Below are 57,671 nucleotides of genomic sequence, written 5' to 3' on the forward strand. Positions count from 1 at the left end.
TGCACTGTGAAACGGTTATTATTTCTACTGGTGCTACTGCAAAATATTTAGGATTGCCATCAGAACAACATTATTTGCAAATGGGTGGTGGGGTTTCTGCCTGTGCAGTTTGTGACGGATTCTTTTACCGTAATCAGGAAGTGGTAATTGTTGGAGCAGGGGATTCTGCTTGTGAAGAAGCACATTACCTATCAAAATTGTGTAAAAAAGTTACGATGTTAGTAAGAAGCGAAAAATTCAGAGCTTCTAAAATCATGGAAGAGCGCGTTCGTAAAACCGAAAATATTAAGATTTTATTAAATCATGATACAGTTGAGGTTTTAGGTGATGGAAATGTTGTTCATGCCATTAAAGCTTTAAACAAAACGACAGCTGAAGTTATTGAAATTCCTGCAACAGGATTTTTCGTTGCAATAGGGCACAAACCAAACACTGATATTTTTAAAGATTATATAACACTTGATGAAACAGGATATATTATTAATGTTCCTGGTACCTCAAAAACTAATGTAGAAGGTGTTTTTGTAGCTGGAGATGCTGCTGATCATGTGTACCGTCAGGCAATAACTGCTGCAGGCACCGGATGTATGGCTGCTTTGGATGCTGAACGTTATTTGGCTGCAAAAGAATAAGAAAAGTTTCAAGTTTTCTTTGTTTCAGGTTTGAAGTTCTCTTAAATGTGAATACTTAAAAACAAAAAGTCCCAATCAGTTCGATTGGGACTTTTTGTTTTTTTAATTCCAACAACTTGAAACAAATTAAACCTGAAACTTGAAACTACTATTTTATCTTCTTAATCAATTTAGCTTCTTCACTAAAACGGGTCAATTCTATTTTTGGTTTTCCTAAAAGTGAAATTTCCGCTTTATCTCCAATTGCTAATGAAATTGATGTTTCTGATAAAATACTTCCGGTGGCATAACTTTCAGCAGTAACATTTGCTTCTTTTAAATTCAATTTTGTTCCGATGAAATTAGAATTATTATCCAGACGAATTGTGGCTTTTTCAGCTATTCCCTCAAGAGTTGCTGACGATTTTTGATACAAATCACATTTGAATTTAATTGACGAGACTAATGATTTTACAGAAGCATTTTTACTTAATTGCAAACTGGCTTCATCAGCTTTTAGGTTAATCTCCGATTTTGACTTGTCATCAGCAATCAGAGTGAATTTCTTAGCATTGACATTCAAAAACAATTTCGAAAAATCCACACTGTTAAAAGTGATGTCATCCAGTAACAATTCCTGAATAGCATAAATTTTTGACTCATTTTTGGCTGTCACTTTCGTAAGTGATTTAGTATATGTTATATGAACAGTCAGCTTTTTAAAAATAGTAGATTCTTTTGAGGTGTATAACCTGAGGACTCTTTCTCTCAAATCCATCCCCACGATATCATGCAGGTTATCATCTGCTTCGATTTTGATTTCATTTTTTTCTCCACGTTCCAGATATATTTCCAAATTGTCTTCAGCTTCAATAGCATCAAAATCCCCCACTTCCTTTACAGACGTGGTAACGATTTTTGTTCCCTTTATTTTTTCTCTTTTCTGGGCAAATGTCAATGTTGTAAAAAGTAATAATAGTAGTAAGGCTGTATTCTTTTTCATTAATTTTAGATTTGAGTTTTGACAAATATAAAAAAATCATCCACTTTTTAGGGATGATTTTTTTATATTTTAAGAATCAGAGTAAAGTTATCCGTTATTTATACTTCCTCCTGAATTTGATTTTTGCTCCAGAGTTTTTGGTGATCCTTCATAATTGATACTCGCTCCGCTATTGGCTTCCGCTTTTAAGCTTACTTTTGGGTGAATGCTTATAGACGCTCCGCTTGAAGCATCAGCATCAATATCATTCGCTATTAATTTTTTGGCATCAATAGTACTTCCGCTTGAAGCATCTATTTTTAATTTTAAAGCTTTTCCTTCTACGTTTATGGTACTTCCGCTGCTTGCGCTGCATATAACAGAATCAGATTCTGTATTTATATTGATTGTTGAAGCGCTTGATGATTCTAAATCAATTTTCTCTCCCAAAATTACCTTTTTGCTATTGATGGAAGAGGCACTTGAAGCTTCCAGTTTTTCAACAACAGGCATTTTTACCGTTACTTTTTTGGTAACGTCGTTAAATGAGCTGTATTTGCATGAAATTATCAGCGTACCGTTCTCCACTTTTGTTGTAATTTCTTTCTGTAAATTATCATCAGCTTCAACAATAATTTCGGTAGCATCAGATTGTTCAATAACCACGTCAATAGCATTGCTTACGGAAACATTTTTAAAATCTCCCTCAACAATCCTTTTTTCAGTTGTGATATTTCCGCTTCCTTCAATTGAATTCATGTTAAAATTACAGGATGCGAACAGTAATGCAGTAATTGTAGCAATAATGAATTTTGTAATGTGAATGATTATTTTGATCATGGTTAATTGATTTTGATTATGACTCCGTTTTTATCTGTGGTCAAACGTCCTGAACTTTTTTTTCCGTTAAGAACCTCTTTGCCGTTTATTTTAATTGAAACTTCTTTTACTGTATCATTGTCAATACTATTTTCTTCCTCTACATCTTCAAAGTCATTTTCATCCGCCGGACAATTAAGGCATTTAATTTTTGAACCTTCTACTTTGTAGTTATAATTTCCACTAAAGTGTAAGTTGAAAAAATTATCATCAGAATCGTCATAATCCTCAACAGATGTATCCGGTTTAAATAATTGTCCTTCTGGTAAGTACAAATATACCTCAACTTCCTGACCTCTGTATTTGTTTTTTACGTCTGTAAGAAAATAATTATCCAAAATTAATTGATTTCCCCTAATTTCAACGTTATAATTTATTTTTTCTGCTCTTTTTTTTGCGGAAGTAAATGAATTTCCTCTGGCGCTCTTTTCTATTTGAATGTAAGGTGCTTTTTCATCAGTATGCAAAACACGCAAACGTACATTTGTAGAGTAAATCAACTGATTGTTGACAGAGTCCTGAACAAATTCAAACTCTCTGTGGCGGTCAAGGCCTTTAGCAAAATAATTATTGTATTTGAATTTTACAAAAAGGGTATCTGTTGGCTGAATAGCAATGGCTTTTTTCTCAACCATTTTGTTGTCATAAGAAACTTCAGTGGCTTGCTTAATTCCAATGCTAATGGCAATTGCAATAGCTATAATCCAAATGGCCAACAAAGTATATTTTGCTATGTTTCCAATTGATTTCATGTTCGGTGCCAACAATTTGAAGCCTAAAAGCGTCATAAAGAAAAATGGTATTCCCACAGCAAAGAACATTAACAAACCAAATGACCAGATAGGATATTCTGTAAAGTTTCCTGCTTCAATAAAGTTTTGCCATGGAAAATCAATAAAAACATTGGTTCCTAAAGTAAATACGCCAACTAGTAAAAAGAACAACACTGTAATTCCTCCAATAATTAAAATAACACCTAAAAACTTAGCAAAGATTTTAAAAACGGTCATGATAAAGTCTCCAAAGGAACTACTTATTTTTTCTGCCCCTGACCTTACGTGGTTTCCCATTGCATCATAATCAGCATTTTTAAATTTATCTGATAATGATTCAATTTCCTCACGAACCTTTTTTTCAATGTTTGAAATAGTGACCGGCTCACCGGTCATTTCAAGTTTTTCAGATGTTGTAATGGCTTCCGGAGTTACTACCCATAGTACAAAGTAAGCAAGAATACCAGTCCCAAATCCAGCAAAAACAAATACTAGGAATACAATTTTTATCCATACAGCATCTACTCCAAAATAATGTCCCAAACCGGTGGCAACACCTCCAATCATACCGTTTTCCTTATCGCGATATAATTTTTTATTTTTTCTGGTACCAGTATTAGCATAGGATTGGTTTGATTTTTCTTCATCTTCAAGGATGTAATCTTCAGGTTGTCCCATTACTGCAATCACTTCATCAACATCTTTCAGTCCCACAACATGTTTTTCGCTTTTTTGTTTCTCGTTTAATAATTCAGAAACACGCATTTCAATGTCTTTAATAATTTCATCTTGTCCGGATGAGCTATTCAATGATCTTTTTATGGCGTCAAAATAGCGTGTCAATTTTAAATATGCATCTTCATCGATGTGAAAAAACATACCGCCTAAGTTAATATTTACTGTTTTGTTCATGACTTATTGATTTTGATTGGTGATTAGTTTTACGGCGTCTGATAATTCTGTCCAGGTACCGTTTAATTCATTTAAAAATGTTTGTCCTATTTCGGTTAACCCGTAATATTTACGTGGTGGTCCTGAGGTTGATTCTTCCCAGCGATAATTAAGCAAACCGTCATTTTTCAGCCGGGTTAATAGCGGATAAACCGTTCCCTCGACAACGAGTAATTTTGCGTTTTTCAAAGTGTCTAATATTTCAGAGGTGTAAGCGTCTTTTTCTTTTAATACAGATAAGATGCAAAACTCAAGAACACCTTTGCGCATCTGTGCTTTTGTGTTTTCAATGTTCATAATTTCATTTTGTTTTTTTTAGATTGAACAATTCGTTTTTTGATTGATGATGATTGATTTTTCAGGAGCTGTTTCCTGCTATCCGCTTTATCTTTTATGGCGAACCCCGCCACAAAAGGATGTCGCTGCTATCAGGGCTAGGGCTCCAGTATTTATGATAACTTTTAATCTTTAATGAACTACTTTATAAAAGGAATCGTCAAAGGATATTTGTACAATTCTCCGTTAGATGTTTTTATAGAAGCGTAAATCACTAAAAAGAATTCCACTACTTTTAAAACTCCAAAAAGTAATACAGCTGTTGCCCCAATACTTAATAATCCAATGTTTCCTTCAAAGTTGAAATTTCTGATTTCAAAATCCTCATTGTTAAAAACGGCTTCCATTGGAAGATTCTGTAAAAAGACAGTAATAAAAATCGGAATTGCAATTAAGGCTAAAATCAAAGTGTAAAGCAAAAGGCTTAATTGAAAATTCAATGTCTGTTTCCCGTGGTGATTTACAAATTCTGATTTGTCTTTTTGACTCGTCCAGATTAGAATTGGAAAAATATAATTTCCAAACGGAATAAAATATTGACTCAATGTACTTAAATGCGTAAATGTTGCTGTATTTTTTTCTGTTGTGTTTTCCATGATGAGTGGTGTTAATTTTTTGATGATTAAAAGCATATAGTAATTTCTTATGCAAATATATGGCTAAAAGACAGTATCTTGTTTTACATAGTACCAAATATTAACAAATTTTTAACAAATATATAAATGTACTTAGTAATAAAATAGCACAATATAATCTGTTAGATACTGTATTCATTGTTATTTTAGAAAATAAATTGCAATTTACTGTGCGTGCATAGTTTTTTTGTATTTTTACATAAAAAAGAATCACATGGCAGTTTCAGTTTCCAAACTCAATAAATTTGTATTATTCAAATTACCATCAGCATATATTTGCGGCGTTCGGGTAAAAGCAATTAACAAAGACAGTTGTACCGTAAGTGTAAAACATAGGTGGATTAATCAAAATCCGTTTAACTCGATGTATTTTGCTGTTCAGGCTATGGCAGCCGAACTAACTACCGGAGCTTTGGTAATCTCTCAAATTCAGGAAAACGGGAGAAAGATTTCTATGCTCGTTGCCAACAATAAAGGAAACTTTACCAAAAAAGCAACCGGAAGAATTACATTTGTCTGCAACGACGGACATTTAATTACCGAAGCAATTCAGCAAACAATAGCAACAGGAGAGGGGCAAACCTTCTGGATGAAATCTATAGGAACTGACGAAAAAGGAATTCAGGTATCAGAAATGGATTTCGAATGGAGCGTCAGACTAAAATAAACAAAGAAGCAGTTTTCTTGATCTTTTGTGGAAGATATTATTTTTAACAGCGATATAAAGTCTTTTAATAGATGAGAATTTGTAAAAATTAACGTTAGCTTTCGTAATAATTTTTTTTTCTCGCTTTATTATTTAATCTTACGTTTATAATATACCTTAATTAAATATTGTATTACTATTATTGCGAATAAAAGGATAATAAGAAACAGTTCAAATGTTACTATAGCAACCATAGGCATTCCACATCTGGGTTCTCCATTATAAGTGTTTTTTAAGTCTTGTAATACAGAATTATAAACCAGATATGAAATGATAACTTGCAATATAATACTAAAAAGGCACACTTTAGAAAGGCTTAATTTTATTGTATAAATGGAAGATTTTAATCCAAATAAAATTTGGAAAATTAATGGCAAAACAAGTAGTAGAAGAGTAAAAATCCCGTACATAGTTTAATTATAAGTTGATTTTTATCATTTCAAAAGTAATGCCAATGTAAATCGGCTTGCTTTTTAAGATAAAAGATTACTATCTGCCAGTAACATTATCAGTTTTAAATTTAAGCTTTTACTTTTGCCCGCTGCTTATCACCCCATTCTTTCAAATGATTAATAAAGGGGATAAGTTCTTTGCCAATATCAGTTAATGAATATTCTACTTTTGGAGGCACTTCATGATATACTTTTCTTGAAACCAATTCATCTTCTTCCAATTCCCTTAATGTCTGGGTTAACATTTTTGGTGTTATATCCATTAATGTTTTTCGTAATTCGCCATAACGGAGGATTTTTTTATTACTTAAATTCCATAAAATCCTTCCTTTGTACTTGCCGCCAATTCTTTTAAAAGCATAGTCTACAGAGCAAACTACGTCTGTGCAACTATCAATAAAATTATTTTTTGCCATTTTTTTAATTTTAAATAATTGATTATCAATATTAGTATACTTTTAGTATGTAGGTTACAAGAAAGTGCATACTTGTGGTAAAGATACTAATATAATACTTTTGTACTTTAATTTAAAATAAATATTATGAAAGCAATACTATTGAATGAACCAGGAAAAGCATCCAACTTAAGATATGTCGATATTTCGAAACCGGAAATTGACGATAATGAAGTATTGGTAAAAGTAAGTGCCCTGAGTATTAATCCTGTTGATTACAAAACCAGATCATCAGAAGGAATGATTAATATGTTTTTTGAACAACAGCGTCCTGTTATTTTAGGTTGGGATTTATCAGGAACAATTGTAGAATCAGGAAAAAATGTGACTGATTTTAATCTAAACGATGAAGTATTTGGAATGGTAAATTTTCCCGGAAAAGGAAAAGCGTACGCAGAATATGTGGCAGTTCCGGCTTCACATCTTACTTTAAAACCAGAAAACATTTCTCATGAAGAAGCTGCAGCCGGAACTCTTGCTTTGCTTACAGCGTGGCAGGCTTTGGTTACAAATGGAAAAATAAAAGAAGGCGATAAAGTTTTAATTCATGGAGCTTCGGGCGGAGTAGGGCATTATGCAACACAAATTGCGAAACATTTTAAAGCGTATGTAATTGGCACTTCATCAGCAAAAAATGCAGCTTTTGTTTTGCAAAATGGAGCCGATAAACATATTGATTACACTACAACTAATTTTGAAAATGAAGTTTCAGATGCAGATCTGGTTTTAAATTCAATTTCTGATGAAATCAATAATCGCTCAATCGACATTGTAAAACCGGGAGGAAAAATAATTTATATATTAGGCACAATTGCTCCTGAATTTGCAGAAAAAGCTAAAAATAAAAATGTTGATTTAATTTCAATGCTAGTGGAGTCTTCAGGAAAAGATATGGATACCTTAGCCGGTTTGATGCAAAAGGGAATAATCAAATCGCATGTTTCGGAAACATTTTCATTCTATGAAATGGAAAAAGCACATTTACAATTAGAAACCGGAAGAACTGTTGGTAAAATTGTACTTACCCTTTAATATAATTTAAGTAAAAAACATCTGTTCAGGCAAATTTTGAACTGATGTTTTTTTTATTTCTATTTATTCAGATTTATATTCTTCAGAATAATATTGAGAAACCCAGAGATCAAAATTTTCTTTGTATTCCTGCTGTGCAGCTTCAATAATTGCTGTAGTATCTTTTTCTCCTTTTACAGAATCAAGGTTGAAGTTTGCTTTAAGCCATTTTATGTATTCTTATAATCCTTCACTCTCTTGGTAATCTTCTTCATCTTTATGGAAATAAACCTCCTCGTGATCAACAGAAATTTCTGAGTCAAAAGTAAGCAGCTGTATCAATTCTGTTACGTTTTTTGCAGTAACATGGTAGCCGCCTTCATCGCCAAAAATCAATACAGGTAATTCACTTAACGATTTGTTTTTTCCACCATCCCATAAAACATACATAGAACCAGAACGATTGGTTTAAGAAAAGGCATTAGATTACCTAAAAAACCAAGATCTTCACACCAGCTTTAAACCCTGAGAATAATTTTCGAATCCAAGTTCTTCGTTTACCTCAAAAAATAAAGTTAGTTCAGGCCGTAATCGGATTGTTAAATTTTTTTTTTTAAATCTTCTAATGTCATAGTTATTTGGTTTGTTTTATAAAGGTAAAATATATCTAAATTATACAATCCATGCATCTTCTATCGTATCAACAACCCATTTGTCTTTTACTTTTTTAATATTGAGTCGGTAACCATATCCGCACATATTTTGCTAATAACTATTATTATCGATATGTTTTTTAGAAAACTAAGATATAATTTATTTGATACTAAAATCTGTTTTTTTTGCGCACTTTTAGTAATAATCTATAAGCTTCATAAAATAATCAATAATTCAAATTTACTCCAAATCCAATCCCCATATCACTATCATAATGTGTCGTAATTCCTAAGTTTCTGGCGACAATATATTTTAAACCTGCACTATATTCCTTATCTGTATTCCACATCAAATTCATTCGTAAACGCCTTGCAAGCGGAATGTCTTTTCTTTCAAATTGCATTCTCATATTTCCATCCGTATAAACTTCAACATGGGCTTTTATGAGCATAGGTAAAGTATATTCAATACCGGCGCTTAAAACCGAACGATTGTCTTTGGTATTCGATTGCCCAAAAATATTTTGTTCCTGTTCTTCCATTCCCATTTTTCTGTAGCGCCAGTCAAAACCAATAAAAGGCATCAACCATTGATTTTTTCCGATGTAACGGCCAATATGGGTTTCCGTTTCATAACCGTGCATGTCATTATAACCCAATCTCCATTCTGTTCCAATACTCCAGCGCGTGTTGCTGTACATGGCTTCTCCGTCATTTCCGTTTGATGCAAAATCATTTTCTCCCATAAAATGAAACATACGATCATCCATTTTTAGCATTTTATATGCCATTTTCGGATCATGAATTAGTGGATTTGGTGCAGAATTTTCATAGCTAAAAATACGTCCCATTCCTGCCATCATATGATACAATATATGACAATGAAAAAACCAGTCGCCGTCAGCATTTGCCTGAAATTCGATCGTATCGGTTTCCATTGGCATAATATCAATCACATTTTTGAGAGGAGAATAATCACCATGTTCATTTAAAATTCTGAAATCGTGTCCGTGTAAATGCATCGGGTGGCGCATCATCGATCCGTTATACAATACAATCCTGACGTTTTCTCCTTTTTTGATTAAGATTTTATCTGTTTCAGAAATCACCTTGTTGTCTAAACTCCAGACGTAGCGATTCATATTTCCCGACAATTCGAAATGCATTTCTTTTACATTCGCCTCTTTTGGAAGATTTGTTTTTGTGGGCGATTTCAGCATTCCGTAATTTAAAGTAACAATATCGGCTGATTCGATAGTGTCATTTTCCATTGTCATTTCTTCCATTTTATGTTCCAAATGATTTATGGTGTTAGAATTTTCATTTTCACCGGTCATTTCAGGATACATTACTGCATTCATGTCCATTTTATTCAATGACATATTCATGCCCATATCGTTCATTTTGCCATTCATTTTCATCATGCTGTTCATCATCTTCATACCTTCAAAATATTTTAATTTCGAAAGAGTAGTGACAGGCTGTTTGGTACCAGTGCCCAAAAACAAAGAAGCCGATCCGGTTCTGTCTTCGGCTGTAGCCAAAAAAGCAAAGGATTTATTCTCTTCAGGAATTGTAACTACAATGTCATATGTCTCAGAAACGGCAATGATCAAACGGTCGACTTCTACAGGTTCAACATCGTTTCCGTCGCTAGCAACAACTGTTATTTTTTCACCTCCGTAAGTCAGCCAGAAGTAGCTTGATGCACCGCCGTTTGCAATGCGAAGCCTGACTTTTTCCCCCGGCTTAAACTGCGAAAGCTGATGTTCATTTTTCCCATTAATTAAAAACTTCTCATAATACACATCGCTCACATCCATGGCATTCATACGCTTCCATTCGTTAGTGACTTTTGTTGTAAAATGTTTTTGTTTAATGGCTTCGGCATAACTTTGAGTAGTTCCCTTTTTTATGGCAAACCAATCATTGGCATTGTGCAGCATACGTTGAATGTTTTCCGGTTTTAAATCCGTCCATTCGCTTAAAATTATGGGGATTGTTGGCAAATCGTCAATTCCTTTCCTAAAAGTCGAATCCCCATTCTTTTTATTGATGATAAAGAGTCCGTAAAGACCAATTTGTTCCTGCAGACCCGAATGGCTGTGATACCAATAGGTTCCGTTCTGGATAATTGGAAAAGTATATTTGTGTGTTGTTGCGGGTTTAATTGGCATTTGAGTTAAATACGGAACACCATCTTGTTTGTTTGGTAAAAATAATCCGTGCCAATGAAGAGAGGTGCTTTCTTTTAATTCGTTGTGAACATAAATTTCCGCAATATCTCCTTCTGTAAAGGTTAAAGTTGGCATCGGAATCTGACCATTTACGGCAAATGCATGTTTTTCTTTTCCGGAAAAATTGACAATTGTATCGCGCATGTATAAATCGTAACGTACAATCTTCTGTGCCTTCATTGTTATTGCAACAAAGAAGGTTAAAACTATATAATTGAGTTTCATAAGATTTAAAGTTTTAAATTTCGCAAACGCAATGCATTTACGATTACCGATACAGAACTCAAGCTCATCGCTAAAGCTGCTAACATCGGCGAAAGCAAAATTCCGAAAAATGGATATAAAATTCCTGCTGCAATGGGTATACCTAAAACATTATATATGAAAGCGAAAAATAAGTTTTGTTTGATGTTTGACATTACGGCGTGGCTGAGTTCTTTAGCCTTAACGATTCCGTTTAAATCTCCTTTTACCAATGTTATTTTAGAGCTTTCAATCGCAACATCAGTGCCGGTTCCCATAGCAATTCCAATATTTGCTTGTGCTAAAGCGGGTGCATCGTTAATTCCATCGCCAGCCATCGCCACAATTTTGCCTTGGGCCTGCAAACGCTGAATTTCTTTTAGTTTGTCCTGGGGTAGATAATCGGCTTTGAACGAACTCAGATGTAAATTTGCAGCAACTGCTTTTGCTGTGTTGGCATTATCACCAGTTAACATAATAACTTCAACGCCCTGGTCAATTAATTCTTTTATTGCCTGGGCGCTGTTTTCTTTTATCGCATCAGTAATGGTAACGTAACCCAAAACTATCTGATTGATTGCGATATACGAAACGGTTTTACCTAAGCTTTGTTCTGCTGTTATTTTATTTTCAATATCATCAGAAATCAAGGCATTAACCTCAAGCATCAGTTTTTTATTTCCAAGTGCTGTTTTTTTCGTATTTACAGTTCCTAAAACTCCTTTTCCGGCAATTGCTTCAAAATCTGGAATTTCTGTTAAAGCAATATTTTTAGCTTTAGCGAAAGTAACAACGGCTTGAGCCAAAGGATGCTCGCTGTATTGGTTTAGTGAAGCAATACTTTGAAGCAAAGAATCAGTATCGTTATTGATCGCATAAATTTGCTCTACAGAGGGTTTTCCTTCTGTAATAGTTCCGGTTTTATCAGTGATCAGCACATCGATTTTGTTCATATTTTCTAAAGCTTCAGCATTTTTAATTAAGATACCGAGTTGCGCTCCTTTGCCCACTCCAACCATAACCGACATTGGAGTTGCCAATCCTAAAGCGCAGGGGCAGGCAATGATTAAAACCGCAATAGAATTAATGAATCCGTAAACGTACGCTGGTTCTGGACCAAATTTCGCCCAGACAATAAAAGTCAAAATAGAAATTATAAAGACTGTTGGAACAAAATATTTAGCCACTTTATCGGCTAATTTCTGAATTGGGGCTCTCGAACGGCTCGCATCATTTACCATTTGAATAATTTGTGAAAGCATGGTTTCTGAACCTACTTTTTCGGCAATCATAACAAAGGATTTTGTTCCGTTTATTGTGCCTGAAATTACAGCATCTCCCACTTTTTTATCTGCCGGAATTGGTTCTCCGGTAATCATAGACTCATCTATATTGCTTTCTCCGGTAGTGATTTTTCCATCAACCGGAATTTTTTCGCCTGGTTTGACACGCAATAAATCTCCTTTTTTTATATCGTGGATAGAAATCACTTTGTCATTTCCGTTTGCTGTCAAGGTGGCTTCTGTTGGAGCCAATTTCAATAATTGTTTTATTGCTCCGTTCGTTTGCCCGTGTGCTTTGGCTTCTAATAATTGTCCAAGCAAAACCAAAGTTATGATTACTGTTGCAGCTTCAAAATACAAATGAATCGTTTCATGATGCGATTTGAATTCTGCCGGGAAAATATCAGGAAAAAACATTCCGGCAATACTGAATAAAAAAGCAACGCTGGTTCCGATTCCGATAAGTGTAAACATGTTTAAATTCCAGCTCACAATCGATTTCCAGGCACGGACAAAAAACATCCAGCCTGCATAAAAAAGTACTGGAATTGAAAATAAGAATTGAACCCAATTCCAATTTTCAACACACATTATTTTATAAAGCGGATTGTCCGGAATCATTTCCGACATTGAAATAATAAAGATTGGCAGCGTAAATAATACTGCAATCTTCATTTTTTTTAATAAATCAGTATATGTTTTGTTTTCGTCAGTTTCAGAAGGTTGCGATGGGACTAAATCCATACCGCAAATGGGGCAATCGCCAAGTTCATTTGAAATAATTTCAGGATGCATTGGGCAGGTGTATTTCACATTGTTTAGGATAACTTGAGGAATCAAATCCATTCCGCAAACCGGACAATCTCCTGGTTTGTCATACGTTTTATCTCCTTCACAGTGCATCGGACAATAAAAAATACCAGTTGTTGTATGATGATGCATTCCAGTTGACTCTTTTTTGTGCTCATGTTCAGTATGATTTTCGTTTTTTTGAATTGAACAACATGATTTAACTGTTGCATCAGCAGCCTTTTTAGAAGAAGTCATCTCAATAGTATAATTTCCTGTTTGAGTTAAAGCTTCCTGAAATTTTTCTGTGGGAATATGTTTCTCCATTGTAATGGTTGCCAATGGAGGATTTAGAGTTACTTCAGCCTGAATTCCTTCCATCGAATTCAAAGTTTTTTCGACTTTTTTTCGACAGCCATCGCACGACATTCCTGAAATAGTATATTGATGAGTCATTGTTTTATCTTTTAAAGTATTACAATGCAAATTTCCGAAGTAACGTTTACTTGGGGTTGTATAATTTTGGGTATGATTTGTAAGATTTACAAAAGTTAAGTTTTTATTTTGGAGAAAACAATTTAATGGGTATAGAATCTCGCGAAGTCACAAGAGACTCTAATAATCGAACTTTGAGGTACTGCGACTTTATTAGAAATAGATTTTTTGCTATAACAGGAAAATAATTGTTTTACAAATTCTCGATCTGAATACGTTTTTTATCCTTCAATTGTTTGAAATAAGTAGGGGTGAAGCCTGTTGTCTTTTTAAACTGATTACTCAAATGCGCCACATTGCTATAATTCATCATATCGGCGATTTCACTTAAAGAAAGTTCATTATAAATAAGCAGCTCTTTTACCTTTTCTATTTTTTGGCTGATAAAATATTTTTCAATAGTAGTGTTTTCAATTTCTGAAAAAAGATTACTTAGTGCATTATAATCCTGATTAATGTTGTCTGACAGATAATCAGATAAGTTGGTTTTGAGTTCGTTATTTTTATGATGCACCAAATCAATAATAAGGGTTTTTATTCTCTCAATAGTTTTACTTTTTTTATCATCTATTAAGTCAAAGCCTAAAGCATGAAGATGAGTTAAAAGTTCCTTTTTTTGATCTTCAGATAAACTGTATTTGAGTTCAACCTCACCTAATTCGACAGAAATAGTCTGAAGTCCGAGTTTTTCAAATTCAGACTTCACAACCATTTTACATCGGCCACACACCATGTTCTTGATGTATAATGTCATATTATTTGATAGTTTCTACAACATTTCCGCAGGTTAACATCGAAGAGCCATAATACGGATTCTTAACTGCTTTTTCTTTGCTTAACCAATCAGCATCTGCCATTGGGCAATATTGTTTATACACAATTTGTTCAGATTTTAAAACTTTCATTAAATCATAAGTGTTCTTTGAAAGGGATTTAAAAGTATCACGTTGTTTTTTAAGATCTGTCGTAGCAGAAATGCTTTTTGCATCGGCATTCAGTTTTTTCATGACTTTCTTCCACACAGTTTGTTCGTTACTTTTTAGTTTGTCTATTTTTACAGCAGAAATCGCCGTCAGTAAATCTTTGGCTTTTGCCGAAGTTAATTTGCTGTCACTTTTAATAAGAGCATCTTTTACCGTAAAATACGCATCATACACACCTTGTAACTCACCTGAATTAAAATCTTCAATTGTAGTTGTTTTTATTTTGGATGTATTTGCCTGAATAAAATTTGCACCGAATAATAATGTAATTATTGATACTGCAATTGCTATTGATTTTTTCATAATATGATATTTATTAATTTATAAAACTTTCATCATTAAAATTACGTAAGTAGAAGTACAAAATTAGGAATTTTATTTTTCATGTGCTTTATAAGAGAGTAATAACTAAAGTTTTATAATTAGTGGTTTGTTTTATTCTGGAATAATTTTGTTAAATAACTTTCAGAATTAATCTTTATTACTTAGCAGTAATTAATTATGCTTAGATTTTATTCTATTTAATGTATTTTTTTCAATACTAAATATCTTATTTAGAGTAATTTAATGAATTTCAATAGAATTAAATTGACCCTGAATACTATTAAATGATTGTAAATTAAATGCTTCTGAAAAAATACAAGGAAATATTTTTTTGATTGCATTATTAAAACTACATTTCATAATTATTTGTTAAATACAGCAGGGATTGCATTTATTTAAATAGGACAACTATTAAATAAAGTGAAGAAAAACTATGTAATCGATTGATTTTTATAGCTCTATACGTTATAATTTAAAAAACAAAATAATATTTAGCGTTTTTTTATAATAAAAATTAAGAATGTGATATAAAAAGAGGTGATTATTTTTAATTAATAATTTATTTTATGAATTTTTTGGGAAATTTATTTTTTATATAGAATTTTTTTTTATGTTTGTGTAATCGATTACATGTGTATTTTTTATACACTATTGAATATATTATATGAGCATTTACAAGGGTTTTGAACGAATTTAAAATTTAAAATTAAAATTTAAAACTACTCATTTTGTATAATTTTTAGATAAAAAATGTAATTAAGCAACAATTTTATAAATATTAAACTTACTAAACAATTAATAATAACTAAACAGGAGACTATGAATTTTAAAGATTTACTTAATAAAGGAGCAAATTGTTGTTTTGCATTTGTTATCTTATTGTGTTTGCTATCAAGCAATCAGGTAAGTGCGCAAGGTGTAACACTGGAGGGTGTCGTAAAAGATGCTTCAGGCTTGACCCTGCCTGGTGTAAATGTATTAGAAAAAGGTACTAAAAATGGTGTTTCTACTGATTTTGATGGAAAATATAAATTAAAGCTATCTAATCCTAAAGCAACAGTAGTTTTTTCATATATTGGGTTTAAAACAAAAGAAGTTGCTGCAGCAGGAAAAAATAAAATTGACGTTTCCTTAGCGGATGAATCAAATACGTTAAATGAAGTTGTTGTAGTAGGATATGGTACTGTTAAAAAGTCTGATCTCACAGGAGCAGTAGCAACCTTATCTGGAAATGATTTGAGAAAAAATCCAGTCGCAAGTGTTGCTGAGGCTTTAACAGGTCGTTTAGCGGGTGTAAATGTAACTTCTTCAGAAGGTTCTCCGGATTCAGAAATTAAAATTAGGATTCGTGGTGGCGGTTCGTTAACACAAGATAGTTCTCCTTTAATAATTGTTGATGGATTTCCTGTAAACAGTCTTAGTGATATATCATCTTCCGATATTGAAAGCACGACAGTATTAAAAGATGCCTCTTCTACTGCTATTTACGGTTCAAGAGGAGCAAACGGTGTTATTATTGTAACGACCAAAAAAGGTAAAGACGGAAAATTACAAGTTAATTTCAATACTTTTTATGGTATGAAAACCCTGGCTAATGAAATTGACGCACAATCACCTGAAGATTTTGTAAAATGGCAATATGAGTATTCCTTACTTAAGGATGATAATGCTGACTCTTATGAAGAGTATTTTGGAAAATGGCAGGATTATGATTTGTACCAGGGATTAAAAGGAAATAATTGGCAAAAACAAATTTATGGTCGTACAGGTGAAGTACAAAGCCGTGATTTAGGAATACGCGGCGGATCTGAAAAAATTAATTTCAATTTTAATTATGCACATTACGATGAAAAAGCGATTATGATTGGCTCTAATTACAAAAGAGATAACCTGTCATTTGCTGTGAATAATAAGGCCAGCGACAAAATTGATCTTTCCTTTACAATGCGTTATTCGGATACGGATATTAATGGAGGAGGAAATAATGAAGTAAATGATAATCCTGCAGACTCGCGTTTAAAGCATGTTGTAGGATACTCCCCAATTCCAATGCCGGGTTTAACTACGAATGACACAGAGGAAGCTAATTCCAGTTATCTCGTTAATCCTTTTATTGCTGTTGCGGACAGCGACCGTCAGCAACAAAGAAAAAATTACAATATGTTAGGAAGCTTTTCCTGGAAAATAATTGAGAATCTACAGCTTAAAACTGATTTAGGATTAGATAACTATAATTATCTGGATTATCGTTTTTACGGTCGTTCTACTTTTTATTCGCGTAATACGCCTGCAATTGAAAACAGAGGAGCGCCTACACTTGTAATGACTGATCGTAAAGATTATCGTTTTAGAAATGCAAATACTCTAAACTATGATTTTAAAAAGATACTGGGTAAAAACCATGATTTGAAAATACTTGCCGGTGAAGAGATGATAGACTCCCGCAGAAATGATGTAAATACTACTGTTGAGGGTTTGCCTAATTTCTTTGACTTAGATAAGTCAATTCATCTGACTTCACAAGGTTCGCCTAGAATAGTAGATAATTATTATTTTCCGGATGATAAATTACTTTCTTTTTTCGGTCGTTTAAATTATGACTATAAAGATCGTTATCTTTTTACGGCTACTTATCGTGCTGATGGTTCAAGTAAATTTTTAGGTGATAATAAGTGGGGATACTTTCCTGCAGCAGCTGTTGCCTGGAAAATTTCTGAAGAGAGTTTCTTAAAAGATGTTTCCTGGGTAAATTCGCTTAAAGTCAGATTAAGTTATGGTGAAGCGGGTAATAATAACATACCAACCGGTCAGACTGCTCAAAGTTTTGAGGCAAACAATTCGACCTGGATAAACGGTCAGGGTAATTATTGGGCTCCATCAGGTATTCTTGCTAATCCCGATTTAAAATGGGAGACTACAGTAACACAAAATGCCGGTCTGGATTTTGATTTTTTCAAAGGAAGAATTAATGGTTCCCTTGAAATGTATAAAAATGTAACCAAAGATCTTTTGATCAATTTCCCTGTTAGTGGTACTGGTTATTCTACTCAGTATAGAAATATGGGAGAGACTCAAAATACAGGTTTCGAAGCCACATTAAATATTGCAGCAATTGAAAAGAAGGATTATGGATTGAATTTCTCCTTTAATATAGGAGTAAATAAAAACCGAATTAATTCTCTGGGAAGTTTGAGTGATTTTTATATAAATACAGATTGGACTTCTTCTTCTTCGGGCACAAGTAATGATTTTGCAGTTAAAGTTGGTTCTCCAATCGGATTGATGAACGGGTTTAAAAGTGATGGACGTTATGAAGTTTCTGACTTTGATTATGTAGGAGGTGAATATGTTCTGAAAGCCGGTATTGCTGATGATTCTGAAATTGTAGGCGATGCACAGCCTGGAGATATGAAATTAAAAGATCTTAATGGGGATGGTAAAGTAACAGTTGAGGATAAAACTATCATTGGTAATGCAAATCCAAAATATACAGGAGGTTTTGTATTAAATGCCAATGCTTATGGTTTTGATCTTTCAGCTGCATTTAATTTTAGTGTTGGAAATGATGTTTATAACGCAAATAAGGTAGAGTTTACTACTTCTACACCACAAGGGCAATATAGAAACTTAAGTTCACAAGTGGCAGATGGAAGCAGATGGACTAATATTGATTCAGCTACAGGTGCATTGGTTACTGATTCAGCTGCACTGACAGCTCTGAATACCAATACAACTATGTGGTCTCCTTATATGAGCCGTTTCGTTTTTAGTGACTGGGCTGTTGAAGATGGTTCTTTTTTAAGACTTAACACGCTTACCCTGGGGTATACTTCTCCGCAGGCTCTTGTATCTAAATTAGGTGTTTCTAAATTAAGGTTTTATTTTACAGCTAATAATGTTTTTGTTCTTACTAATTATTCTGGTCCTGATCCTGAGGTTTCTACCAGACGAAGAACTCCTTTAACGCCAGGTGTGGATTATTCTGCATATCCGCGTAGCAGACAATTGATTTTTGGTGTAAACCTTAATTTTTAATTTAAAAATAGCAAAATGAAATATAAAATAATAATAGCAGGATTGGTTATAGCAGGTCTTTTTAGCTCTTGTCAGGATTTTTCAGACGATTATCTGGATGCTCCTCCACAATCAACTCTAGATGAATCATTAATTTTTTCTACACCTGAATTAGCGAGAGATGCTGTAAACGGAATAAAATTATCATTTGGGGATACCAATTCTTACAGAGGACGATTTCTTCCTTTTTACGGAATGAATACTGATACAGAATGGTATAATTCCGGAGAAACTGCAGCTAATGACAAACCAGCTTTAGTTAATTATGACGCAAAGTCAACAAACTCACAAATGGATGTTGCTGAAACTGCAGGTGCCGGAGGTGGTAATCCCTGGACATCAATGTACAGAGGAATAGAAAGAGCGAATTTATGTATTCGTGGATTGCGTAAGTATGGTAAACCTGTTGCAGGATCAGAACTTGGCACTTTATTAGGAGAAGCATTAACGCTTCGTGCTATATTTTATTCTGATTTAATGAAATCACATGGGGATGTTCCTGCTCGTTTTGAACCAGTTACTACGCAAACATTATATTTACCAAGAACTAATCGTGACATAATTTACAAACAGATTATTCAGGATTTAGGTGAAGCGGCTACTTTGGTTCCATGGCCAAATGAAACTACTAAAACAACTAGTGTTGAGCAAATTAACAAAGCCTTTATAAAAGGATTTCGTGCCCGTTTGGCATTAGTAGCCAGCGGATATCAACAATATCCTGATGGAGTTAGAAGAAGTAATGATCCTGATCTTTCAGTAGCAAACATGTACGCTTTGGCATTACAAGAATCACGTGATGTTATAGAAAGTGGAAAAGCCAGCTTAAATCCTTCATTTGAAGCTTTTTGGAGAAATATTAATAAAGAAGTTTTAACAGCCGGAGGAGAATCTCTTTGGGAAATCCCTTTTTCTGCAGGAAGAGGAAAAATGTTAATCAGTTTTGCTGTTGTACATAATAATATAGATCAGTATCAGACTGGTGGACCTAATATTGGTGGTAGTGCAGGGCCTTTACCAACTGTTTTTTATGATTATGATCAAAAAGATACCCGTAGAGAAGTTACTTGTGTTCCTTACTTCTGGAGCAAACCTGTAAATGGAAAATCTAAACAGGAATTAGGTGTTATAAACGAATGGTATTTTGGAAAATATCGTTTTGAGTGGATGAACCGTATCGTTAACAATAAAGATGATGACGGTGTAAATAAGGTATATATGCGTTATGCAGAAGTGCTTTTAATTGCTGCAGAAGCTGCAAATGAAATTGAAGGCCCTGCTGCAGCAGCTCCTTATTTGAAAGATATACGAAGAAGAGCATTTGCACCTGCAGACCATGCTGTAAAGGTAGACGATTATGTAAATGCTTTTGTTGACAAACCAAGTATGCTGAAGGCAATTATTGATGAAAATAAATATGAACTAACAGGAGAAATGGAAAGAAAACAATCTCTTATTCGTTGGAATTTATTAAAAAAAAATTTAGATGAAGCTAAGGCAAAATTGTTTCAATTACAACAGCGTACAGGAGATTATGCAAATGTGCCAGTTGATGTCTATTATAAATATGCAGCAGATAATGAAACTCTAATTGTATATGGTTTAAACAAAGGAGAAACTCAAAATCCAGGTGCTGATTATACTCTTTTAGTCGATGATAAAGGATTAAGCGGATGGAATGTTTTAAAAGACGATAAAATAAATTCGCTTTATAAATTAGGGGTTAATCCTGATGCTAGACAATATTGGCCAATTTGGCAGAAACTTATTGATGCAAGTAACGGACAGCTAATCAATTATTAGAATATTAATATTTGATTGAGAAATTAATAATAAATTATAAGTTATTGTTTATGAAGACAAAATATATATTAAAAGGATTAATTGCCACTTTATTGCTACTGTTCATAGTTTCAGGCTGTGAAAATTACAGTGAAGGTGTGATAGAAGATATTGGTGCAAGCAGAGAACTTTCGCCAATAGGGATTACAGCCAGGATCAGGAATCAGACTAAAGTTGAACTGGATTGGACAGTAAGTGAAGACGCTGATCATTATACAGTAGAAATTGCAGCCGGTGATCCGGAATTTAAAACTATTTTTAAAACGATTAACGTAAATGCTGCCGAATTGCCAATTCAGGTAGCTTTAGAAGGAGAAACTGTTTATTCTATCAGGGTAAAATCGGTAAGCAATACAGGTAAAAGCGATTCTAAATGGTCTGTTGTTACGGCTACTACTTTATCAGAGCAACTCTTCCTTGCTGTACAAGATGGGGATATTTTATCAAAAGATGTTACTTTAAGATGGGTTCCTAATAGTAATGTTACAGAGTTGGTACTTAAAAATAGTGATCCATTAAAAACAGTAACACATACTATCACAGCTGAAGAAAAAGTAAGTGGAATAGCAACAATTACCGGATTAACTTCACAGACTATATATACTGCAGATTTATATAACAATACTTCAAGAAGAGGTTCAAGGGTAATCAAAACCGGTATTGATATTTCTGATGGTATTGAGGTAGGTCCTGAAGATAATTTAGCCACTGTAGTAGCTAATGCGCCAACCGGCTCAGTATTAATATTAAAGCCTGGTGACTATACTTCACAAGTAATAACCCTAATATTGACTAAGCCTGTTACTATTAGAGGATTAAGAGATTTTGATAAGCCTAAATTAAAACTTACTTTTTCTATTACTCCAAATAGTGGCGATGTTAGTTTAATTGATTTAGATTTAAAAGGAGATGCTGGCAATAAAGTAGATGTAATACGATATTCTGCTAGTGCTGATTATGGTAAGCTTTTAATTAGTGGTTGTACAATTAATGATTACGATCGTACATTTATTGGAGCTGGAAGCGGTATAGCTGCTAAAATTGAATCGATAATTGTAGAAAATTCTGTTATTACTAATGTAGGAACAGCTGGAACAGGATCATTTATTGATTTTAGAGCTGCTTTTGCAGATGAGATTATTCTAAGACAAAGTACATTTAATAAATGTGTTGCTGGTGGAAGTGCCTTTATAAGAGAAGATAGTGCTACAACATTTGGTACCGTTACATCAGACATATCAATTGAAAATTGTACATTATATGGTGTGACCAATACGATTGCTGCAAGTGGCTCTCAAATATTCTATGTTCGTTTCGTAAAACATAACCTTGCTGTACGCAATTCAATATTTGCAGAAACGGTAGCGAGATACGCCAACCAGTCCACTACGGATAGTCCTGTGTTTGTAAAAAACAATTATTACAACACACCTAATCTAAATTTTGCAAATCCAGTGCTTCCATTAAAATCGGATGTTTCCGGAACGGCATTAGATCCTCAATTTGTTAATGCAATTTCTGGTGACTTCACAGTTCAGAATCAAAACCTGATTGATAACAATATAGGAGATCAGCGTTGGATTAAATAAGCTGATAAAACAATTTTTAATTATAAAGGCATGCTGAATTTAAAACATTTTTGCATGCCTTTTTTACTAAAAATTACCTAAATATTTAATACAATAATTATTAAATAAAATGAAAGCAAAAAATATTTTAAGCCTGATAGCTTTATTTGTCTTGATTGCCTGCCAAAATGATGATGGAAACACAGAGGTTTCAGCTATATTGGTTCAAGTGATTGAAATACAGGGAACTGATATTGCATCAGGTGTAAATGGACAGATGACAGCAAAAATAACACCTGAAAATGCAACTGATAAAACAGTATCATGGAAAGTTTCTGACGCTGCAATTGCTGAAATATCTCCAACAGGTCTTATAACTGCAAAGAAAAATGGAACCGTTACTATTACTGCAACTGCAAAGGATAAAAGTACTGTTTCAGCTACAAAAATAATTAATATAACCAGTTTTTCAGTTAATCCTGTTGGTTATGAGGTTTCCAATGTTACAGAATTAAGTACAGCTCTTGCCAAAGTAAAAGCAGGTGAAACTATTCTTTTGAACGGAGGTACGTATGCTCTCACTTCAAAAATTACATTAGCTGCATCCGGAACTTCAGATAAACTGATAACGCTTAAGGCAAAAGACGGAGCAGTAAGACCAAAACTAGATTTTTCTGCAATGCCTGAAAGTTCAGCTAATCAGGGAATAGTATTAACAGGTAATTATTGGCACATAAAAGGAATTGATATTTATAAAGCAGGAGATAATGGAATGCAGGTGAAAGGAAGTAATAATGTAATTGAATTTATGACATTCTCAGAATGCTCTGATTCCGGATTACAATTAGACAACGGTGCTGCCAATAATACGATTCTGAATTGCGATTCTTATTTTAATGCCGATGCAACTTTAGAAAATGCTGATGGATTTGCCTGTAAATTAAATGCAGGAACAGGTAATAAATTTATAGGTTGCAGAGCATGGCAAAATTTAGATGATGGCTGGGATGGGTATTTAAGAGATACAGATAATATTTCGACTACTTATCAGAATTGTTGGGCTGTAAAAAACGGTTATCTTAAAACAGGAATCAAAGGAGTCGGAGACGGAAACGGATTTAAAACCGGAGGGAGTGACGATAAATTACTAAAACATAATGCTAAATATACCAATTGTATAGCAGCAGGAAATGTAGCGGATGGTTTTGATCATAATAGCAATAGAGGAGAAGTTACGATCTATAACTGTTCCGCTTATGATAATGGAAAAAATTATTCTTTTAGCAGTACAAATCCGTTAGCAAAACTGATTATTAAAAACAGTAATGTTCTGGGAGCTTTCGGAACTGCGCTTGCTGATGTTGTCGATGTAACTAATAACAGCTGGCAAAACGGAATAACAGTCACTACAGACGATTTTACCAGTATTGATTATTCCCAGTTATTAGGAGCGAGAAAAGCAGATGGCAGTTTACCGGATGTTACTTTCTTTCACTTAAAAGCTGATAGTGATATGATCAACAAAGGGGTCGATGTTGGCTTGCCATTTAATGGCACATTACCTGATTTGGGTGCTTTTGAGCTTTAAATATTGATGATAATATTAGAATTTAACAATAAAATAATTCGTTGGGTAATCATCAAAACTAACGTATTAAATAATGACCATTAACTTTTTTTACAAACTAAACTTTAACCATTTAACACATTAACTATGAAGAAAAATTATCTATTTTTTTTAGTATTGATTCTGTTTGGATCCGTTGTACGGGGCCAGATTACGAATTCAATTACTTATGATTTTACAGACGGAACCATCATTGCTGCCAAGCAGAGTACAGATGGTAAACTGACTTTGGGAGGTGCCTATACATGGCATAACAATAGTCCGAGTGGCTATGGTTTGGATTTGAAATTGAACCAGGAAATTAATATTTCAGTTCCAGGAAGTTGTACGATTCGATTTCTTGGTTCTCAATATTCCGGTTTAAAACTTACCGGAACTTCTTCTACATCTGCAAATCTTGGAACTCAGGTGACTACAGTAGTCAATGATAAAGTAGATACGTATGATTTTGTATATTCAGGTGTTGCGGCTGTCTTAAACTTTAAGGCTGTAGTAGGAACTGGCAATGATATTTATCTTCCAAAAATTGAAGTTATACCGTCTCAGCTTGGTAAAGATTTTACTTCTCCTGAGAAAAATATTGCTTATTCTTTTGATTTAAGAGATCAGAGTATTATTTCAAGTACATATCCGGGAAATACTTACGAACTGGGATTGTTTAAAATTGAGGCTGGATGTTGTAATGCTTATAGCTTAAATGGAGCTCAGCATGGTATTGCATTCAAAGCAGGAAACAAGATTACACTTAAGGTTGCAGGAAATAGTTATATTAGGGTTGCAACTGATCAGTTTTCAGGCGGTACTATAAAAGCTACAAGTGCAACTGGTGCTTTTGATGTAACGACGGTTAATAATAATACTGGAACAACTTTTAGTAATGGAGCCCCAACTTATGTTAATATTTTATACGTGGGAACTGCCGGTACGGTTACGCTTGAAAGCGTAGGACCAACCAATTATTTACCATACATTGAGGTGTCTCCCGTACCTTATCCTGTTTCATTAAGTTCTTATGTGCAAAAAACAGGTACTATTGCTATAAATGGAACTACTATTAATCTTCAATCAGGAATTGATGCTGTATCTAATGCTATCGTTAGCGTTAGTGCTGGTACTGTAATTAGTGCTACTAACGAAAAAGCATCAGTACGAATAAACTTGAATGGAAGTGCGTTGTCTGGTTTTACATCTGTTTTAACAGGAGATATTGCTTCAGTGAGTGTTAATGGCGATGTAATGACAGTTACTTATACCAATAGTGCGGCTGATCCAAAAACCTACGCAATTACGATTAAGGATAATAGTATTGTTGCTGCGCCGGAATTCGGAAAAACCTACACCTATAATTTTGCAAACGGTTCAGAAATTCCACAGACAGCTTATACATCTCTGCGATATAATACCTATGTTACCAATGATGGCATGGTTACCATAAAAAGTAATACGGTTACTGACGCTGTTAAGTTTGGTTATCACGATGCTGCACACGGTGGTGTTTTCTATGCAGGAAATTCATTTGATGTAGCGTTAGCAGGTAATGCTACTATTACCGTTATTGCATGTACGTACGGATCTCCGGATGCTCTTTTAGAATTTAGAGATGAATCAAATAATCTTTTAGGTACCATTAGAGCACAAAATAATGGTTTAACTGATGCACAACCATTTAGTTTTTCTTATACAGGAGCTAAAGGAATTGTCAATGCAAAATTAGTTAGTGCTGCTAACCCAACAGCAGAAATTTATATTCATGGTATGAGTGTTGAAAATGCAGCAGAAGTAATTACCTCAAATGGTAAAACTGATGTTTGGGATTTTGGTGCAACACAGCTTGATGTTACTTTGTATAACAATAAACTAACTCAGTCAGCTATTAATGGTTGGTATTTACCTTCTGTTGTCGTAGGGAGTAATGGAAATGTTTTGCCTTCTTTTTCAGCAGGAGTATTGAGCTGGGTAGGAGGATCAAATGACAGATTAAGAACCCTTAATACAAATCTTACCCGTTTCGATGAAAATTATTCGGGAACAACTGACTATCAAGGTAGAGTGTATGTTAATGGTGGAGCAGCTGTAGGAAGATACATGAGCTTAACATTAAGCGCAGATGATGAAGTTACGGTTGTTGCCAAGACAGATGCAGGTGGAGTTGTTAATTTTGAATATGTTGGAAATCCTGCTGAACAAACCGATCAAGTCGCACTTTCTTCCACTATAACTGAACTTAAATTTGTAGCTAAAAAATCGGGAACGTATCATATTTTTGATACTAAAGATAAGCCTAGCTATTATAGAATTTATAGAAAGGATGCAGATTATGTTAATCTTACAGGAACTTTAGATGTGGCACAAGCCAGTGGAATTCCTAATGGATATAATGTTTTGTTTACAAATTCTGCAGGTAAGGCTTTTGCAGCAACAATTGCTTCAGGTTCTTATACGGTAAAATTGCCGGCGGGATATATGTATAATCTGAGTTTGTCTAATGCAAATGGATATCTTATTAATAATGGAAGTTCGTTACAAGTATTAAAAACGACTACAACCCATGATGTTGTAATTGAAAAAGTACAATTGTATACAGTTAGTGGTGCAATTACAGGCTTGGGGACTACTATTTCAAATTTAATTTTAAAATATACTGCTCCGGCTTCTGCTAATAAAATTTATGTACCTGCACCAGTGATCAATACAGCTAATGGTACTTATACTGTAGATTTAGAACCAAATACAGAATATACTATTTCAGGTCAAAACGTAAATGATTTTGAGATATTAGCCAATACAATTACAATTACAGGAACTACAAGTGCGAATGTAGCATTTACCGCAAAACCAACATATCCAATAACCATTAATACAACAGGTTTGGATGCTACTCAGATTAGTAATTTAAAATTGACATTTACAAACCTAAACGAAAGTGGGTATGTGTATAATTTTAATTCTGTTTCAGGAATAGCGTTACGTAATGGAACTTATAGTATTTCATACAGCGGGTTAGATAGTAATGTAGTGGTAATGACTTTGACGTCTAATTTAAAAGTTACTAATGCTGCAACTTCTAAAACACTTGATTTTGTAGCGCCGGCTTCAACTGGTAACACAGCTTATTCGCCAATTCTTACTGTTGGTACAGATAAGACATATAAAACAATTAACGCTGCTCTGAATGCTGTAACAAAAATGACGCGTACAGCTACAGATCGTGTAACAATTATGATTGATCCGGGTAATTATGAAGAAATGCTGGTCATTAGCCAGGCAAATGTAACGTTGAAAAATGCTGCTGCAACTCCAAACATTAATTTATTAAATAAAGGAGTTGATATTGATGCAGGAGCAGTAAGAGTTACTTCTTATTATGGTCACGGTTACAATTATTACAGTATGTCATCTGATCAAAAGTGGCATGAAGATGTTTTAAAAGTAAACAAAGAAAATGGTTATTTATCCTATGAGAATAAAGGATCTGGAACAACAAATGGTTCTTATTGGAATGCTACAGTTGTAGTGGGGGCAAATGGTTTTGAGGCTAATGATATTATTTTTGAAAACTCATTTAATCAGTATGTTTCTAAAAAAGAATCTGAAGATGTTGTAGTAATGTGGACTACAGGAAGTAAAGGACAGCGTTCAACTACTTATGGTGATACAGAAGTACAAAGAAAAAGTTTTGTTGAAAGAGCAGCTGCAATTTCTATTCTGAACAATATAGATAAAGTTGTATTGAATAAATGTAGAGTTGTAGGTCGTCAGGATTCTTTTTACGGAGGTACTGGTACAAGAGTTGTGGTTTACAAAGGTGTAATGATGGGAGGTACTGATTATATTTTCGGCGGAATGAATGCTGTTTTTTATAAATCAGACTTAGCCATGAACACAAGTGATGATAGTGGAGATCAGTCTTATATTACGGCTCCTCAACAAGCATCAGGAAGAGGTTATTTAATGTATGAGTGTAAGGTTACTTCGGCAATACCGGGTACAGAAACGGCCTCAGTATATCGCTCTAAACCTGGTTATTTTGGTCGCCCTTGGGCAGCAACAACCAGTGAAGTTGTTTTTTTCAAAACGACTATAGAAACGACTAATTTCACTGCTAATGCTGGTCAGTCTTTAATTGTTCCATTGGGATGGAATGATTCATTAAGTGGGCAGTCTGCTAAAATGTATGAATACGGAACTATCGAAAATTCAGGAGCAGATAATTCATCAGCTCGTGCAGCTTGGGCTACTAAGCCAGCAACAGCAACACTTACAGATGGTACTGCTATTACAACTTTAAATTTTACAAAAGGAAGTGATGGATGGGATCCGTTACCACAATTAATTGCTAATGAAAGTTTAGGTGTAAAAGATAATACGCCAACTTCTGCGGTTAAGGTTATTGGATACAAAAATAGAATTGCCATTTCAAATGTTAAATCAGAAACTGCTGTAGCTATTTATACTATAACAGGATCTAAGGTTAAAACATTCAAAACGACTCAAGATGTTGATTTTGAATTTCAAAATGGAGTTTGGATTGTTTTAATTAAAGCTGAAGATGGTCAGAAGGCTGTAAAAGTTATCACGAATTAATAATTTGGCTTAACGTTTAATTTAAAGCGGGTTTTTGGTTTTCCAAAAACCCGCTTTTATTATTATAAAACTATGGTTTTTAGTTAAAATCACTCAAAACTTTTAAAGATGTATAAAAAGACAAGATAAAATTTTATTTAAATAAAAAAAATCCTTAATTTAGACAATCGATTACATGTGTAATTATTAACCTATAAAAATTAATTATGAAAAGAAAATTACTTTATTTAACTTCAATTTTGCTTTTTTCAGCAATTTCAATAAATGCTCAAACTACAGTTTGGGATTTTGGCAATAGTACTTCAAGTGTAAATGATGGTGCTGTTACCGCTGCATGGCCAGTAACAGCAGGCGGTGTTGGTACTATTGGAGCATCCACTGATGCGGTAATAGATAAATTAGGTTTATATTCAAATGCTCCTGCATCAACAGCTATTACAAATTTTGGAGCAGTTAATGCATCAACCGGAGATTTTTCAGCTGTTACTGGTGGAGCATCATATACAGGAGCTAACCGTTTCCAGTTAAATGGAGGTGGCGGAGGTTCTGCTGGGAATGTTTTGCCAACACAACGTTACCTTTATTTTAATGTTGATGGAGCTTGCACTGTAAAAGTTTGGTTTAAAACAGGCAGTAATGGTACTGTACGTAACGTTTTATGTACTAATGGGGTTGCTCTTCTTGGTTCTGGTACATCTAATTCTGGAGGATTTGGAGATTTAGTTACTTTCACAGCAACGATCTCTGCTGTTCAGGCTGCGGTGGGTAAAATTTATATCTATGGAGATACAACCTCTAGTAATATCTATAAAATCGAAGTTACAGGTGCTAATGTAACAACGACCTTACTTGGTGTTGATGACTTTCAGGCTGATGCCTCTTCAAATGTTTTCTCTAATGGAAAACTGGTTTTTGTATCCGATGTAAAATCAGACACAAAAGTTGATGTTTACGGAATCAGTGGTGTTTTGGTCAAATCATTCACAACAGGATCAGATACAAGTTTTGATTTAAATACAGGTCTTTATGTGGTTAAATCAAAATCAGCTGAAGGTGAAAAAACAGCCAAAGTGCTGATTAACTAATTTACCTCTTAAAATATAATATTAAAAAGGAGAATATTCAATATCGAATATTCTCCTTTTTTTTGCTTTATGATTTTAATAATACATTCTAAAATCCAATAGTTTACAAAGCGCATAATGTTTCTGGTATAACTCTTCTACAACCTCAGCAAGATTATCATTTTCCTGGTATAAACTAAAAAAAGCCTTATCTATCGTACTGGAACTTGCTATTTTATTATACGATGATCCGTAACCTAAAATGGCACGGGCACCTGTAATATCCAAAAAATATTGTGCTTCTTCATGATTTAAATCCAATATTTTTTTATTGGCAAAATGAATCACTTTTCCTTTCATCCTCCCTTCAAAAAGTTCTGCTATTTCTTCAAGGCTGTAATAATAATCATGAAGACATATATTATTCGGCTCACCGGGCATGACGAAGTAAATAATTTCATAATCCTTAAAATTATGATCATCGTAAAGCAAGGCATTCAGGCTTTCTTCTAATCCTTCAATGGTATCACAGCTTTTATAAATACTGGCAATACCCTGATCGAGAGCAATTTCCTCTAAACTTTTTACCACATCTGTAACTGAAACAATATCTACATCCCGAACTCCTTCGAGGCAGAAAATAAATTTTTCATAATCCATACAATTATGTTTCTATAAATAAATATACCAAATACCAGTTTACACAAATATATTTTTTATTGTTTAAAATGCTATTATATTCTTAGTTTTTTAAACACATTTTATAACAATATTTTGGATATAGTATTCCAGTATTCATTAGTCTAAATAAGGGAATTGTGTGAGCTTTTGGTAAAATTATATAAAAATTAAAATTCTTAAATTAAATATCTGTTAAACAATATTCTTTATCTGTAGCTCCAAAGGCATAAATGACACTTGACCCGTACTTTATAAAATATAATGAGGCCGATCTAAAATAACTTAAAATAGTTTTCTGAGTTAAAATTATCCAGTTAAAATCTTTGGTTCAATTGCTGGATTGAACCCAATATTATTTGTCTTCAGAAAAAATAAAATCTTTTTTACTGTTTTCAGAAGTATAGTAATTTCATCAAGAAAAGGCTGTTTACAATCCTTTTTAAATCAAAGAGGCAATAGAAAACATATTCCAGTACAGGAGAAGGAAAAAGACAATTAAAGAATATTAAAAAATCGGGTATCATTATAATTGATACCAAAAATTATTACAATGGAATATAAATAAACATTTTGGTACCCAGATTTAGTTTACTGGAAGCCTTTATAAATCCTTTATGATTGGCAACTATTTTCTTTACCAGTGTAAGACCCAGGCCACTCCCACTATATTGGTCATTGTTATGCAATCTGTAAAAAGGATCAAAAATTCGTTTTTCATAATCCTTACCAAACCCAATACCATTATCGGCAACAGAAATTTTCACATAATTCATTTCCTGTTTTTCTCCAATTTCATCAATTTCATGTTTTGTAGCCTCAATCGTTTCAATTTTTATTTCAGGAGCAACGCCATCTTTTGCATATTTTATGGAATTCATTATCAAATTTGTAAATAATTGTTGCATTTGGTAAGGAATGACATTTAATTGAGGAAATGAGCCAACTGATACAGCAGCATTTTTTTCATTAATTGTATCTTTCAAATCGGCAAGAGTCTTTTTTAACAGCAAATTCATATCTGTTTTTTTATATTCCTTCTCTATAAAGTTAATTCTCGAATAGTTAATCAGATCAGTAATTAACTGGCTCATATTGGTCGCAGAAAACAAAACACGTTCAAGATGGTGTTTTCCTGTTTCGCTTAAATTTTTTTCATTTTCAAAAATAATTTTTGAAAACATGTGAATTTTGCGAAGAGGTTCCTGTAAATCATGACTTGCCGCAGAAGTAAAAGTTTCTAACTGCTCATTGTATTTTTGCAATTCGGAATTTTTAGCTGTCAGTAATTCATTTGCGCTTACTAAATCTGTAATATCTTCGAGAGCTAAAAGAATCATGCCTTCAGGCTTAGAATTAAGTATAGGACGTGCATTTACCATCATTATTTTTTTTCCAATATCAGTACAAACAGTATCTACTTTGAAATCCTCGAGGATGATCTTATCCTGCGTTATATTATATATTTTTTGTCTGAATTCAGGAACATTCCATTGACATTTGCCAATCTCAAAAAAGCTAAAGCCTACTGTTTCATTCTCAGTTGTATTAAAATATTTATAAAATGCAGGATTAGCACTCCTGATTATAAACCCCTTATCAATAATTAATAATGGCTCACGAATTGTTTGTATAATTGATTCAGAATAATTACGGGTTGATATTAGCTGTTCCTGACGATCCATAAGTTCATCATTTACACACATCAATTCTTCATTATTAGATTGGAGTTCCTCGGTAGAAGTTTCTAATTCTTCGTTTAGAGCCTGAAGTTCTTCACTACTGCTTAACAGTTCTTCATTGGTAGTCTGCAATTCTTCAAAAACTGTTTGTTGTTCTTCTGTTACCCTTTTAATATCTTCCCGCATTTGGGAAATTTCTTTTTCAAGTTCATTATTTCGTTTTTGATCTGAATTTTCTATATTCAAACTATTTTCAACAGCATCTGGTATCTCTTTTTTGTAAAAAAGTACCATAAGATATTCATTATCATGCTGAAGTGGAAGTATTTCAAAAGAAGCAAGATAAGACTTGTTTTTAACCTTAATATTGTTTTTTTGAATAGTTACTTTTTCATTCTTTACTTTTATAATAGCATTACGTAATTCAAAACTAATACCTTCACGCGCCATTTTTAAAATATCAAAATTTGGTTTTCCTGGTGATGGTGATAAAAAAGGACTGGTATCTCCATGAAAATGAACAATCTCAAGATGTTCATTTATTATTACACTTGCAGGAGTATAGTCAGAAAATAAAATGTCAGAGGCTATTTTTCTGAAATCAGTTTGCGGAGTATTTTTTATTTCTTCAGGTTTAACTTTATTCAAGTCGATTTGAGGACGTTTAAATGCTTCCGGGAGATACCGTCCAGGTGCAAATTTCCGAATATAAATTTTTTCCTGTTTTCCTATGTTTTCAAATAAATTTTGAGCATTGGTTGCCGTTTCTGATTTTCCTAAAAACAATAAACCTTTTTCCTTTAATGAATAATGAAAAGCAGTTAAAACTTTATTTTGCAAAAGCTGGTTGAAATAAATGAGTACATTTCGGCAGGTAACTAAATCAATTTTTGCAAAAGGAGAATCTTTGATAAAATTATGCACTGCAAAGATGCACATATCACGAATTATTTTATTGATATGATAATGCCCATCTCTTCTTGTAAAGTAATTACGCAATCGTTCTTCAGATATTTGCTGTACATCCTGATGTGAATAAATGGCTGCCCTGGCTTTTGTAATGCATTTTTCGGAAATATCAGATGCGAAAATCTGCACTTTGATATCCTTATTATTTGTTTGTGTTAAATATTCATGGATTGAAATAGCCAAAGAATAAGCCTCTTCGCCTGTTGCACAGCCTGCCACCCAGATTCTAAGTGTGTTATTGCTGATATTTTGTAGTATTAATGGAAAAACAATTTTAGGTAAACTTTCAAAAGATTTCTCATCCCTAAAAAAATACGTTACAGGAATCAGCAAATCATTAAACAATGAATCCTGTTCATTTTTATCATTGTTAAGAAAATTATAGTAATCCTCAATTGTATCTTTTCTAAGAATAACCATTCTTCTGGCAATGCGCCTTCTTATGGTGGGCTGTTTATAATTTCGAAAATCATTGCCAGTTCTTAAAAAAATAAGATTAATAATTTGAAAGATAATACCTTCTTCATTTTTTGGTATATGTTCCTCTTCTGTGTAAGCATAATTGGTTATGTAGCTCTTTTGTATTTCCAATAATCTTGAAGGGATGTTTTCAGGAGCTACTATATAATCTATCACCTCAGCTTCAATTGCATTTTGTGGCATCCCTTTAAAGGCTGCAGTTTCAGGATCTTGTGCAATAGTAGCCCCTCCTAATTCCTTAATTTTTTTAAGTCCTGCTGTGCCATCAAAAGCAGTTCCTGAGAGTATAATGCCAATGGCAAAGGTTTTATGAACTTCGGCAAGGGATTCAAAGAATATGTCTATACTGTTGTTTCGTCTTTCGCTGCGTGTTCTCTGTTTAAGTTTTAAAACCCCATCATGTGTAATTACAAGAGTGTTTTCTGGAATAATATAGACATGATTAGGAGCGAGATTGATATCATTAATAATTTCATGAACAGGTAATATAGTATGTTGAGCTAATATTTCAGGCAGATTGCTTGGATAATCAGGGGATAAATGCTGAACAACAACATAGGCCATTTCTGAGTCTTCAGGAATTGCTGTAAGCATTTTTTTAAAAGCATCTAAACCTCCTGCGGAAGCACCAATACCAACAACCGGAAAATTTTGTGCTTTTTTTGGAGGATTATTTTTTTCTGGGAAATTCATAATTATTTAAATGAGTTAAACCAAAGGTATAAACTCTTTTAGAATTAAAAAATTAATAAGCGTTTATGTGGTAATCATGTAAAACAAAGTTTAATAATGTATAAAAAAAAGTTCAATTTGTTTCCAAAATTTGTATTTACGATAAATATTATAGATGTATTTATCTAATAATCAAATTATTAAATTAAAATTGAATATCATGAAAAATTTATTTTAATAGCCATAATGCTTCATACAACATCTACATCTGATACTCCAGAGAGTCAATTCATGTGTGCATAAAAAAGCCTGTAATTGTTTAAAAATTACAGGCTTTTTTATGCATATTATTTGCTTAAAGAGACTCCAGGTATGTTTTAAAATTGATCAGATCTTCTCTTACTAATTTTTCGAAATACGGATTTAGCAATTTTGCCGCACTTTCTCCTGCTACTCCAAGAGGTGCATGGTAAGAGATTGTGACAATTATTTCTGTTCCGTTTCCGCTGGGTCTGAAAACAACTTTTCCAGCATTTTTTATTAATGAATCCGGCAACGAATTCCAGCTGATAAGTCTGTCTTTTTCATCTTTGATTATTTCTGCTTTCCAGCTGAGTTTTCCAATTCCCGCGGGACCTTTTGCAGTCCATTTTGAAGTAGTATAACTCAGGGGTCTAACAGATTCAAGATGTGTCATGAACTTTGGCAGGTTTTCAAAATCACGCCAGAAATTATAAACTTCATTTATCGGCTTTTCAATGAAACTATTTACACGAATATTTACATTTGATGACTTGTCATTTTTAAGATGATCAACCGCATCGTAGACTGGGCAGTATCCTGAAATACCTCGCAACAGCATTGCCCCGCCACTGCCAATTTTTGTAACACTTTTGTTTTCCTGTGATAACCCTTTGTATAAAAGATAGCCGCCACTGGTAATCATTGCGATTCTTTCTAATGTTGATACATTTTTTTTAATCTTTGGCAAGATTGAATTTTGATTTTTGGTCTGAGCTGTTGATATTGTTTCCATAATGTTTATTTTTTATTGTTTTTAATTATTAAATAGTAGGATAGCTACTGGTAATGATTGCTTTTCGTCCTTTTAATTTTCCTGATCCTACATATGAATTTTCTTCGTGGTCAGGTTTTATATTGATGAATACTTTATATCCCGGAAGGTTCTGCTTTTTTTCATCATAAGGAGGCTGCATATATTGAGTAAGAGGATTTTTTTTCGTTTAATCATTTTTCATAATGCCAAAATTAAATTTATAGGTTAAAAATAGCTTCTTTATAAGCCATTAGATTATAGTATTTTTGCTCATTTTTATAAAATTAACGGATAGATATAAAATACATGTGTGATAGATCAGATAAAAATTTTGTACACAGCAAATGCTGCAATTCCAAAAATAACATGAGCCACAAAAAGCTGCAAATAGTATCCTTGAAAATCGATATTGGGTTTCTTTGAAGATAGTGTAAACATAACAATCCAGCCCAAAATTCCTATAATGCCACTTATTGATCCCAATAGAAAAGCCACAGGGCAAGACATTTCAAGGACATCATAAACCCATAGATAATGATACGCCACAACAAATGCTAATCCAATAAGATAGTGCAGTAACCAGGCTAAAATGATTTTAACCGGCATTGCTGCTTCAATACCTAAAAAAGTTAATATATAAGTAAGCAGTACTGGCTCTTTATATAATTCTCGGGCACTTGCAGAAACAACATAACTAAAAAGCGTCATAAGTGATGTTGCCGCTATAGAAGAGATAACGATTTGTAAAAGAATATCAAAGTTCATACAATGATGTTTAAAGTTATTATAAAAAAAATGTACTTCCAGGTTATCAATGTAAAACATAATTGTCAAAATTGACAACAACATTAGTATCAGCATGAAACATAATTGCAACAAGGAAGTACACTTATTTATCAGTTTTTAAGTTATTGTTTAATCGCCTTCTTTAAAGACCCGGACATTGCTTCTGCATCCTCAGCATAATTAGCACGGTAATATTTGAGAAGCTGCGCTTTAGTTTTTTTGGAATCCTTCGCATGACCTTCCCAAATAACACCAAGAGATGTATAAGGAGGAACCGTAACACCAATACTACAGAAGAAATTAGCGATATTTCCGGTAATATGTTCTACTCCGTCTGAATCCCCTGTTACTATTACTCCACCAATTTTTCCATCAAGCGGAGAATCTTTCCCGGCAAGGATAATATCATAAACTTCATCTAGTCTTTCGATGCATTTTTGAAGTTCTGATGAATGGTTATTCCACCAGATTGGTGTTGCAAATAATAAAATTTCTGCTTCAAGAATTTTATTATAGATCTTGGGCCAATCATCTTTTATGTCCATGTGTGTATATGTTCCCGGAATTATGTTATGGTTGGCGAGTTTTATTATTTCAAAATCAATATTTTGTTTGGTAAGATATTCTCCAAGAAATGCTGCAAGCGTTTCAGTATTAGAACGTCCTTTATTTTTAAGGGTGGCCAAAAGTATAATAGCTTTCATCTCTTTTATTTAATATGAATCTTATGTAAATCTGTTGCTGAAGGACCGTTAATGACAATTCCTTCTGTATCAAATCGGGAACCATGACAAGGGCAGTCAAACGATTTTTCATCAGCATTCCATTGCACGATACAGCCCAAATGCGGACACACAGCAGAAAAAGCTTTTAAGGTATTGTCATAATCACGATAAACTGCAATTTTTTTCAGTCCGGAAGAAAGTACTCCGCCTTCTCCTGCTGGCAGATCTGCAGTGTTTTTTAAATCAGATTCATTTATCCAATCTAAGTATTGTGAAGCCATATTACCTGCTTCCTTAACGAAATCGACAGCTGTTTTAAGGGTTATTCTTGAAGGACTATACAAATCTTCCCTTTGTTTTTAATTCCCATTATACTATCACAAATAATCATGGCACCAATTGTGGTATGTGTCATGCCATTACCTGAATCTCCTGTAATAATATAAATGTTGTCATCGCCAGGATTTTTCCCCATAGAGCCTAAAGAATCTAATGGTTCCATTACTTGGCCTGACCATCTGTAGGAGATGTCATCCAACATAGGAAAATAATTTCGGGTCCATGCCTCTAATCGCTCATATCGTTCTGACTCCAATATATTTTCTTCATCTGCCTGACCGGTTTTGTGATCTTCACCTCCGGCAATCAGCAAATCGTATTTGTCATCATAATTTTCCAGGCGAACATAATGATAAGGTTGGGAAAACCATTTAGATTCCTGATCTCCAGTATCCCACCAAAGTGAATAAGGAAGTTTTCCTTTTGGAATTTTCCCTGCAATCACATAGGTTCTGTAAGCATGTTGTTTGGTATGCATTGTTAAGGTGTCATTAATAGGCGTATTGGTTGCCACCACAATATGATCTGCAGAAAAAGTATAACCATTTACTTTTGCGCCTTTTTTCGTAATAGCTGTTGCATGAGCTTCCGTATAAATTGTACCGCCAAGCAAAATAATGGCATCTGCAAGTCCTTTAAGATAATCTAATACATGAAACTGTGCCTGATTGCTAAAAGCCACACAACGCCGCTTTTCGCAGTTTGCCAGTGCCGGAATTCCTTTTAGCAGAGTGGTTCGCAGTCCGGCTTTTTGCGTAGCATGGAATTCTTTATCCAGATTTTCTTCTTTGTCAGTTGGATGAAGAAATAAATAGCCATTTACTCTTTTAAATGAACAATTGATATTTAAATTAATACCAATTTTTTCAATTTCATCAATTGCTGCTGCATGACTTTGTGCTGCCAATTTTATTGTTTCCTCTCCAAATGTATCTTCCAAAAAATAATAACGGTCATCAAGTGCGCAGGTTAAATGTGCAGTTGTACGTCCTGTTTCGCCACTGCCTATAAAACCATCTTCTACTAAAATCACTTTTTTTCCCGCTTTTAGTAATTTATAAGCTGTAGTAAGTCCAGCGATCCCGCCGCCAATAATTAATACTTCAGTCTGAATATCCTGATTAGGTTTATTAAAGGAAATTATAGGCGTAGTATCAATCCAAAAAGAAACATTATCGCCTGAGGTTATACTGGAACTTTTTAAAATAGTTGAATTGTCCATATATGAAAATTTATAGAAATTTAAAATGAAGTGATAATGTAATTTATTGATTTCAAAGCTACTAATGACAAATATGAGATACTTACAATTTTATTGACAAATTTTATATGATTGCCATTGTGCCTTTTATGTAAGTATTTAAAAGAAAAATATAATTCCAACTGCTTTTATATTAGTTAATTAGATTTTACTAATTTTAAAATTAAACACATGAAAGCAGCAGTTATACACGGCCCTGGATCCATTAAATACGATACGGTTGAAGATCCTAAACTAATAGAAAAAGATGATATTATTTTAAAAGTCACTTCTACTGCCATTTGTGGTTCAGATCTTCACATTTATTCTGGTGGTTTTCCTCAGGCTAGACCTATGGTTTTGGGACATGAATTTATGGGAATTGTTGAAGAAACCGGGTCTGCAGTTACGAATTTAAAAAGAGGGGATCGTGTTGTTGTACCTTTTCCTATTGCCTGCGGGAATTGTTTTTTCTGCAACCACGATGTTCCCGGAAACTGCGAACATAGTAATCCGGAACATTATGGACCAGAAGGAGGGATTTTGACAGAGAAAGGAGGAGCTCTTTTTGGTTACACGGATTTGTATGGAGGGTATGACGGAGGACAATCACAATATGTTCGTGTTCCTTATGCTAATTACGGCCCAAGAGTAGTTCCGGATGATTTAACAGATGAACAAGTTCTTTTTCTTACCGATATTTTCCCTACCGGTTATACAGGAGTGGATTGGGGAGAAGTAAAAGGAGGTGAAACAGTAGCAATATTCGGTTCCGGACCAGTTGGTTTGATGGCGGCAAAAAGTGCCTGGCTGCGAGGAGCTGAACAAGTCATTATTGTAGATACATTACAATACAGGCTGGATAAGGCCAAAGCCACTACGGGTGCCACAACTATACTTTGGGAAGATGATGCTAAAGATGTTATACAGCATATCAGGTCATTAACCAATGGGCGTGGAGCAGACGTTTGCATTGATGCAGTGGGTTTTGAACCGGATAGAAGTTTTACTGATCGTGTTAAAGCTACCGTTAATTTTGAAAAAGGTTCAACAAAGGTATTAGAAGCCTGTATGAGTGCTGTGAGAAGAAGTGGTATTGTTTCTGTTTTGGGTGTTTATCCTGTAAATTACGATAATTTCCCTTTAGGTCAATTTTTTGATAAAGGGATAATTTTAAAAGGGGGACAGGCTCCTGCACACAAACATATTGACAAGCTTTTAGAATATGTCATTCAGGGTAAAGTAAAACTGGATGATATAATTACCCACAGATTGCCATTATCAAAAATTTCGCATGCTTATGATATTTTCAAAAAAAGAGAAGACGGCTGTGTAAAAGTTGTGCTTGATCCATGGTCATAATGTACATACAATTCCTAAAAAATATTCCAATAGGTCTTTTAGATTTATTGGAATATTTTTTTAAAATAGTCTGATATGTTTAAATAATATATTTACTACAAAAAAATCAATACTGAAAAATGATACAATTTGTAACAATGAATTTGTTATGGATTGTGTCTAAATTATTAATTTTGAGAGAAATGAATTTCAGTTTTTAAAGTAAAAAAAGTCAAAATGGTAAATGAAAGAGTAATGGAGAAGCTGACAATATTGGCAGATGCTGCAAAATATGATGTCTCATGTGCGTCAGGTCAAAGTAAACGTGAGAATAAAAATAAAGGAATTGGTGATTCATCAGGATATGGAATATGTCATGCTTTTACAGAAGATGGACGTTGTGTTTCGCTGTTAAAAATATTACTTACGAACCATTGTATTTTTGACTGCGCTTATTGTGTAAGCAGAAAAAGCAATGATGTAAAACGCGCTGCCTTTACGGTACAGGAAGTCGTTGACCTCACAATTGGTTTTTATCGCAGGAATTATATTGAGGGATTGTTTTTGAGTTCCGGTATTTTTGATAATGCTGATTTTACAATGGAAAGGTTAGTCAGAATTGCGAAGAAATTGCGTTTGGAAGAAAACTTCAATGGTTACATACATCTTAAGGCTATTCCCGGTGCGAGTGATGAATTACTCAAACAGGCCGGTATGTATGCAGATCGTTTAAGTGTGAATGTCGAAATGCCAACAGAACAAAGCTTAAAATTGCTGGCACCTGATAAAAATCATCGCGATGTAATTAAACCGATGGAATATCTTAAAAATGAGATTATTGAATATAAAGAAGAAAAGAAGCTCAATTATAAAACACCACTTTTTGCCCCAGCCGGACAAAGTACACAAATGGTTATTGGCGCAACGAAAGAAAATGATATGGAAATTTTGGGAATGGCCAATTATTTTTATGAAAAGATGAACATGAGACGTGTATATTATTCAGGTTATGTACCCATAAGTTATGATCACCGGCTTCCGGCAATAGGAACTCCAGTGCCTATGATTCGCGAAAATCGTTTGTATCAGGCAGATTGGCTGATTCGTTTTTACGGCTTTAATGTGAATGAAATTGTTGGATTTGATCAGCCTAATCTTGATTTGGATATAGATCCCAAATTAGGCTGGGCTTTGCGAAACCTCCATCAATTTCCCGTCGATGTCAACAAAGCCGATCTGGAACTTATTAAACGTATTCCGGGAATAGGATTTCTAAGTGCCAAAAAGATTGTAGCGGCAAGACAATTTAAAAAATTGCAGGCTCAGGATTTACAAAAACTCGGCATTTCATATAGTCGTGCGAGATATTTTTTAGCTTTTGCAACTCCTTTTCAATTGCAAAAAGATTTAACTTCAACTCAAATCAAGGATCATATTTTAAATACTCAAAAGAGTAAATATAAAAATGATTTCTCCAACCAACTGGCTTTATTTTAATTAAGATGACACAGGTAATATATGACGGAACCTATGAAGGTTTCCTTACAGCCGTATTCGAGATTTACGAATATAAGCTGCATGATGTTGTTTTTGCCAAAAATGAAGTTTCCGGAGGTTTGCTTTTTTCCAGCAAGCACACGGTAACAACAGATGATGCAAAAGCAACACGGGTTTTAAACGGACTAAAGATTCACCTTTCAAAAAATGGGTTTGAAGGTGTTTATTGTGCCTTTTTATCAGAATTAGATCAGATAGAAGAATTATTATTTCAATATATACAATATGTATTTTCGAGTGCAGTAAATATAGAGCAGGATTATGGTAATAGTATCGTATTAGATATTATAAAAGCATCTAATTTAACTACAAAAGAAAGTCATAGAATGAAAGCATTTGTGCGTTTCAAACTCACTAAAGATGATTTGTATTATGCTATTGTTGAGCCTGATTGTAATGTATTGCCCCTTATCGAAAAACATTTTAAAAGACGTTATGCAGATCAGAGGTGGCTGATTTATGATGCAAAACGAAAATATGGAGTTTATTATGATCTTCAGAACCTTTCAACGGTTCAGCTTCAGTTTGATTCCCATTTGAATTCTTCCAAGTTTTTAGCTGAAATATTTGATGAAGATGAGGAATTTTTCCAAAATCTATGGCGGCGTTATTTTAGCAGTGTGAACATCGAGTCAAGAAAAAACATGAAGCTTCATGTTCAGCATATGCCCAAACGTTATTGGAAAAATTTGATAGAAAAAATTCCTAATATTAAAAAATAGAGAAATAAAATTTGAGTTTAATTTAATAAAAAAAGAGGCTTATAAAGCCTTTTTTAATTAATGTTTCCCTTTTCCTTTGCTATGTCCATGCTCTTTGTCATTTCCATGATGATCATTGTGCTTTGGTCCACCATTTCCTTTGCCAGGTTTTGGTCCAATAGTTTTTTGAGGTTTCCCTTTATAGCCTTTTCCATATTTTACTTTATGGGTTTTGAAATGATCATAAGGTCTGTCTCCTCTATAATCTGTCAATACTACCTTGTATTCGTTATAAAGATCATAATTTCTGTAAACAGTAGGTAATGATCGTCTTCTTATCCATGTTCCGTTATTGATGTACACATAATTAGATGTTCTGACATCATAATACGTTTCAAGATCGGGTAAATAATAATAACGAACATCATCATAACCAGCTGGTCCCCATGCTGGCGGGCTTCCAACATTTACATTTACAGAAAGCTGAGCATGTGAAGGAGTAAAAGACAGCAATACTATTACTATCAATAAATATTTTAAAGTTTTCATAATTCCATTATTAATTGGTCATATATTCTTTAAGACAAAAACCGAGCCTAAAAATAATTGAGATATTTGGTTAATTCTTAGAATCAAATAGTAGTCATTATTTACTTTTCTTCAAAGCATCTAACAGTTCAATCATATCAACTACTGCATAAGTAGAGGAATAGTCAGATACCGCATAAGGTAATATAAGACTATTGTTATGAATAATTGCACCGCATGAATAAACTACATTTGGAACATATCCTTCACGCTCATCTTCCAATGGTGAAAGCAGAGGCTCACTAAGTCTTCCAATTTCCTTAGAAGGATCATCAAGATCAAATAATGAAGCACCTATACAATAGCGTCTCATTGTTCCTACACCATGGGTAATAACAAGCCACCCTTCTGCTGTCCAGAGTGGCGAACCACAATTTCCAATTTGTGTAATTTCCCATGTGTAACGTGGTTCCTGAAGTCGAATAGGAGTATTCCATTGTGTAACCCTGTCAGAATACATAATATAATTATTAACACCATCTATTCGGGCAAGCATGGCATATTTACCTTTTATTTTTCTTGGAAATAAAGCCAGGTTTTTATTCTGAGCCCCGGTACCATGTAAAGGCATAACTCTAAAGGTGTAAAAATCTTCAGTAGAAATAAGTTTCGGCAATATGGTATGCCCATTATAGGCTGTATAAGTTGCCATAACACGGGTAGAACCATCGTCATCAACAAAGCGGACAAAACGCGCATCTTCGATACCACGGCTTTCAGAATCGGAAATTGGGAATATAACGCGTTCCGTAATATCAGAATCATGTTTGAATTCTAAATCATAAAATGATTTTGCCAACCAGAGTATTTCATTAAGGGCTATTCTTCTTTCTTCCCGAATAGCAGGGTCGCTTAAACCAGTATTTACAATATTCTTTAAAACTTCATATTCAAATTCATCCGGCAAATCCTGCATAATTTGTGTAATGTACTTGTCCTGTGTATGCATTTCAGACAATTTCATTAAGAATCGTTCTTTGTTAAAAAACGATTTGTGCATAATTTCAGCCTTATCAATATGATGACCAATTTTCATAATCTGAAGGTTGTTATCTTTGTCAAGAATACCTCTTCTGAAAACAATTGACGATATATGTCCCTCACCGGTTGCCCTAAAGGAAATAATAACTCTTTTTTCACCCATTTCCAGACCGGACTGATCAAAATCTTCCACAATTGAAGGATTGAAAATAGCGGCAGATTCTATAGCATATTCCATTGTGCAATAAGCTCCTATAAGCATTTTTCGATCAAGCGATATTGCTTCATAATTAATCTGCATTGCTTCTATTACAGGTCTGATTTTTTCGCAATGTTTAAAAAATATGGACGAAATATTTCTATGGCGCCTTGCAAACTCCCGAAGTGTCTGCTCCAGGGTTTCTAATACTTGTTTTTCATCAAGCATCATAATGCGCGCCACCATTTGTTGGGTCCTTTCATCACCATTCACAAAAAATCGTGCAACAACTCTTTTTGAATCAGGGATAAATTTTATATTTTTTCTGATAACTGATACTCGCATAGTTTATTTTTTTACAACCAAGTAATTTTAATTTATTTTTAATAATAAAACAAGTTAATAATTTTTAAAGAAAAAAAAGCCATATTTTTTATTAACATTACTGGACTTATATTGCTTTATCTGTAAGTAATTCATTATTAAGATAGTATTCTAAATATATCGCAATTTTTCTTCCTCAATATCTAAATAATGCATTTGTCTTCGTATTATAGATTCATCCAGGGTTTGATCCTGCCTGTTTTTATTTATGAGCCATTCTCTTTGTTTGTGTAATAAGTCCAGATAGATAGGTTTAAGGTCATTTCCAATTGATTCATCCTCATTTATATTAGTATGCTGTTCCCATTTCTGAATAAGATGCTGTAAGGAAGGGTTGTTTTCAATCTCGCCATTATAATTTGTTTTTAAATAATGTATGGCATATTGAGCTAATTCCTGTTGAATATTATGATAAATTTCATCTTTAGTCAATTTATCATCTGTAGTTTTAAAATCTATTTTTTTTATAAAATATGGCAAAGTTAAGCCTTGAATTAATAATGTCAGGAGAATAACAACAAAAGTGATAAACAAAATAAGATTACGTTGCGGAAATCCATTACCATTATTCAAATAAACAGGTATTGATAAGGCTGCTGCGAGTGAAACCACACCACGCATTCCTGTCCAACCCAGTATAAAAGGTGTTTTTATACCAGGGGCTCTATCAGCAACAGTAATAAATTTACGTACTATAAATGTAATAACTAAAGCACCATAGGAAGATAACATTCTGCTCACCATTAAAACCAATGTTATTACTATACCATAACCAATTGCACTTGAAATACTGATATTAACCTCTTCAAGACCTTTAGTAATTTGGGGTAAATCTAATCCGATCAGCATAAAAACTAATCCGTTTAAAATAAAACAAAAACTTTCCCAAACATTTATTCCATGCAGTCGGGATCTGCTGTTAAGAAAACGATGTCTGTTATTAGACAGAAGCAATCCACCGCTTACTACTGCCAATACACCTGAACTGTGCGCTTCTTCAGCAGCCAGATAAATAATATACGGAGTTAGAAGTGTTAAAACGATATCCATATTGGCGTCAGTTGGCAAATATCTATGTGCTTTCATAAAAAGCCATCCAATTAATAATCCTATTGCTACACCGCCAATAATCATCCAGCCAAAACTTGATGCCGCTTTATAAAATAGAAATTGCTCCGTTGCAACAGCAATCATGGCAAATCTGAAAATGATCAAAGAAGAGGCGTCGTTCAATAAACTTTCACCTTCTAATATGGAGGAAATACCCTTTGGAACTTTAACAAATTTCAAAATTGCGCCCGCACTTACTGCGTCCGGGGGTGAAACTATCCCGCCCAGTACAAAACCTAATGCTAATGAAAATCCTGGGATTAAATAATTAGCAACTAACGCTACAGAAAGTGCTGATAAAAAAACTACTACAAAAGCAAAGCTTGTAATAATTCGACGCCATTTCCACATTTCTTTCCAGGAAACTGTCCAGGCTGCTTCATATAATAATGGGGGCAAAAAAATAAAAAAGATGAGTTCAGGCTGGATATTAATTATAGGTACCCCGGGAATAAAGCTTATAACTAATCCGGCGAGTACCAATAATATAGGATAAGCCACTTTTATTTTATTAGCCAGCATAATCAGCAATAAAATAAGTATTAAAAGACCAAGATAAAATGGGAAGTTTTCAAGCATATTAGTTTATAGAAAATCTTGTTAGTTAATTCTTTATTTAATAGTCAGATTATTTATAGCCTTAATTAACAAATCAGGATCATTCGTTTACTGAAATATTATAGTTAGTAAAGAATTTTAAAGATAATAGTATTAATTATGTTATGAAATAAAAATTAATACTTATTTGTCAATTACTGTTGTCAAGAATCGTACTTCTACAAACCTATTTTTAATATCTCCATATTTTCTTTTTCTGTTTTATGTCTTGCAATTTTTATCATATTTAAGCCAAAAAAACAGCAGATTGTAAATAAAAATTATTACAATCGGCTGTTTTTTTATCATCTCATAATTAAATTAATTATCAAAATATATTAATAGTATAAGTAAATGATGTAGGCACAGCAAAAACCTGATATTTTTCGAGTGGTTTTGGACCACAGCTGGCTGACCCAACACCTAATGTTTTAGTTGATACGCAGAATACAGTTGAAGTACTTGGAGGCAAATCAATTTTGTATTCTACAGGATGCATTTGTTCATCAGTATGAGGAAGTACTGCTGCCTGCATTAGTTTTTCATCTGCTTTTACCATAAAAGAAGGCATTTCCCTGCCACTTAGTTTCGCCCAACTGACATCTTCATGATTGCCACGTTCCATCGGTTTTTCATATTCATATTGTTCATTTACTCCTAATTCATGAATACCAACTTCGGCTGAACTTTTGCGATCTGAATAATTTTCGAATGGTCCCCGACCAAAGAATGACATGCGATCCAGTTTTTTGTCTAATAACATTCGTACCCCAATTCGGGCCAAATTAATACGGAAACCAACAAATTTAACATCATTATCTACCTTAATTGATCCATCACCATTAATTAAATAGGTTGCAGTATGATAAACGCCAAAACCTTCTTTACCATCTGCTTTTGTTGTAGAAGTAATCCGGATGGAATATTTATCAATAATTTCTATTTTAAAATCAACTACTTTATATTGAAGTGTAGTTACTCCGTACTTTTCCCATTGCTGATAAGCCCAATCATCGTCATTACGGTGCGACGCCCGCCATAAATGTAATTTAGGTGAACCATCCGTTGTTAGAAGATTAATTCCATTTTTATTTAACTGACTCATAAAGCCTGTTTTCTTATCAAAACTTACAGAAAAATCTTTTCCTGAAATAATAGCCGATTCAGGATTTTGAACCAGTTTAACTGTCTGTGTGATTTTTATTTCATCCAGGGGCAGTGTATTCACGGGAACTTTAAATTGCTCAGTCGCTACTTCAAAATCTTTTTCAGCCCAAAGTGTTTTTTCCTTTTGCTTATATGAAATTCTTAAATAGTATTCCGAATCTGCTTTAGGATGCTCTATTTTGTAAGGGATGTTAGCTGTAAAAATTCCTTTACCCCAAGTAGGGCGAATTTTAAATTTTCCGTTTCCAATTTCTTGTCCGTTTTCGGTCAGGCTCCAGGTAGCATCAAAACCATCCAGAGAAATAAACTGGTATTTGTTTTTAATTTTAATACTGCCGTTAACGGGATCAGTAAGTTCGGTATCAATCCATTGAAATGCTTTTTTCATTTCGGGATAATGTGGCTTTACATTGTTTCCTGCTGTTGCACGGTCATAAGAAATTACTCCTTTGTGAATAAAATAGTGATCATTTGGCTTTTCTCCAAAGCCGCCTCCATAAGCTAAAATAGGATGATTAGGATCACGCTTGTTCCATAATGCCTGATCCTGGAATTCCCAAATAGCACCTCCCAAAATTTCAGGATTGTTGTCAAATGCCTTAGAGTATTCATCAAGAGATCCCATAGAGTTGAACATAGCATGAACAAATTCACAGATATAAAGTGGTTTAGTCAGACCCCAATTTTTCGCCATATCAACATACTCGGCTGCACTTCCATACATGCGTCCATCTAAGTCTGCAGGATTGTTTTTGCCGCTGCCAAATCTTTCATAATGAACAAATCGTGTAGAGTCAATTGCCTTAACTTCAGCCATTGCGGCTTTAAGATTTGTGCTGATTCCACCGCCTTCATTTCCAAGTGACCAAATAATTACAGAGGGATGATTTTTAAAATTTTCAACATTAGCCACATTACGATCAATAATAGCTGCTTTTATAGTTGGTTCTTCATCAAACCTTTTATCATAACCATGATATTCCATATTCGCTTCAGCAACTAACCAGATTCCCCATTCGTCACACAACTCATACCAACGAGGATCATTTGAATAATGGCTGGTACGGATGTGATTACAATTTCCTTGTTTAATAACTTCCAAATCGCGTATCATCTGTTCTTCTGTAACCGCATGCCCAACGTCTGACCAGTGTTCATGGCGGTTTACACCTTTCAGTTTGATAGGTACACCATTTACCATAAAAACACGACCGTTGATTTCTACTTTGCGAAATCCTATTTTTGATGACACTATTTCACCCTCAGAATTTGTCAATACAACGGTATATAGATGAGGAGTTTCAGCAGTCCATTTTAATGGATTCAACACTTTGATTTTTACATTAAGTGATTCTTCCTTATTAGCTTTAAGTGCAGTACCCATTGCAATTCCTTTAGCTATTTCCTTGCCTTCTTTGTCATAAAGTGTTGCTGTGAATGTTTGCGCTTTAGCAGTTTTGTCACTGTAATTTTTAATTTTAGCGGATACATTCAATGTTGCATCCTTATATTCGTTGTCCAGCTCCGTTTTTACAAAAAAATCACGGATATGTACTTGTGGAGCGCTCCATAGTGTTACATTTCTGAAAATTCCGTGCAGACGCCACATATCCTGATCTTCGAGCCATGTGCCTGAGCTGTATTGGTATACCTCTACAGCAATCATATTTTTGCCGGGTTTCAGATATTTGGTAAGATCAAACTCTGCAGCATTTCGACTATTTACACTAAAACCAACTTTTTGACCGTTTACCCACAAAAAGAAAGCACTGTCAACACCATCAAAAGTTATGAAATTACGACGGCCTGACCATTCTGCAGGAATAGTAAATTCCCTGCGATAGCTCCCCACCGGATTTCTTTCAACATAAGATGTATACCATTTCTCTGGTTCACTCATTACACGCGGATAATCTTTTTTAATCGTATATCCTAAGTTCCTGTAAAAAGGTGTGCCATAACCATGAACTTCCCAGTTAGAAGGCACAGGGATTTCTTTCCATCCGGAAACATCAAAATCCGATTTGTAGAAATCAACAGGTCGCTTTTCCGGAGTTGGTACCCAGTTAAATTTCCATTGCCCGTTAAGACTTGCACAAAATGATGAAGCATGTCGATTGGCCTTCAGGGCTTCTTTAAGATTGGCATATGGCATTAATGTGGCATGATAAGGTTCTTTGTTTATGCCTAATAATTCAGGGTTGTCTATTTCTGGTGGAATTAAAGCTCCTGTGTAGCCAGTTTGAGCTACAATCTGATTCACTTGAAATAATGATAAGAAAATTAATAGTATGAAAGTTTTTTTTGTCATTGGTTATAAGTATTTCTACATTGAATGCTATTTTATTTATAAAATATCTTTTTGATGAGAAGAATTGTTATTTATTTCAGAATTATTTATGAATACCACTATTATTAACTTATTTTTTAATCCATATAAAAACAAATATATTTAAAAAGCATATACAAAACAATCGGTTGCATTATTTTAGATTTTAATTTTATTTATTATAATATGAATTTTTTTAAACATAATAAAAAAAATAACACAATCGGTTGCTTTTTTGTCTTTTTGTTTATTTTTGTCTAACGCCTTAAAATTTAATTATCCATTAATGTAAGGTATCATGCAAATATTTTAAAATTTTTGGAAATCATATTAGGATAAAACTTCAATTTATTTAAAATACAGTAAAATTTAATTATTACTGTTGTAAGACGTGATAAGAAGTATTAGTAATCTAAACAGCAATCATAAAAAATAATAATTATAAAAATGATGATAAAAACAAGTAAAATTTTAGTATGCACATTGGGGTTATTACTCTCCGGAACAAATGTTAAGGGACAAAATAATCTGAATTCAAATGACAAATCAGATAATAAATTTGTACATCACGCAATAGGGAATCCTTATCTGCCTTTATGGGAACACTTACCCGATGGTGAACCCCGGGTTTTTGATGATCCTGATAATCCGGGAAAATACCGGGCCTACATTATTGGATCTCATGATGTGCGTAATACTAGCTATTGTGGCGCAGATATACGAATCTGGTCAGCACCTGTGGGAAATCTGTCCAGTTGGCGCGATGAAGGCCCTGCTTTTACTTATGAAGTGGATGGAAAATGGGATGTCATGTATGCCCCTGACCTTGTTGAGGTAAAAAGAAAAGACGGAAAAAAAGAATATTATTTATATCCGCACAGTCGGGGACAAAACAGAGAAGCAATGGTGGCCAAAGGAAGCCGGCCTGACGGACCTTTTAAGCCGATAAATTTAACTGCTGACGGAAAGCGTACAGTACCGGGCAGCATTTTAGGTTTTGATCCTGCTATTTATGTTCAGTATATTACCGATCCAAAAGATCCCGACTACGAAATTGGGTTCAGGGTTTATGGGTATTGGGGTTTTCAAAAATCATCAGCAGCAGAATTAGATCAGAATACCATGTATTCACTGAGACCAGGAACGAAAATAATTGAACGCTTTTTACCCGCCAGCTCCAGATATGGAGTAACCCGTGATCCTGAAGGAACTGAATTTCCTAAAATATATCCAGGTGAAGATTTAGGAACGTTCAATTTTTTTGAAGCATCTTCTATCCGTAAAGTGGGAAATAAGTATGTGTCGATTTACAGTGGGTATTCAGGACCAGAATATGGTGTAAGCAGTTCAAATTCTACTTTGCGTTATGTAATAGGCGACTCACCATTAGGCCCTTGGAAAAGTGGCGGAGTTTTAGTTGATTCCCGTGCTCCGGTATTGAATCAGGACGGTACCGCAATTGAAACAACTAATGCAGGTCATAACACACATGGCAGTATTCAGGAGATTAACGGGCAGTGGTATGTTTTTTATCACAGGCCTCCAAGAGGATTTGGTTACGCACGCCAGGCAATGGTAGCACCAGTTAAGGTTACCTGGGATGATAAACCTGTATCAGAAGGAGGTACTGTTTTAATTACAGGATATGACCCATATAGCCCTGATACAACATGGACAGCAAAAGATAGTCAGGGTAAACAATATAAAGGGGCAGAAGTGACTTCGGAAGGATTTCATATTTATGGGCTTGATCCTTATCAATATTATTCTGCAGGTTATGCAAGTTATCTTTCTGACAATAGCATCCAACAGGATTCATGGGATATTTGGGATAACCATATGCCTATTACTAAAGTTAAAAATGGCCATATTATTGGATACAAATATTTTGGTTTTGGAGGACTTAAAAAGGATAAGGATGGCTTAAAAGCTTTCAAAGGGACTAAAAAAGGAAACAATACAAAATTTAACTTGTTTCTAACCCCAAAAACAACAAAATCCTTTAAAGTTAATGTTTGGTTAGATGGTCCGTGGGATAATGCTGCCTGGAAAGGAAAAAAAATAGCAGAAATTATTGTTCCTGAGAATGCTAAACAGGAAATCACTAATTTTACTGCAGATGTTTCAAAGTTTGTTGACCAGTTAGATAAAAAACATGCTATTTTTTTAGTAGCTGAAGGTGTTGAATCAGAAGAACTCTTCAATCTGGCAGGTTTGGGATTCAGTTCAAAAGACAAGAAGATTTCACCTCCTGTTGTACCGACAGTAAAAATTATGGTTAACGGAAAAGCATTAGAATTTTCTCCAACTCCAGTAAGATCTACAGATCAAAATGGAATTTTAGGATATGATAGTTACCAGGAGACTTATAAAATTCCATCTGGTACAACTACAATACCTATATTATCAGCTTCTGCCAATAATTCGAAAGTAAAAGTTACGGTTACACAAGCAGTGACCTTATCAGGAAAAGCGTTAGCAAAATTTGACTATGATGGTGTAGTTAAAAACTATGTAATACAATTTATTTCGGAATAAAACATAAACCCCTGCTATCATGATCAGGGGTTTATTTTTTGTAGTGAGGATATAATAAATAGAATGGCAGACACATATATTCATTTATCTTTTTGGATGCATACTATAATATTAATTTAATGTAATTTTTGTATAATAATTTACTCCACTATGTAGATAGTAATCAAATGGTTACAATTTGGCAAGGATTCTGATTTGAGGTTTGATTTATTCAACATTTGTTTCCACTATCGTATGTTCAAATCTTCAATGTTAGTGAAACTTTGGTTAAGGTATTATTTATAATAAAAAGGAAAAGGAAAAATAAGTATTGTTTTAGAAGTCAAATCCCCGGAGTAAAAGATACTTCCCTGTATTAATGTTGAGCAATTAAAATGTTTAAATCGTTTTTTTAAAAATTACACTAAGATTTCCTGTTTAATAGTTACAGTTATTTTTGTATGAACATTGACTTTGAATTTTTGAAGCCATTATTTAATCTTTTGATAGCTTTTTCAACATCTCTAAAAGGTTCTCTTAATTTAGATGTTATTTATGTATAGCAATCGTACATTTAGCAATGCGTTTGATTAAAAAGATAAATGATTATAGCATCTGTTTTTTAATTAAAATTCTGGATAATTTGGAAAATAGAATTGCAATTGAAGTTTTTATGGAATGTAAATATTTCTAGAATTTAAATTTATGCAATAGTTTTCTTTTAATTTATAACTTGTTAATTGGTTTTATCTAAAATTCTGAAACACGAAAAGTTTAGTGTTATTTATTATTATAAGTTTCGAAATAAAGGATGTTTATTTAGGATATTGCATTTTTTAATTGTTGCATTTTTTTTTATATAAATAAATAAATAGATAGCAATGTATTATTTAGATTTGCATACAAAAGTACTAGTTGACTGGTTATTTGAGGATGGGAAATAAAATAAGCGATATCAGACTGTGGGATCAAATTAAAAATGGGGACGCTCAGGCTTATCATAAACTATATGATCAGTATGGTGATGTGCTTTTTTCCTTTGGAATCCAATATACAAATGATCAAGTTTTGGTAGAGGATGGCATACATGATGTTTTTTTAGAACTTTATAGATATCGCAAAACTCTTGCAGACGAAGTAAATATAAAATCGTACTTGTTTAAATCACTTCAGCGCAATATTTTCAAAAAGTTAAAATTGCAAACTAAAATAGTACGTCTTGATTCTATTGCAGAAAATAACTATAAAACAGAATCTGTAGAAGACGAACTTATTGTTAGTGAAACCACTTTTACAAAGCATGCAAATCTTGCCTTAGCTTTAACATCTCTAACTAAAAAGCAACGATATGCTTTGCATTTAAGGTTTAGTGAAGATCAATCTTACGAAGAGATTTCTATCATCTTAGAGATTTCTTTAGAGTCCTGCAGAACTCTTATTTACAGATCTTTAAAAGAACTTCGAAAGAAACTTTAAAAAAAGATTAAAAAAAGATTAAATTTTTTGTCTATGTTTTTGCTTTTTGTTTCTCTTACTGATATAGAGAATCTAAAAGAAAAATATTTTGTACCCAAATTTCAAAATTTTACCAAAAGAAAACAAAGCCGATTTAAAATCAAGAATTGCAGAAAGCATTGCTTCTGAAAAAAAACGCACCATAAAAAGAAAGCTTCTGGTATGGTCTTATAGTGCAGCCGCAGTATTTTTAATTTTCTTGGGTTTTTTGTTTAGTGTTAAGCAAGAAAAACAATCCGTTACGATTAGCTCGATTGAGCAATTTGTAAAAAACAGTAAAGTAGACAGTTCTTTTGCAAAAAGTAAGACAGTTAAATTGGTTTTATCGGATCAGAAATCTATTACTGTTGGTGACAGCACTACTATTGCCTATGATGCATCAGGAAATAAAGTTAATGTTAATAATAAACAGATCAAACAAAATAAATCTGGTGAAACACAATATAACACTGTTTTAGTTCCGTATGGAAAAAGAGCACAACTGAGTTTAGCAGACGGAACTTTAGTCTGGCTGAATTCGGGTTCTAAATTAATTTATCCAACCGCCTTTAATACTCAAAGCAGAGAAGTATTTTTAGAAGGAGAAGGAATTTTTGATGTGGCTCATAATGCAGCAAAACCCTTTTTTGTAAGAGCAGCCAATAATTATAGTGTTCGGGTATTAGGAACATTATTTAATGTGAGTTGCTATCCTACTGATGCTAAAGTTTCGACAGCATTATTGCGCGGTAAAGTGAAAGTTGCTTATGCTAAAAATGGATTCTTTAGCAATGATACATTACAAAGTATTCTTAAACCTGGAATGCTTGCGGCTTTGGACAAAAAAAACCAAACCATTAAAATAATTGTTCAGGATGTAGAGCCTCTGTTTTCGTGGAGAAAAGGATATTATGAATTCTCCCAGGAAAAACTGCCTCTGGTATTAGAAAAACTAACACGTTATTACAATGTCACTTTTGTGATGAATAAAGCAAAAAATCAGAATGAAACCTATTCAGGTGCTTTTAAACTGAACGATGATTTAGATAAAGTGGTAAAAACATTGGAAGCCACCACAGGTTTTGATTTCGTATATGATGCCGAAACCAGAGAGATAACTATTAACTAAATGCTAATGACTATAATTTATTGATGCCTATGATGTAAATAAAATTTAGAATAAAAGAAATATAACCAGTCAAAAAAAAACCAAAAGATGCTGGAACATCTCTTGGCTATGTAAACTTTTAATTGCGGATGCAATTATTAAAATAACTAAAACAAAATTATGAATAATAATCATGATAAAGGCTTTCTATTGCCTAAAAAAATCATCAACCTTACTTTTATTTTATTTATGAGAGTATCCATTTTAGTTCTGTATTTAGGATTAACCACTATTTATGCCAATGGTTTGAAAGCACAAAATGAAATCTCTGTAAAATTACAGGGAGCTTCACTGCAAACGCTTTTTACTACCATTCAGCAAAAGAGTGACTACGTATTTTTTTATAATGATGATTTACTTTCTTCTTCTAAAAAAGTAAATATAAATGGATACGGTACAGTTCAGGAAATCTTAAATGCTACTTTGTCTAATTCAGGCTTAACTTATACTATTATAGATAAACAGATTGTAATTAAGAAAGATAAAAAACAACAACAGCAAGAATACGACCTTACCGGAGTTGTCACTGATAAAATTGGAAATCCATTAATTGGAGTAAATGTATTATTGAAACGTAATCCAGGTAATTGGGATATTACACGTGAAAAAGGAGAATATAGAATAAGAGTAACAGCTACAGATTCGTTGCGCTTTGATTATTTAGGATATAAATCAAAAACAATTGCAGTTAATAATCAAAAATTCATTAAAGTGATATTAACGCAAGATGTAATGGAATTAACTGGCGTTGAGATTGTGGGTTCTAATGGATATACTAGTCTTCCTAAAGAAAGAGTAACAGGATCTTTTGAAGTAATCACCGCAAAAGAACTAGCAGAAGTTCCTACAGTTGACTTAGCTTCAAGACTAGAAGGAAAAATGTCTGGCGTAAAAGTAGATCCTAGAACAGGTAGTATTACTGTAAGGGGAACTAATAATTACATGGGCGGTGGGAATCCGCTAGTTGTTATTGATGGTTTTCCACAGTCTGAAGAGGATTTTAAATTTAGCAGAAGAAGCGTATCTGGTTCTTCCATTTTAAGTTTTCTTAATCCGGACGATATAGAAAGTGTTACCGTTTTAAAAGATGCTGCTGCAGCCTCTATATGGGGATCTCGTGCTGCCAATGGAGTAATTGTTGTAACGACAAAAAAAGGAAAAAAAACAGATCCTGTAGTTAGTTTTAGCACCACTACTACGATGGGTGAAAAAATGGATTTAGGGAAATTGCGTGTCATGAATAGTGCACAATACATCGATTACGAAAAAAGTTTAGTTTCTGGTGAATTTATTGCTGACAATCTTAACCAAGATATTAATTCTGGTCTTGCCAAAAATCCAAGTGCAGCTCAGGAAATTATATTTCAGCAACAAAGAGGAACCATTTCTATGGCACAAAGAGATCAATTATTAACGGAGTTGGCACAAAATGACAATCTGGGTCAAATTAATAAGTATTTATTAAGAAATTCAGCAACCAGACAATATGATTTATCTGTAAGTGGGGGAACTGATAAAAGCACGTATTACTTATCTTTAGCGTATAACAAAGATGATGCAGCCTTTAGAGGAAATGAATCCCAATCTTATAATATCAATTTAAATAACTCTTTTCAACTTAAAAGTTTTTTAAAATTAAATACAGGAATAAATTACGTTTCTAGTACTTTTCAAGAAAACAATACTGTTAATGAAGCCTTGTCAAATGTATCACAAACAGCATTGCGCCCTTATGATATGCTGGCAGATGAAAATGGAAACGGAATTAATAGGTATATTATTTTTAGACCTGAAATAGCACAAGGATTTGAAAACAAAGGATACTTGCCTTGGACTTACAACTATTTAGATCAGTTAAATTATTCTAATGTAGTTTCTAAAGGGGAAAATTTAAGATTAACTGCTAATTTAACCGCAACAGTAAACAGTTGGTTAAATTTTGAAGCTTCTGGTATGTACACTTCCATTGGAAATAAAAGCAGAGCATTAAATGAAACAGATAGTTATTATACTAGAAATTTAATTAACGAGGCAACCGATCCAAGTACTTTAAAAACAGGGATTCCTTATGGAGCTTATTTGAAAAATACGACAACTTCTAATGATTCTCAAAGTATGCGTTTTCAGATGAATGTCAATAAGAATTTCAATGAAAATAATTCCTTACACTTCTTGGCAGGTTCAGAAATTAGAGAAGAACGCAGAGAAGGATCAGGCCAAAGTTTTTATGGTTATGATGTAGATACAAATGGAGGAAAAGCTATTAATCCTACAACAGAGTATGTTACTGTTTATGGATGGTCGACTATTATTGGGGCTTCAGATAATAACATAAGCAAAGCCAGACAGCGCTTTTTATCGTATTATGGATTGGGCTCTTACGATTACAGGAATAGATATCACGTATCAGGAAGTGTTCGTTTTGATGATACTAATTTAGTGGGAGCTTCTAGGAAAAACAGGGCTTTACCCCTATGGTCTGTAGGTGGTAAATGGGATATTAATAAAGAGTTTTTTCTAAAAGAAGTGAGCTGGTTAAACAATTTGTCTGCCAGAGTAACGTATGGTAAAGCAGGAGCCTCACCTGTTGGTGGTTTTGGAAGTAGGAGTCCTATTATTGGTTTGTCGCCAACACCTGATTTTTACACCCAATTACCAACTGCCAATATTTCAGTGGCAGAAAATCCTGAAATTAAATGGGAAACAACAGCAACACTTAACTACGGTTTAGATTATTCTATTTTAAACAATCGTTTAAACGGAAGTGTCGATTTTTATTATAAAAAATCAGATGATATTATAGCTAATGTTCCACATAACCCAACATATGGCTGGTCTTATTTAAATTACAATACAGCTTTGCTTAAAGGTCACGGTGTGGATTTAAATATTGGCGGACTTATTGTAAACAAAGCTTTTAAATGGAATAGTAATTTCAACTTATCGTATAATACCAATGAGGTTACAGATACTCGTTATAAACTTACTACAACAAATCAGTATTTAGCGTCAAATCCAATGCTGGGGCAAAGTATAGGCTACCTGTATGCTTATAAGTGGGCTGGTCTGGACGCTACAGGTCAATCGACTGTTGCTAAAAAAGATGGTACTATTATCAACTCTACTCAAGGGATTCAAATGATTGATAAAGACGATCTAAAATATATGGGAAATACTATTGCACCTTATTTTGGAGGATTTATGAATAATTTCTCTTATAGTAATTTTACATTAGGTGTTCAGATTACTTATTATATGGGTAGTGTATTTAGAAATCCAGTATTGCAAAATTATCCTGTTGGTCCGGGGCAACAATATGGTGCTGTAGCCAAAGATGTACTTATTGCTGATCG

39 protein-coding genes (1 of these 39 running past the window's edge) are annotated in these 57,671 nt (G+C 33.6%); 16 read left to right on the plus strand and 23 right to left on the minus strand.

Features of this window, described 5'->3' with window-relative positions; all coding sequences use genetic code 11:
• Nucleotides 1-632 (plus strand): FAD-dependent oxidoreductase (locus ABI657_RS02610; protein WP_348095681.1); only part of this gene is annotated, 632 nt, incomplete at its 5' end.
• 148 nt (nt 633-780) lie between these two features.
• Here ABI657_RS02610 and ABI657_RS02615 read toward each other — a convergent pair.
• The 5 genes from ABI657_RS02615 to ABI657_RS02635 form a co-directional block, all read right to left on the minus strand.
• Entirely contained in the window at nt 781-1,614 is an 834-nt protein-coding gene (locus ABI657_RS02615; protein ID WP_348095682.1) for a DUF2807 domain-containing protein, read from the minus strand.
• 87 nt (nt 1,615-1,701) lie between these two features.
• A complete protein-coding gene (locus ABI657_RS02620) occupies nt 1,702-2,433 on the minus strand; it encodes a head GIN domain-containing protein (RefSeq protein WP_348095683.1) in 732 nt (243 codons plus the stop codon).
• Nucleotides 2,434-2,435: 2 nt separating this feature from the next.
• On the minus strand, nt 2,436-4,157 hold the full coding sequence (locus ABI657_RS02625; protein WP_348095684.1) for a PspC domain-containing protein: 1,722 nt from the start codon (nt 4,155-4,157) through the stop codon (nt 2,436-2,438).
• 3 nt (nt 4,158-4,160) lie between these two features.
• A complete protein-coding gene (locus ABI657_RS02630) occupies nt 4,161-4,493 on the minus strand; it encodes a PadR family transcriptional regulator (RefSeq protein ID WP_007804050.1) in 333 nt (110 codons plus the stop codon).
• A gap of 179 nt (nt 4,494-4,672) precedes the next feature.
• Complete coding sequence (locus tag ABI657_RS02635) at nt 4,673-5,128, minus strand: DUF4870 domain-containing protein (RefSeq protein ID WP_348095685.1); 456 nt, start codon at nt 5,126-5,128, stop codon at nt 4,673-4,675.
• Nucleotides 5,129-5,381: 253 nt separating this feature from the next.
• Here ABI657_RS02635 and ABI657_RS02640 point away from each other — a divergent pair, with 253 nt between their 5' ends.
• Nucleotides 5,382-5,834: a DUF4442 domain-containing protein gene (locus ABI657_RS02640; RefSeq protein WP_348095686.1), complete on the plus strand. Its 453-nt coding sequence runs from the start codon at nt 5,382-5,384 to the stop codon at nt 5,832-5,834.
• A 559-nt stretch (nt 5,835-6,393) separates the two neighbouring features.
• On the opposite strand, the gene ABI657_RS02645 is transcribed toward ABI657_RS02640, so the two are convergent.
• Nucleotides 6,394-6,741 carry a helix-turn-helix domain-containing protein gene (locus ABI657_RS02645; RefSeq protein WP_348095687.1) on the minus strand — a complete coding sequence of 116 codons (348 nt, stop codon included), beginning with the start codon at nt 6,739-6,741 and terminating at the stop codon, nt 6,394-6,396.
• 126 nt (nt 6,742-6,867) lie between these two features.
• On the opposite strand from ABI657_RS02645, the gene ABI657_RS02650 reads away from it, so the two are divergent.
• Nucleotides 6,868-7,812 carry an NADP-dependent oxidoreductase gene (locus ABI657_RS02650; RefSeq protein WP_348095688.1) on the plus strand — a complete coding sequence of 315 codons (945 nt, stop codon included), beginning with the start codon at nt 6,868-6,870 and terminating at the stop codon, nt 7,810-7,812.
• Between the two features lie 219 nt (nt 7,813-8,031).
• On the opposite strand, the gene ABI657_RS02655 is transcribed toward ABI657_RS02650, so the two are convergent.
• From ABI657_RS02655 to ABI657_RS02675, 5 genes are all read right to left on the minus strand, one after another.
• Nucleotides 8,032-8,241 carry a hypothetical protein gene (locus ABI657_RS02655; protein WP_348095689.1) on the minus strand — a complete coding sequence of 70 codons (210 nt, stop codon included), beginning with the start codon at nt 8,239-8,241 and terminating at the stop codon, nt 8,032-8,034.
• 430 nt (nt 8,242-8,671) lie between these two features.
• Entirely contained in the window at nt 8,672-10,906 is a 2,235-nt protein-coding gene (locus ABI657_RS02660; RefSeq protein ID WP_348095690.1) for a multicopper oxidase domain-containing protein, read from the minus strand.
• 5 nt (nt 10,907-10,911) lie between these two features.
• Nucleotides 10,912-13,452, minus strand: coding sequence for a heavy metal translocating P-type ATPase (locus tag ABI657_RS02665; RefSeq protein ID WP_348095691.1), 2,541 nt, complete (start codon nt 13,450-13,452; stop codon nt 10,912-10,914).
• Between the two features lie 232 nt (nt 13,453-13,684).
• On the minus strand, nt 13,685-14,245 hold the full coding sequence (locus tag ABI657_RS02670; RefSeq protein ID WP_348095692.1) for a helix-turn-helix domain-containing protein: 561 nt from the start codon (nt 14,243-14,245) through the stop codon (nt 13,685-13,687).
• A gap of 1 nt (nt 14,246) precedes the next feature.
• Complete coding sequence (locus tag ABI657_RS02675) at nt 14,247-14,777, minus strand: DUF3347 domain-containing protein (RefSeq protein ID WP_348095693.1); 531 nt, start codon at nt 14,775-14,777, stop codon at nt 14,247-14,249.
• Between the two features lie 840 nt (nt 14,778-15,617).
• On the opposite strand from ABI657_RS02675, the gene ABI657_RS02680 reads away from it, so the two are divergent.
• The 6 genes from ABI657_RS02680 (at nt 15,618) to ABI657_RS02705 (ending at nt 29,578) form a co-directional block, all read left to right on the plus strand.
• Nucleotides 15,618-18,833: a TonB-dependent receptor gene (locus ABI657_RS02680; protein WP_348095694.1), complete on the plus strand. Its 3,216-nt coding sequence runs from the start codon at nt 15,618-15,620 to the stop codon at nt 18,831-18,833.
• A 15-nt stretch (nt 18,834-18,848) separates the two neighbouring features.
• Complete coding sequence (locus ABI657_RS02685) at nt 18,849-20,675, plus strand: RagB/SusD family nutrient uptake outer membrane protein (protein WP_348095695.1); 1,827 nt, start codon at nt 18,849-18,851, stop codon at nt 20,673-20,675.
• A 50-nt stretch (nt 20,676-20,725) separates the two neighbouring features.
• Nucleotides 20,726-22,303, plus strand: a complete 1,578-nt coding sequence (locus tag ABI657_RS02690) for a DUF5123 domain-containing protein (RefSeq protein WP_348095696.1) — start codon at nt 20,726-20,728, stop codon at nt 22,301-22,303.
• 109 nt (nt 22,304-22,412) lie between these two features.
• On the plus strand, nt 22,413-23,870 hold the full coding sequence (locus ABI657_RS02695; protein ID WP_348095697.1) for an Ig-like domain-containing protein: 1,458 nt from the start codon (nt 22,413-22,415) through the stop codon (nt 23,868-23,870).
• A 126-nt stretch (nt 23,871-23,996) separates the two neighbouring features.
• Nucleotides 23,997-28,493, plus strand: a complete 4,497-nt coding sequence (locus ABI657_RS02700) for a hypothetical protein (protein WP_348095698.1) — start codon at nt 23,997-23,999, stop codon at nt 28,491-28,493.
• Between the two features lie 206 nt (nt 28,494-28,699).
• A complete protein-coding gene (locus tag ABI657_RS02705; protein ID WP_348095699.1) occupies nt 28,700-29,578 on the plus strand; it encodes a T9SS type A sorting domain-containing protein in 879 nt (292 codons plus the stop codon).
• 75 nt (nt 29,579-29,653) lie between these two features.
• Here ABI657_RS02705 and ABI657_RS02710 read toward each other — a convergent pair whose 3' ends face one another.
• The 8 genes from ABI657_RS02710 to ABI657_RS02745 all read right to left on the minus strand — a co-directional run bounded on the left by ABI657_RS02710 (nt 29,654) and on the right by ABI657_RS02745 (nt 38,167).
• A complete protein-coding gene (locus tag ABI657_RS02710; protein WP_348095700.1) occupies nt 29,654-30,217 on the minus strand; it encodes a DUF6642 family protein in 564 nt (187 codons plus the stop codon).
• A gap of 566 nt (nt 30,218-30,783) precedes the next feature.
• On the minus strand, nt 30,784-34,059 hold the full coding sequence (locus ABI657_RS02715) for a CheR family methyltransferase (protein WP_348095701.1): 3,276 nt from the start codon (nt 34,057-34,059) through the stop codon (nt 30,784-30,786).
• Nucleotides 34,060-34,393: 334 nt separating this feature from the next.
• The gene (locus ABI657_RS02720) at nt 34,394-35,074 is read right to left on the minus strand and encodes an SRPBCC family protein (protein ID WP_348095702.1); all 681 of its coding nucleotides are present in this window, start codon (nt 35,072-35,074) and stop codon (nt 34,394-34,396) included.
• 28 nt (nt 35,075-35,102) lie between these two features.
• Entirely contained in the window at nt 35,103-35,255 is a 153-nt protein-coding gene (locus ABI657_RS02725) for a hypothetical protein (RefSeq protein WP_348095703.1), read from the minus strand.
• A 158-nt stretch (nt 35,256-35,413) separates the two neighbouring features.
• Nucleotides 35,414-35,860, minus strand: coding sequence for a hypothetical protein (locus ABI657_RS02730; RefSeq protein WP_348095704.1), 447 nt, complete (start codon nt 35,858-35,860; stop codon nt 35,414-35,416).
• A 143-nt stretch (nt 35,861-36,003) separates the two neighbouring features.
• Nucleotides 36,004-36,585, minus strand: a complete 582-nt coding sequence (locus tag ABI657_RS02735) for a flavodoxin family protein (RefSeq protein WP_348095705.1) — start codon at nt 36,583-36,585, stop codon at nt 36,004-36,006.
• A 5-nt stretch (nt 36,586-36,590) separates the two neighbouring features.
• Nucleotides 36,591-36,950, minus strand: a complete 360-nt coding sequence (locus ABI657_RS02740) for a Rieske 2Fe-2S domain-containing protein (RefSeq protein ID WP_348095706.1) — start codon at nt 36,948-36,950, stop codon at nt 36,591-36,593.
• Nucleotides 36,929-38,167 carry an FAD-dependent oxidoreductase gene (locus ABI657_RS02745; protein ID WP_348095707.1) on the minus strand — a complete coding sequence of 413 codons (1,239 nt, stop codon included), beginning with the start codon at nt 38,165-38,167 and terminating at the stop codon, nt 36,929-36,931. The genes ABI657_RS02740 and ABI657_RS02745 overlap by 22 nt, the downstream gene beginning before the upstream one ends.
• 210 nt (nt 38,168-38,377) lie before the next feature.
• Between ABI657_RS02745 and ABI657_RS02750 the strand changes: the two genes are divergently transcribed.
• The 3 genes from ABI657_RS02750 (at nt 38,378) to ABI657_RS02760 (ending at nt 41,805) form a co-directional block, all read left to right on the plus strand.
• Nucleotides 38,378-39,547: a zinc-dependent alcohol dehydrogenase gene (locus ABI657_RS02750; RefSeq protein ID WP_348095708.1), complete on the plus strand. Its 1,170-nt coding sequence runs from the start codon at nt 38,378-38,380 to the stop codon at nt 39,545-39,547.
• Between the two features lie 216 nt (nt 39,548-39,763).
• Nucleotides 39,764-41,023, plus strand: a complete 1,260-nt coding sequence (locus tag ABI657_RS02755; RefSeq protein ID WP_348095709.1) for a putative DNA modification/repair radical SAM protein — start codon at nt 39,764-39,766, stop codon at nt 41,021-41,023.
• A 5-nt stretch (nt 41,024-41,028) separates the two neighbouring features.
• Entirely contained in the window at nt 41,029-41,805 is a 777-nt protein-coding gene (locus tag ABI657_RS02760; protein ID WP_348095710.1) for a TIGR03915 family putative DNA repair protein, read from the plus strand.
• 57 nt (nt 41,806-41,862) lie between these two features.
• Here the strand turns inward: ABI657_RS02760 and ABI657_RS02765 are convergent, their stop codons facing one another.
• The 4 genes from ABI657_RS02765 to ABI657_RS02780 all read right to left on the minus strand — a co-directional run bounded on the left by ABI657_RS02765 (nt 41,863) and on the right by ABI657_RS02780 (nt 49,121).
• The gene (locus ABI657_RS02765) at nt 41,863-42,333 is read right to left on the minus strand and encodes a hypothetical protein (RefSeq protein WP_348095711.1); all 471 of its coding nucleotides are present in this window, start codon (nt 42,331-42,333) and stop codon (nt 41,863-41,865) included.
• Between the two features lie 97 nt (nt 42,334-42,430).
• Nucleotides 42,431-43,897 (minus strand): glycoside hydrolase family 130 protein, encoded by a 1,467-nt coding sequence (locus ABI657_RS02770; protein ID WP_348095712.1) that lies wholly within the window; start codon nt 43,895-43,897, stop codon nt 42,431-42,433.
• Between the two features lie 150 nt (nt 43,898-44,047).
• On the minus strand, nt 44,048-45,625 hold the full coding sequence (locus tag ABI657_RS02775; RefSeq protein WP_348095713.1) for a Na+/H+ antiporter: 1,578 nt from the start codon (nt 45,623-45,625) through the stop codon (nt 44,048-44,050).
• A gap of 346 nt (nt 45,626-45,971) precedes the next feature.
• Nucleotides 45,972-49,121, minus strand: coding sequence for a glycoside hydrolase family 2 TIM barrel-domain containing protein (locus tag ABI657_RS02780; protein ID WP_348095714.1), 3,150 nt, complete (start codon nt 49,119-49,121; stop codon nt 45,972-45,974).
• 465 nt (nt 49,122-49,586) lie between these two features.
• Here ABI657_RS02780 and ABI657_RS02785 point away from each other — a divergent pair, with 465 nt between their 5' ends.
• The 4 genes from ABI657_RS02785 to ABI657_RS02800 form a co-directional block, all read left to right on the plus strand.
• On the plus strand, nt 49,587-51,677 hold the full coding sequence (locus ABI657_RS02785) for a hypothetical protein (RefSeq protein ID WP_348095715.1): 2,091 nt from the start codon (nt 49,587-49,589) through the stop codon (nt 51,675-51,677).
• 894 nt (nt 51,678-52,571) lie between these two features.
• Nucleotides 52,572-53,132, plus strand: coding sequence for an RNA polymerase sigma factor (locus tag ABI657_RS02790; RefSeq protein WP_348095716.1), 561 nt, complete (start codon nt 52,572-52,574; stop codon nt 53,130-53,132).
• Between the two features lie 88 nt (nt 53,133-53,220).
• On the plus strand, nt 53,221-54,279 hold the full coding sequence (locus ABI657_RS02795) for a FecR domain-containing protein (RefSeq protein WP_348095717.1): 1,059 nt from the start codon (nt 53,221-53,223) through the stop codon (nt 54,277-54,279).
• Nucleotides 54,280-54,438: 159 nt separating this feature from the next.
• A protein-coding gene (locus ABI657_RS02800; protein WP_348095718.1) for a SusC/RagA family TonB-linked outer membrane protein crosses the window boundary here: on the plus strand, nt 54,439-57,671 show its 5' portion. 334 nt of this gene lie beyond the right edge of the window; the window shows 3,233 of its 3,567 coding nt (coding positions 1-3,233); its start codon is at nt 54,439-54,441; its stop codon lies beyond the right edge, outside the window.

This window comes from Flavobacterium sp. (assembly GCF_039930565.1).
Classification (GTDB): Bacteria; Bacteroidota; Bacteroidia; order Flavobacteriales; family Flavobacteriaceae; genus Flavobacterium.

Bases quoted from the DNA above. Each gene is read 5' to 3' on its own strand.
- ABI657_RS02695 (WP_348095697.1), top strand. From the start codon at position 22,413: ATGAAAGCAAAAAATATTTTAAGCCTGATAGCTTTATTTGTCTTGATT.
- ABI657_RS02685 (WP_348095695.1), top strand. From the start codon at position 18,849: ATGAAATATAAAATAATAATAGCAGGATTGGTTATAGCAGGTCTTTTT.
- ABI657_RS02745 (WP_348095707.1), bottom strand. From the start codon at position 38,167: ATGGACAATTCAACTATTTTAAAAAGTTCCAGTATAACCTCAGGCGAT.
- ABI657_RS02680 (WP_348095694.1), top strand. From the start codon at position 15,618: ATGAATTTTAAAGATTTACTTAATAAAGGAGCAAATTGTTGTTTTGCA.
- ABI657_RS02690 (WP_348095696.1), top strand. From the start codon at position 20,726: ATGAAGACAAAATATATATTAAAAGGATTAATTGCCACTTTATTGCTA.
- ABI657_RS02655 (WP_348095689.1), bottom strand. From the start codon at position 8,241: ATGTATGTTTTATGGGATGGTGGAAAAAACAAATCGTTAAGTGAATTA.
- ABI657_RS02675 (WP_348095693.1), bottom strand. From the start codon at position 14,777: ATGAAAAAATCAATAGCAATTGCAGTATCAATAATTACATTATTATTC.
- ABI657_RS02645 (WP_348095687.1), bottom strand. From the start codon at position 6,741: ATGGCAAAAAATAATTTTATTGATAGTTGCACAGACGTAGTTTGCTCT.
- ABI657_RS02780 (WP_348095714.1), bottom strand. From the start codon at position 49,121: ATGACAAAAAAAACTTTCATACTATTAATTTTCTTATCATTATTTCAA.
- ABI657_RS02660 (WP_348095690.1), bottom strand. From the start codon at position 10,906: ATGAAACTCAATTATATAGTTTTAACCTTCTTTGTTGCAATAACAATG.
- ABI657_RS02620 (WP_348095683.1), bottom strand. From the start codon at position 2,433: ATGATCAAAATAATCATTCACATTACAAAATTCATTATTGCTACAATT.
- ABI657_RS02775 (WP_348095713.1), bottom strand. From the start codon at position 45,625: ATGCTTGAAAACTTCCCATTTTATCTTGGTCTTTTAATACTTATTTTA.
- ABI657_RS02710 (WP_348095700.1), bottom strand. From the start codon at position 30,217: ATGGATTATGAAAAATTTATTTTCTGCCTCGAAGGAGTTCGGGATGTA.
- ABI657_RS02715 (WP_348095701.1), bottom strand. From the start codon at position 34,059: ATGAATTTCCCAGAAAAAAATAATCCTCCAAAAAAAGCACAAAATTTT.
- ABI657_RS02755 (WP_348095709.1), top strand. From the start codon at position 39,764: ATGGTAAATGAAAGAGTAATGGAGAAGCTGACAATATTGGCAGATGCT.
- ABI657_RS02760 (WP_348095710.1), top strand. From the start codon at position 41,029: ATGACACAGGTAATATATGACGGAACCTATGAAGGTTTCCTTACAGCC.
- ABI657_RS02725 (WP_348095703.1), bottom strand. From the start codon at position 35,255: ATGCAGCCTCCTTATGATGAAAAAAAGCAGAACCTTCCGGGATATAAA.
- ABI657_RS02630 (WP_007804050.1), bottom strand. From the start codon at position 4,493: ATGAACATTGAAAACACAAAAGCACAGATGCGCAAAGGTGTTCTTGAG.
- ABI657_RS02650 (WP_348095688.1), top strand. From the start codon at position 6,868: ATGAAAGCAATACTATTGAATGAACCAGGAAAAGCATCCAACTTAAGA.
- ABI657_RS02615 (WP_348095682.1), bottom strand. From the start codon at position 1,614: ATGAAAAAGAATACAGCCTTACTACTATTATTACTTTTTACAACATTG.
- ABI657_RS02705 (WP_348095699.1), top strand. From the start codon at position 28,700: ATGAAAAGAAAATTACTTTATTTAACTTCAATTTTGCTTTTTTCAGCA.
- ABI657_RS02670 (WP_348095692.1), bottom strand. From the start codon at position 14,245: ATGACATTATACATCAAGAACATGGTGTGTGGCCGATGTAAAATGGTT.
- ABI657_RS02765 (WP_348095711.1), bottom strand. From the start codon at position 42,333: ATGAAAACTTTAAAATATTTATTGATAGTAATAGTATTGCTGTCTTTT.
- ABI657_RS02635 (WP_348095685.1), bottom strand. From the start codon at position 5,128: ATGGAAAACACAACAGAAAAAAATACAGCAACATTTACGCATTTAAGT.
- ABI657_RS02770 (WP_348095712.1), bottom strand. From the start codon at position 43,897: ATGCGAGTATCAGTTATCAGAAAAAATATAAAATTTATCCCTGATTCA.
- ABI657_RS02785 (WP_348095715.1), top strand. From the start codon at position 49,587: ATGATGATAAAAACAAGTAAAATTTTAGTATGCACATTGGGGTTATTA.
- ABI657_RS02640 (WP_348095686.1), top strand. From the start codon at position 5,382: ATGGCAGTTTCAGTTTCCAAACTCAATAAATTTGTATTATTCAAATTA.
- ABI657_RS02720 (WP_348095702.1), bottom strand. From the start codon at position 35,074: ATGGAAACAATATCAACAGCTCAGACCAAAAATCAAAATTCAATCTTG.
- ABI657_RS02625 (WP_348095684.1), bottom strand. From the start codon at position 4,157: ATGAACAAAACAGTAAATATTAACTTAGGCGGTATGTTTTTTCACATC.
- ABI657_RS02665 (WP_348095691.1), bottom strand. From the start codon at position 13,452: ATGACTCATCAATATACTATTTCAGGAATGTCGTGCGATGGCTGTCGA.
- ABI657_RS02735 (WP_348095705.1), bottom strand. From the start codon at position 36,585: ATGAAAGCTATTATACTTTTGGCCACCCTTAAAAATAAAGGACGTTCT.
- ABI657_RS02730 (WP_348095704.1), bottom strand. From the start codon at position 35,860: ATGAACTTTGATATTCTTTTACAAATCGTTATCTCTTCTATAGCGGCA.
- ABI657_RS02700 (WP_348095698.1), top strand. From the start codon at position 23,997: ATGAAGAAAAATTATCTATTTTTTTTAGTATTGATTCTGTTTGGATCC.
- ABI657_RS02750 (WP_348095708.1), top strand. From the start codon at position 38,378: ATGAAAGCAGCAGTTATACACGGCCCTGGATCCATTAAATACGATACG.